Here is a 55,477-nt window from a genome sequence, read left to right on the forward strand (position 1 = left end):
GGCGACGAGGTCCTGGGCGACCGCGCACATCGCGAGCGTGGAGCGGTGGCCGCGCGGCAGCCTGTGAGGTCCCGGTGCTCGACGCACACGGCTCCCGGCTGACCGGGGGTGTTCCGGGCGCGTGATCGGGGCAGTGATCCGTCCGTGCCCCCGCGTGAGGGGGCTGCGGTAGCCCCCGTCGGACGCCGTAAGGTGGGAACGTCAAGCGAGGGCACGTCGGAAGGAGGCACTGGGTGATCGAGCTGGAGGGGGTTCCCGAGCTGATCGACCCAGTCATGGTGGCCGCGTTCGAGGGCTGGAACGATGCCGGCGACGCCGCCTCCACGGCGGTCGCGCATCTGGAACGCGAGTGGAAGGGCGAGGTGTTCGCGGCGCTGGACGCCGAGGACTACTACGACTTCCAGGTGAACCGCCCCACGGTGTTCATGGACGGGGGCGTGCGCAAGATCACTTGGCCGACGACACGGCTGTCGGTGGTCCGGGTCGGCGGCGAGAAGCCGCGCGACCTGGTGCTGGTGCGCGGGATCGAACCGTCCATGCGCTGGCGGTCGTTCTGCAACGAGCTGCTCGGCTTCGCGCACGAGCTGGGTGTGGAGCTGGTGGTCATCCTGGGCGCCCTGCTCGGGGACACCCCGCACACGCGCCCGGTCCCGGTCAGCGGAGTCACCTCCGACCCCGACCTGGCCCACAGCATGGACCTGGAGGAGACCAAGTACGAGGGCCCGACGGGCATCGTCGGCGTGCTCCAGGAGGCGTGCACGCACGCGGGGGTCCCGGCGGTGTCGCTGTGGGCCGCCGTACCGCACTACGTCTCCCAGCCGCCCAACCCCAAGGCCACGCTCGCGCTGCTCAACCGCCTGGAGGACCTGCTCGATCTGCGCGTCCCGCAGGGCGAGCTGCCCGAGGACGCGCGGGCCTGGCAGGTGGGCGTGGACCAGCTGGCGGCCGAGGACAGCGAGGTCGCCGAGTACGTGCAGACGCTGGAGGAGGCCCGGGACACCGCCGAGCTGCCGGAGGCGTCGGGCGAGGCGATCGCCCGCGAGTTCGAGCGCTACCTGCGGCGCCGGGACGTCAGCCCGCCCGGCGGCCACGCGACGGCCGAGGGCGGGGAGGGCGGCTCGTTCCGCCGCGACGCGCCCGGCGGCCGGAGCAGGCCCCCGAAGGCGCCGAAACCGGAGGCCCCGGAGACGCCGGACGCACCGGACACATCCGACGCGCCGGAGGACGGCGACGAGGACACCTCCCAGGACTGAGGTCGATCCCAGGACTGAGGTCGCTCCCGGGACCGAGATCGCGTCCCAGGGCTGAGCACGCGTCCCGGGACCGGGATCACGTCCAGCGGTCAGGGACCGCTCCCCGGCCCCGGCCGGAGGACGCCTCGCGGACCTGACGGCGAAGGGGCGGTACGCAGAACGCGTACCGCCCCTTCGCCGTCAGGCTCGTGGAAACGTCAGAGGGCCACGCCGAGCAGGGCGTCCACGGTCCGGCTGACCAGGCCGGGGGCGCCGATGTCGGTGCCGCCCTCCTGCTCCTGCCGGGCCGCCCAGCGGTCCACGGCGGCGAGCGCGGCGGGCGCGTCGAGGTCGTTCATGAGGGCCTCGCGAACCTCCTCGACCAGTGCGTCCGCGGACGGGCCGTCGGGCCGGGAGACGGCGGCGCGCCAGCGGCCGAGCCGGTCGACGGCGTCCTGAAGGACCTGGTCGGTCCACTCCCAGTCGGCACGGTAGTGGTGGGCGAGCAGGGCCAGCCGGATGGCGGCCGGGTCGACGCCGTCCCGGCGCAGCCGGGAGACGAAGACGAGGTTGCCCCGGGACTTGGACATCTTCTCGCCGTCCAGGGCCACCATGCCGGCGTGGACGTACGCCTGCGCCATGGGGAACTCGCCGGTGAGCACCTGGGCGTGCGAGGCGCCCATCTCGTGGTGAGGGAAGGCGAGGTCGGAGCCGCCGCCCTGGACGTCGAAGCCCATGCCGAGGTGGTCGAGGGCGATGGCCACGCACTCGATGTGCCAGCCCGGACGGCCATGGCCGAGCGAGCCGCCGTCCCAGCTGGGCTCGCCCTCGCGGGCGGCCATCCACAGCATCGGGTCGAGCGGGTTCTTCTTGCCCACGCGGTCGGGGTCGCCGCCGCGCTCGGCGGACAGCAGCCGCATGGCGGCCGCGTCGAGGTTGGAGACCTGACCGAAGTGCGGGTCGGACTCGACGGAGAAGTAGATGTCGCCGTCCAGGTCGTAGGCAGCGCCGAGGTCGCGCAGGCGTTCCACGAGCGGGACGATGCCGGGTATCGCCTCGACGGCGCCGATGTAGTGCTGCGGCGGGAGCATCCTGAGGGCGGTCATGTCCTCGCGGAAGAGGGCGGTCTCCTTCTCGGCGAGGGCGACCCAGTCGACGCCGTCCCGCTCCGCGCGCTCCAGCAGCGGATCGTCGACGTCGGTGACGTTCTGGACGTAGTGAACCTGCCGCTTGGTGTCGAGCCACACGCGCTGAACCAGGTCGAACGCGTTGTAGGTCGCCGCGTGACCCATGTGGGTCGCGTCGTACGGCGTGATGCCGCAGACGTAGATACGGGCGACGGGACCGGGGGTGAGGGTGACGAGGCCGCCGGTCGCGGTGTCGTGGATCCTCAGGTCGCGGCCCTGACCAGGCAGGGCGGGGACCTCGGAAGCGGGCCAGGCATGCATGTACATGAGCCTAACCGGCCATGAGCTGCGTCAACGAACCGGACCGGTCCGGATGGCCGGTCCGGCGTTCTTGCGCGCGGGCGCCGGGTGTGCTCAGACCGGCGGCCACGGGATCGCCGGCCACTCCCCGTCCGGTTCGGGGTGGACGCCGGAGACGAGCAGCGCGTCGACCCGCGCGCGCGTGGCCCCGATCTCGGCGGGGGTGATCAGCGGGGCGAGCCGGGCGGCCAGTTCGCCGCCGTCGGCGAGGCTCTTCTTCAGCCCCTTGAGAACATCGACGGCTTCCTCGGTCAGGGGCTCGCCGGCCCACCCCCACAGCAGGGTGCGCAGCTTGTTCTCGACGTTGAAGGTGACCCCGTGGTCGATGCCGTACAGCCGCCCGGCGGAGGTGGGCAGCAGGTGGCCGCCCTTGCGGTCGGCGTTGTTGATCACGGCGTCGAGGACGGCGAGCCGGCGCAGCCGCTCGTCGTCGGCGTGCACGAGCAACGCGGTGCGGCCCTCGCCGACCTCGGCGAACCCGATCGCCTTCCAGCCGGGTTCCGGCTCCTGGCCGTCCACCAGAGCGAGCAGCTCCGCCTCGGCGTCCACGTCGATCCACAGCTGGCACATGCCCTCGCCGTACGGGCCCTCGCGCAGCACGGTGGGGGGCACGAGCCCCCAGCCGGTGGCCGCGGAGACCTCGTAGGAGGCGACCTCGCGCCCGGCCAGGTTGCCGTCGGGGAAGTCCCACAGGGGGCGCTCCCCGGCCACCGGCTTGTAGACGCAGCCGGCCTCCCGGCCGTCGAGCGCGACCGAGCAGAACAGCGCCGCGTTGGACGCCTCCCGGATCCGGCCGCGTACGGTCAGTTCACCGTGCGCGAGGAGCTCGGCAGCGGCCGCTCCGCCTCCCGCGTCGGCGGCCGTCACGCTCCGCGGCGGTATCCGTTCTGGCGCGGGCATACGTGTCCTTCCGGATCGAGCGGGAGGCTGCACAGCGGACACGGCGGCCGCCCGGCGTTGACGACGTCGAGAGCGCGCTTGGCGAAGGCCCGGGCCTGCGCGCCGGTCAGCCGGACCCGCAGCATCGGAGGCCCGTTCTCCTCGTCCTGGAGCAGCCGCTCCTCGGCCTCGGCGAGGTCCTCCTCCGTCTCGGCGTCCAGCTCCACCAGAGCCTGCGCCTCGACGATCATGCGCTGCTCCTCGCCGTCCCAGGCGAGGGCCATGGTGCCGACGCGGAACTCCTCCTCGACGGGGGTGTCCAGCGGGCGGGTGTCGGAGATCTCGGTGGGGGCGACGGCCGGGACGGCGGCGTTGCCGCCGCTGCGCCGTACGACCTCGTCGAGCAGTTCGTCCATGCGCTCGGCGAGCGCGGCGACCTGGGTCTTCTCCAGAGCCACGCTGGTCACCCGGGGGCCCGCGACGGCCTGGAGGAAGAACGTACGGCGTCCGGGCAGTCCGACGGTGCCCGCGACGAAGCGGTCCGGCGGATCGTAGAGGAACACCTGACGGGACACGTCCTGTCTCCATGGGATTCGAGAGGTTCGGCAGAGCGGGGCACTGGTGAACGCGACTGAGTGGATCGCTTCACCCTACTGCGGCCGTCGATCACGGTGCGCCCGCACCGCCCCCGACCGGTGCGTCGTCCTCCGGGGAGGTCTCGCGCGGGGCGAGGGAGGCGAGGTCCCCGGTGTCGCCGAGGCGGACGAGGTAGGGCCTGAGGCGGGTGTAGCGGATCGCGGTGACGGAGCACGGTTCGACGGAGATCCGCTGGAAGAGGTCGAGGTGCAGGCCCAGCGCGTCGGCCACCAGGGACTTGATGATGTCGCCGTGCGAGCACATGAGGTAGACGGCGTCGGGGCCGTGGTCGCGCTCCACGCGCGCGTTCCACTCGCGTACGGCCTCGGCGGCGCGGGTCTGCATGGCCCGCATGGACTCACCGCCGGGGAAGGCGGCGGCCGACGGGTGGGCCTGCACGACCTCCATCAGCGGTTCGTCCTTCAGCTCGGCGAGCTTGCGGCCGGACCAGTCGCCGTAGTGGCACTCCCCGATCCGTTCGTCGGTGTGGACGCGCAGTCCGGGCCGGGCGTCGAGCAGCGGCTGGACGGTCTCCTGGCAGCGCTGGAGGGGGCTGACGACGGCCTCGGAGATCGGCAGCGCGGCCAGCCGTCCGGGCAGGGCCGCGGCCTGTGCGGTGCCGCGCTCGTCGAGGGCGACGCCGGGCGTCCAGCCGGCGAGCAGTCCCGCGGTGTTGGCGGTGGAGCGTCCGTGCCGGACGAGGATCAGGGTGGGCATGCGGCCCAGGGTAGACGGGCACCCGCCGGCCCGGGCTCGGCGGCGGCTTTCCTGTGGTCCCAGCCGTCGTCCCGCTGCCCAGGGGTCTGCTGCCGACCTTGCCCGGGGTCTGCCGCCGACCCGTTGCCGGCCTCTTGTTGACCCTTTTTGACCCCTTGTCGGCCTCTTGTGGGCCCCTTGCGGGGCCCCCTCTGCGGCCGGTTTCGCAGGCGCGCGTGCGTACGGGGGCGGACGGCGGGAGAATGCACCCCGTGATCTTCGACTGTGCCATCTACCGCGAGGGGCATCGGAGCGGGACCTCCGAAGACCCCGCCAAAGCCCTGGCGGAGGCCCGCGCCTCGGACGACGCGTTCGTGTGGATCGCGCTGCACGACCCGGCGCCGGATGAGTTCGACCACGTCAGAAAGGTGTTCGGGCTGCATCCGCTGGCGGTGGAGGACGCGTTGAAGGCCCACCAGCGGCCGAAGCTGGAGGTGTACGACGACTCGCTGTTCATGGTGATCAAGCCGGTCTTCTACGAGCACGTGAGCGACACCGTCTCCACCGGCGAGGTGATGGTCTTCCTCGGCGACTCGTTCGTGGTCACCGTCCGGCACGGCGAGGCCTCGCCCCTGCCGGAGGTACGGCGCCGGCTGGAGGCGGACCCGGAGCGGCTGCGGCACGGGCCGACGGCGGTGCTCCACACGGTCGCCGACGCCACGGTCGACGCCTACCTGGAGGTGGCGACCGAACTGGGGACGGACCTGGAGGAGCTGGAGGCGGAGGTCTTCTCCCCGAGCGACGCCGGCTCGCGGAACACCGCGTCGCGGATCTACATGTTCAAGCGGCAGGTGCTGGAGTTCCGCAGGGCCACGGTGCCGCTGACGGTGCCGCTGACCAGGCTCGCGGGCGGGACCGGCGGGCCGGCGGTGCCGTTCGTGGACGAGGGGGCGCGGCCGTTCTTCCGTGACGTCAACGACCACCTGACCCGCGTGAACGAGACGGTGGAGAACCTGGACCGGCTGGTCTCCGACATCCTCTCCGCGCATCTCGCGCAGATGGGCGTACGGCAGAACGACGACATGCGCCGCATCTCCGCCTGGGCCGCGCTGGCCGCGGTCCCCACGCTGCTGGCGGGGATCTACGGCATGAACTTCACCCACATGCCCGAACTGCGCTTCTACTGGAGCTATCCGGTGGTGCTGGGCGTGATGATCGTCCTGGACGTCCTGCTGTACCGGGGCTTCAGGCGGCGCGGCTGGCTGTAGGTCAGGCGAACTCGGCCGCCGCGGGGGCGGGACCGCCGAGCGCGTCGCGCCGCTCGGGCATCGTCAGGGAGACCATCCGGCGCCAGCCGACCAGCCGCTCGTAGGCGTAGAGGGCGTGGATGCCGGCGGCGAGCACCGCCGCCTTGGCCCTCGGCCAGCCGAGGATGCGCCCCATGTGGGACATGACGGCGAGGCTGACGTCGCGGTAGACGCGGATCTCGGTGAGCGCGCACTCGCGCAGCACGCGCTGGATGGAGGGGCCGTGGCCGGCCCGGGCGAGGCGGAGGAGTTCCTCGTGGCAGTAGGCCAGGTGGTTGTCCTCGTCATGGGCGATCATCCGCACCGCGCGCCCGACGTCCGGGTGGTCGCCGAAGTTCCTGCGCAGCAGTTCCATCTGCTCGGACGCCCGCTGTTCGGTGACTCTGCTGTGGGCCAGGTAGGTGATGACGTCGTGCGCGGTCAGCGGCTGGTCGGCCGTCAGCTTCTCGTGCGCGAGTCCGATGCCGTGCCGTTCCAGGAGCATCGTGTAGTCGGTCTCGGGCGGGACGTCGACGGGCCGCAGACCGCGCTTGCGCATCAGGGCGTTGAAGATCCGCCCGTGCTTGTCCTCGTCGGCGCCGTGGCGGGCGATCTTGGGGGCGAGCGCGTGTGCGCTCCGCGGCACGAGTACGGCGATGCGCCCGTTCTCCCAGCCTCCCTGGGACTCACCGCTGGCGGCGATGGAGCAGAAGAGCTGGAAGGACGCGTCGTTGTCGAGGATCTCCTGGAACAGACTCTTGGCCGAAAGCATCGTGCCCACCTCTCTGCAGAATTCCGCAAAGAACAGTTCAATTGTGGGCAGAGGGGAGCCGCAACAGCAGTGCGGGCCGACTCGGCCGAAAGGAGGAGCGCCGGAGTCGTAACCGGCCGGGCGCCTGGCGCGTTGTTCCGCGTGACGGCCGTGGCGGGGAAGACCCCCGAGCCCCCACCACGGCCGCAGAAACTTTTCGGCGGTGCCGTTCCCCTCCCGCCGGCGCGCTACGCGAGTCCGGCGCGCTCCAGGGCCTCGCTGCCGGCCCGCAGGGAGGCGAGGCGCTCGTCGAGGGTGAAGCCGGCGGGGGCGAGGCTGAGCGTGGTGACACCGGCGGCCGCGTAGGCCTTCATGCGGTCGGCGATGCGGTCGACGGAACCGAGCAGGGTGGTCTTGTCGATGAGGTCGTGCGGGACGGCCGCCGCGGCGCCCTGCTTGTCGCCGGAGAGGTACTTCTCCTGGATCTCGGCGGCCTCCTTCTCGTACCCCATGCGCCCGGCGAGCTGGTTGTAGAAGTTCTGCTTGCGGCTGCCCATGCCGCCGACGTACAGGGCGGTGTAGGGGCGGAAGGTGTCGGCGAGGCGGCTCACGTCCTTGTCCTCGCCGAGGGCGAGCGGGACGGTCGGGCAGATGTCGAACCCGTCGAGGGTCTTGCCGGCCTTCTCGCGCCCCGCGCGCAGGTACCTGACCGCCGTGTCCTCCAGGTGCTCGGCGGAGGGGAAGATGAGCAGCGCGCCGTCGGCGATCTCGCCGGTCTGCTCCAGGTTCTTCGGGCCGATGGCGGCGATGTAGAGCGGGATGTGCTCGCGCTCCGGGTGCACGGTCAGCTTGATCGGCTTGCCCGGGCCGCCGGGCAGCGGCAGCGTCCAGTGCTCGCCCTCGTACGACAGCCGCTCGCGGCTCATCGCCTTGCGCACGATCTCCACGTACTCGCGGGTGCGCGCCAGCGGCTTGTCGAACTTGACGCCGTACCAGCCCTCGGAGACCTGCGGGCCGGAGACGCCGAGGCCGAGCCGGAAGCGGCCCTTGGACAGCGAGTCCAGGGTCGCGGCGGTCATCGCGGTCATCGCCGGCTGCCGGGCCGGGATCTGGAAGATGGCCGAGCCGACGTCGATGCGCTCGGTCTGCGCGGCGACCCAGGCGAGCACCGTGGCCCCGTCGGAGCCGTAGGCCTCGGCGGCCCAGCACACGGCATAGCCCAGCCGGTCGGCCTCCTGTGCCACGGCCAGATTGTCCGCGTCCATCCCGGCACCCCAGTAGCCGAGGTTGATCCCGAGCTGCATGGCCGATTCCCCTTACCGGTGAGTAACGTCCTTGTGCCGGAGACATTAGCGCGGCGAAGGCCGTACCGGCAGGGGCATCCGCCCTCGAAACCCGCTTCCACAAGCCAGTTCCGTTGTCCACAGGCAACACACGGCAGCAGCTCTGGCCAGTAATCTCGCGGACATGGAGCAGAGGCATCTCGGCCGTACCGGCCTGCGTGTGTCCCGGATCGGGCTCGGCACCCTCACCTGGGGCCGGGACACCGTCGAGCATGACGCCGCGGACATGCTGAAGGCGTTCTGGGAAGCCGGCGGCAATCTCATCGACACCGCGGACGTGTACGGCGACGGCGAGGCCGAATACCTGCTCGGGCGGCTCATGGACGGGCTCGTGCCGCGCCGGGACCTGGTGATCTCCACCAAGGCGGGCAGCGTCCCCGACCCCGACCGCCGCTTCGACGGCTCCCGGGGGCATCTGCTCGCCGCTCTCGACGCCTCCCTCACCCGCCTCGGCACGGACCACGTCGACGTGTGGCACGTCCACGCCTACGACCCGGACACTCCGCTGGAGGAGACGCTCCAGGCCCTGGACCTCGCGGTGAGCAGCGGCCGCGCCCGCTACGCGGGGGTCTCCAACTTCTGCGGCTGGCAGCTCGCCAAGGCCGCCACCTGGCAGCTCGCGGCGCCGGGCACCCGCACCCGCCTCGCCAGTACGCAGCTGGAGTACTCGCTGCTCCAGCGCGGCATCGAGCGCGAGGTGCTGCCCGCCGCGCTGGACCTCGGCATCGGCCTGCTGCCCTCCTCCCCGCTGGGCCGCGGGGTGCTCACCGGCAAGTACCGGCACACCGTTCCCCCGGATTCGCGCGCTGCCTCCGAGCACCTGTCGCTGTTCGTGGAGCCCTACCTGGACGACACCGCGAGCCGCATCGTCGACGCGGTGACGACGGCCGCCGACGGCCTCGCGGTCACCCCGCTCCAGGTGGCCCTCGCCTGGGTCCGCGACCGGCCCGGCGTCACCGCGCCCATCGTCGGCGCACGCAACGCCCAGCAGCTCACCGCGGCATTGTCAGTGGAGGCCCTTAGTCTTCCTGGGGAGATCTGCCGGGCGCTCGACGACGTGTCTGCGCCCGTGCATCGCTATCCCGATCACGACTGGAGCACGCTGTGAGCACGGAGCCGGAGACCACGGAGAAGGCCGGGCCGGGGACACCGGAAACCTCGGGGACCCCGCATGACGCGGGGCCGGAGACGGCGGCCGAGGACAGCGGCACGGGGGCGCACGGAGGGGTCGAGGAATCCGGGGCGACCGCCGCGGGATCTGCGGACGGCGCCCACGACGGCGACAGCGGCGACGGCACAGCGGCGGACGCCCGGAGCGCCGACGACGCGGGGGACGTGAGCGACGCGGCGGCTGACGACGCGACGGCGGGCGACGCCCCTGACGCCGGTGACGGCACGACGGACGGCGAGGCCGAACAGGACGCCGGGAGTCCTGAGAACGCCGCGGACGCCGAGAGCGCTGAGAGTGCCGAGAGCGCCGGTGGCGAAGGGGGCGAAGGTGGGGCTCAGCTGTCCGAGGCCGAGGCCGAGCTGGCCGCGCAGCGGCTCGAGCGGGAGCGGATCGAGCGGCGGAAGGCGGAGAAGAAGGAGCCGATCGCGAGCGGTACCAAGCTGAGCGGCACCGCGGCCGATCTGCTTGCCGCGATCCGGGCGGTGGAGAGCGGTGAGAAGCCGGTCGCCACGGCCTTCGCCGAGCCCGCTCCGGTCCCGCGCCGCCCCGCCCCGGAGCCCGCGCGCCGGCCGCAGCCGGTGCCGTCCTCCGCCGCATCCGTCGCTTCCGTCGCACCCACCGGCCCGGCCCCGGAGGCCGTCGAGGCGGTACGGCGCGTCCTCACCGAGGGCGGCGCTCCCGACGCCCTGGCACCGCAGGTGGCCACCGCGCTCGGCGAGGGTGCCGACGCCGTGCTCCGGGAGGACCCCTGGCAGCTGCTGCGGATCGCGGGCGTGCGGCCGGACCAGGCCGACGGGTTCGCGCGGGCGCTGCTCGGCGCGGCCTGCGGCCCGGACGACGAGCGGCGGGGCCGCGCCCTGACCGTCTGGCTGCTGGAGCAGGCCGCACTGGCCGGGCACACGGCCCTGGAACTTCCGGCCCTCACCGCCGCCCTCGCCCAGCGGGCCGTGCCGGACCCGGACGCGGCCGCGCAGAGCGCGATCGACGAGGGCGACGCGCTGGTCTTCCAGGACGCCCTGGACGAACCCGGCGTCCCGGCCCCGCGACAGGACGCCGCACACGACGACCGCGGCGCACACGGCCGGGCCGGGGAGGACGACGCGGACGGAGCCGACGACGAGCCGGAGCGGCCGGTCCGGGTGCTGATCGGTCTGGAGCGGTACGCACTCGCCGAGGAGAGCCTCGCCGACGGCCTGGCCCGCCTGGTCAACTCCGTCTCCGAGGAGGCCGCCGAGTCCTGGGAGGCGACCGCGGCCGGAGCCACCGGCGGGGCGGCCGAGCTGGCGCGTGCGGTCGCCGGGCACGGCCTGGTGCTGCACACCGGCGGCGAGGCGGCCCGCGCCGAACCGGCCGCGCTGCTCGCGGCCGCCCGCGCGGCGGGCCTGCGTGCCTTCGCCGCCTGCCACGCGCCGGACGGGTGCCGTCGCCTGGCCCCGCTGCCGGGTGACGCCGGGGATTCGCCTTCCGCCGGCACGGTCGCCGGTCTTCTCTCCGGCACGGAGGGCCCCGGCCGGGACGCGGACGGCGCACTGGCCCTCGACCTGCTGGTCGTGCTGGACGCGCCGCAACTCGACGTGGAGAGCGCGGCGATGCTGGTGGAGTCGCTGCCCGACGGGGCGCGGCTGGTGCTCAGCGGCGATCCGGCGGTGCTGTGGTCGGCCGGGCCCGGCAGCGTCTTCGCCGACCTGCTCGCGGCCCGCGCCTGCCCGCAGATCGCCTCCCGCACCCCTGATCCCGGCCCGCTCGGCGAGCTGGTGTCCGGCATCGGCGCCGGTGAGCTGAACCAGGTCGGGGCGCCGGGCAAGGAGATCGTCATCGTGCCGGTGCGGGACGCGGGCGAGGCGGTGCACCGGACCGCGCAGCTGGTCGCGGACTCGGTGCCGCGCGCGATCGGTGTCCCGGCCGAGCAGACGGTGGTGATCACCCCGGGCCACGGCGGCGCCGCCGGCACCCGCGCCCTCAACACCGCGCTGAAGGAGCGCCTCAACCCGGGCCCCGGCCGCTTCGGCGGCTTCGACCCCGGCGACCGGATCGCCTACTCCCCCGCGCCGGGCCGTACGCTGCCGGGCCGGGTCGTGAAGGCCGACACCGACGGGCTGCACCTGGAGTGCGGGGGCGCCCCCGTCGTCGTACCCCGGGAGCGGGTGGAGGGGTGTGTCCGGCACGGCTGGGCGCTGACCGCGCACCAGGCGGCGGGCGGGCGCTGGCCGGCCGTCGTGGTGGTGCTGCCCGGCGACGCCGCGCAGATGCTCAGCAGACCGTGGGTGTACACCGCGTTCGGCCGGGCCGAGCGGCACCTCTCGGTGGTGCACGGCGTGGAACAGGCGCTGCCGAAGGCGGTGGCGGAGAAGCCCGCCAAGCCGCGTACGACGCGGTTGCGGACGTTGCTGCGCACGCAGGTGCCGGCGGCGGGCTGACACCGGTTCCGGCCGGCTCCCGTCCTCTCCGCCGACGGACCGACGGGAGTCGGCGGTGCGGCGGTGCGGCGGTGCCTTACCGGCCCGAAGCCGTACGGCACCGCCGTCCGTGTCACCTCACCGGCCGGCGTCCGACGGTGCCGGGCCGTCGCCCTCGTCCAGGTCGAGGTCGTCGTGTTCGGCCTCGTCGGTGTCGTCGTCCTCGTCGAAGACCGCGCTGACGTCGAACCGGCACACCACCCGCTGCGGGTCGACCTGCTCGAACGGCGCCGCCAGCCACTCGCCGGGATCGGCAGGCTCGTCGTCGGCGGTGACCCAGAGCGTGGAGTCGCCCTCCTCCAGCCCGAACTCCTTGTGCCGGGAGGCGATCTCGTCCGGTTCGAACTCGCCGAACAGGATGCCCAGCGCGCCCGGGACCGTGTTCGCGACGTCCTCGTCCGCGCCGATGGCCTCCTCGAGCTCCGCCGCCTCGACCCGCTGGGCCTGCGCGAGCAGCCGCTGGGGCTCCGCCACCGCGTAGTCGCGCCGGATCAGCACGCTGATCGCGTGCGGTTCGTCGGGGCCCTCGTACGGAGGCAGCGAGTCGTCCGCGCCGGGGATCTCGAAGGGGGTGACCTCGTCGTAGCGGTCGTAGAGCAGCTCGTCGTACACCTCGGCGGCCGCGGCCAGCTCGTTGAACGCCTCGTAGACGGCCGGGTCGTCATCTCCCGACCTGCGTTCGACAGCCGCCAGGTGGCGGTCGAGCGCGGTCTTGATCGCCTCGGCGGCGGCGCGTACCTCGGCAGCGGTGGGCTGCGCAGCATCAGACATAGTGCAGACGCTATCCGTACCGGGCACCAGCCCGCACAATAGATGCGATGCCGGAATACGAATTTGTCGACGTGTACGTGCCTCGCGGGGTGTCCCGCAACGAGGCGACACGCCTGCTGACGGACCATGCCGAGTACGGACACTGGGAGTTGGACCGACTGAGCCTGCTCCGCGACGGCAGCCGCAGGGTGCGGTTGCGCCGACGGATCATCCGCCAGGTGCGAGCCACGTGGTGAAGCTGCGCGCGTGAACGGAGGGGCCCCGCCCGGTCGGCGGGGCCCCTCCGTTTTCCGGCTGCCGAGGCTACGGCCGCTTCGGGCCGTCGCTCCGGCGGCGGCGCCGCCGGAGTGACCCAGGCGCTAACCGCGGACGCGGGCCTTGCGGTACAGCACCGCACCGGCCAGCAACGCGCCCGCTCCCGCGGGCAACGCGAGGCCCAGCGGCAGGTCACCCCCGGTGTGGGCGAGCTGAGCGCCGCTCGGGGCCGAGACGGACGCGCCACCCGGCCTCACGACCTGCTGGGAGCCGTGCGGGGTGTGCCCGCCCGTGGCGGGCGGGGTGACCGGCGTGCCGGGAGTGCCCGGGGTACTGGGAGTGCCGGGCGTGCCGGGCGTGCCTGGAGTACCGGGCTGGCCTGGAGTACCGGGCTGGCCCGGGGTGCCGGGGTTACCGGGCTGGCCCGGAGTCCCAGGCGTACCGGGGTTACCAGGATTCCCCGGAGTCCCAGGGTTACCCGGATGACCCGGGTGGCCGGGATGACCCGGGTGGCCAGGATGACCCGGGTGGCCAGGGTAGCCGGGCTCCCCCGGGTGACCAGGGTGACCGGGATGACCAGGGTGACCCGGACGCCCGGGCTCCCCCGGATGACCGGGGTGGCCAGGGTGACCGGGCTCCCCCGGGTGACCAGGGTGACCGGGATGGCCGGGATGACCAGGCTCCCCCGGACACTCCGGATGCCCAGGATTACCGGGGTGGCCCGGATGCCCGGGGTGACCGGGATGCCCAGGCGTCCCAGGGTTACCCGGATGCCCAGGCGTCCCAGGATTCCCTGGGTGGCCGGGATGACCGGGATGACCGGGATGCCCAGGGTTACCCGGATGGCCGGGATGACCGGGGTGCCCTGGCGTCCCCGGATTCCCCGGATGCCCGGGGTGACCCGGGTGCCCCGGCGTCCCCGGATTCCCCGAAGCACCCCCGTTCGCGCACCCGTTGCCCCTGGTGGCGTTGCCGAGGCCGATGATGTTCACGCTGTTGCCGCACAGGTTCACCGGGACGTCGATCGGCACCTGGACGGTGTTGCCGGAGCCGACACCGGGCGAACCCGAGGTGTGACCGCCGGCGTGCGCGCCCCCGGAGCCGCCGGAACTCCCGGTGCCGCCGTGCGCGCCGCGGCCACTGGTGTCGGCGCACGCGTTGCCCGCCGCCGGGTTGAGAAGGCCGACGACGTTCACTGTGTTGCCGCAGACGTTGACCGGCGCGTGCACCGGCACCTGCGCCGTGTTCCCGGACAGCACGCCCGGTGAACCGGTGGCGGAGCCGGCCGCACCGGCGGCGGCGTAGGCCTGGCCGCCGACGGCGGCGATCACGCCGGTCGCGGCCGCCACGGTCATCAGACCCTTACGTGTGCTCTGTCGCATACTGCGTTCCCCCCTGCTTCCCCTGCCTTCGATGGTGAAAGGCCGGTCGGCCCCGGAGCGCATGGCGGGCGCACCGGGGCCGACGGCTCACGAAAAAGACGCCCTCGCGGGGAGAAGCCCCCGCGGGGAACCGGCGTCAGTCGTTGACGCAGGTGTTACCGAAGGCGGGGTTCAGGAGCCCGATCACGTCGACCGTGTTGCCGCAGACGTTCACCGGGATGTGCACCGGGATCTGGATGACATTGCCGGACACGACGCCCGGGGAGTTCACGGCGGCACCCTGGGCACCCGAGTCGGCGACGGCCAGACCCGCGCCGGCGAGAACCAGACCACCGGTGGCAACCGCGGCAGCGACGACCTTCTTGATCATTCTTCCTCCTCGTTGACAAAGCGACCCCAAGGTGCGGGATCGCATCACCTGTAACGAGGAAGGAGTAATGGAGCTACGAGCTTATGGTCGCATTCACCCTTCTCAGCAGGTGTCGCACGGGCGCCCGATTAAGCCGGGCGCCCGCCCTCACGACGCGTCGATGAACCGGTCGAGCACCCGGACGCCGAACTGCAGTCCGTCCACCGGCACCCGCTCGTCGACGCCGTGGAACATGCCGGCGAAGTCCAGCTCCGGGGGCAGCTTGAGCGGCGCGAAGCCGAAGCCGCGGATGCCGAGGTCGTCGAAGGACTTGGCGTCGGTGCCGCCGGAGAGCATGTAGGGGATGGCCTTGGCGGTGGGGTCCTCGGCGAGCAGCGAGGACTGCATGGCCGCCACCAGAGGCCCGTCGAAGTCGGTCTCCACCGCCTTGTCGGCGTGCACGTCCTCGCGCCGGACGTGCGGACCGAGGAGCCGGTCGAGGTCGCTCAGGAACTCCTCCTCGTAGCCCGGCAGGAACCGCCCGTCGATGTGCGCGGTGGCCTCGCCGGGGATGACGTTGACCTTGTAACCGGCGTTCAGCTGGGTGGGGTTGGCGGTGTTGGACAGGGTCGCGCCGATGAGCTTGGCGATGCCGCCGAGCTTGGCGAGGGTGGACTCCATGTCCTCCGGGTCCAGCACGACGCCGAACGCGTCGCCCAGTTCGTCGAGGAAGGCGCGGGTGGTCTTGGTGACCCGGACCGGGAACCTGTGCCGGCCGACGCGGGCGACGGCCTCCGACAGCTCGGTGATGGCGTTGTCGCGGTGGATCATCGACCCGTGCCCGGCGGTGCCGGCCACGGTCAGCTTCATCCAGTGCATGCCCTTCTCGGCCGTCTGGATCAGGTAGAGCCGCCGCTGCTCGCTCACGGTGAACGAGAACCCGCCGACCTCGCTGATCGCCTCGGTGACGCCCTCGAACAGCTCGGGGTGGTTGTCGACGAGGTACCGGGCGCCGTACGTGCCGCCCGCCTCCTCGTCGGCGAGGAAGGCGACCACGATGTCCCGCGGCGGCCGGCGGCCGCTCCTGAGCCGGTCGCGGACGACCGCGAGGGTCATCGCGTCCATGTCCTTCATGTCGACGGCCCCGCGCCCCCACACGCACCCGTCGGCCACCTCGCCGGAGAAGGGGCCATGGGTCCAGTCGGCCGCGTTGGCCGGTACGACGTCCAGGTGGCCGTGGATCATCAGCGCGGGCCGGGACGGGTCCTCGCCCTCGATACGGGCCACGGTGGAGGCGCGCCCCGGGTGCGACTCGAAGATCTTCGGTTCCAGCCCGACCTCGGCGAGCTTCTCGGCGACGTACTCGGCGGCCTTGCGCTCGCCGGGTCCGGAGTGGTCGCCGTAGTTGCTGGTGTCGAACCGGATCAGCTCGCGGCAGAGGTCCACGACCTCGTCCTCGCCGGTGACGCCCTTGGCCGTGTCCGTCTCGCTCACGCTGCTTCCTCCCGCTGTCACTGCTGGTGGTCCCCCTCATCCTGCCTCCGCGGCTGCCCGGACCCAAGACCGGGACCGGCTCGTCACCCCCCGTTCACACGGAACCGGCCACGGGAACGGGGGGTGATCAGACACCCCCGAAAGCCTGGTAATGTTCTCTTCGTCGCCGCGAGGGAAACCGAGCGAAACGGCAAACACCTGGTCCGGGTGGCGGAATGGCAGACGCGCTAGCTTGAGGTGCTAGTGCCCTTTATCGGGCGTGGGGGTTCAAGTCCCCCCTCGGACACAAGTTGAGACCCCTGCTCGCCAGGGGTCTTCTTCTTTTTCCAGGACGGCTCCGCGCAGGGTGCATCTCGGAGCCATGGCAGAGCCATGACCGTGCCCGGATTCCGTCGGCTCGGGGGCAGACCCTTGGGACGGTCACTCGCGGGCGCCCCACAGGGGCATGGGGCCGTCCTCGTCGAGGGCGCCCGTCGCCTTCATCTCTCCCGAGGCCGCGCGCAGCAGCAGCCGGCCCATGGCGATCAGGGCGCGTCCGGCGGCGAGTTCGTCGCCGATCTCCGGCACCGCCGTGTCGTAGGGGTTGCGGCGGGCCTCGGCGTGGCTCTCCAGGACGTTGTCGCCGGTGTCCAGGACGATCCGGGCGGTGGTGTCCGGGTCGTGTTCGGACAGGTAGAGGTTCAGCCGCCATTCCTTGACGGACGGGGGTGGTGGTCCGCTCACGGGTGGGGTCATCGTCCGCCCTCCTCACCACTCTGCGAGGCGCAACGGGACGCACCGGCGCGTCACCCCTTCCACTGTGCACCGGTCGGGCGCGCCCCGCACCGGCGGCGGGACAGGCCCCGGCGCGCGGGCAGAATGAGGGGCATGAACACGCGTACCTGCCCCTGTGGACTCCCCGGGTCCTACGACGCCTGCTGCGGCCGCTTCCACTCCGGTGCCGCGTCCGCCCCGACCGCCGAGGCGCTGATGCGGTCCCGTTACAGCGCGTTCGTGAAGGGGGACACGGGGTATCTGCTGCGCACCTGGCACCCCCGGACCCGGCCCGAGGAACTGGACCTGGACCCCGGCATGCGGTGGACGGGGCTGGAGATCCTCGACACCGCCGACGGTTCGGCCTTCCACGCCAAGGGGATCGTGACGTTCCGCGCCTCGTACCGGGGCGGCTCGCTGCACGAGCGGAGCCGGTTCGAGCGGGTGGACGGGGCGTGGGTGTACGTGGACGGGGACTTCCTCGACTGACGTTCCGCCAGATGCCGGGAAGAGGGCAGGAGATGACGGCCTGACGCTCCCTCAGGGGGCCAGGATGTCCAGCTCCTGGAGGGCGCCCACGGTGATCTCCCTGGTCAGTTCCTCCGCGCGGACGGCGTCGCGCGCGCGGACCGCCTCCGCGACCCGCACGTGCAGGGTGACGGCGGCCGGGTCGGGGTCCTCGAACATGACCTCGTGATGGGTGCGGCCGGCCAGGACCTCCGCGACGACGTCGCCGAGGCGGGCGAACATCTCGTTGCCCGAGGCCGTGAGGATGACCCGGTGGAAGGCGATGTCGTGCACCAGGTACCGGTCCAGCCGGCGGCCGCGTGAGTTGGCGACCATGCCGAGGGCGCACTCGGTGAGTTCGGCGCACTGCTCGGGCGTGGCGTGCCGGGCGGTCAGGGCCGCCGCCGCCGGCTCGATCGCCGAACGCAGCACGGTCAGGGAGCGGAGCTGGTGGGGGCGGTCGGCGCCGGCCAGCCGCCAGCGGATGACCTGGGGGTCGTAGACGTTCCACTCGCGCTTCTGGCGGACGGTCACACCGACCCGGCGGCGTGACTCGACCAGGTGCATGGACTCCAGTACGCGGACGGCCTCGCGCATCACGGAGCGCGAGACCTCGAAGTGCTGTGCCAGCTCGTCGGTGCGCAGAACGCTGCCCGGCGGGTACTCACCCGCGGTGATCGCGGGGCCGAGGGTGTCCAGTACGCGGCCGTGCAGCCCCCGGCCCGGTGTGCTCATGCACTCAGCGTACGGCGTGGGTTACAGAGACAAAAAGTCAGACTTATATGTCACACGCACTTGAATTTGTCGTATCTAATAGGTTTCAGTGTTCCGACGCCGGATGTCGGCGCCGGATGTCGAGGAAGACAGCGAGGCAGTCATGCGCACCCCCCAGGTCGTCGTCGTGATGGGTGTCGCCGGGACGGGCAAGACCACGATCGGTCCGATGCTCGCCGCCCGGCTGGGCGTCCCGTACGCCGAGGGCGACGACTTCCACCCGGAGGCCAACATCGCCAAGATGTCGGCCGGCATCCCGCTCGAGGACGCCGACAGGTGGCCGTGGCTCGACGCCATCGGACAGTGGGCGCACGGGCGGGCCGGCCTCGGTGGCGTGGTGAGCAGCTCCGCGCTGAAGCGGGCGTACCGCGACCGGCTCAGGGCCGAGGCGCCCGGGATCGTGTTCGTTCATCTCACGGGCGACCGGAAGCTGATCGAGGACCGCATGTCCCACCGGCAGGGTCACTTCATGCCGACCGCGCTGCTGGACTCCCAGTTCGCCACGCTGCAGCCGCTTCAGGACGACGAGGCGGGAGTCGCCGTCGACGTCAGTGGTGGCCCGGAGGAGATCTCCGAGCGTGCCGTGGCGGCCCTGGAAGCGTTCTCCGCGACGTCCGCGTAAGCACACCCCGCAAGCACCTCGCGGGTAGCGCGCAAGCACCCCGCGGGTGGCGCGCAAGCACCTTTCGAGCACCTCTCAGTACCTCTCAGTACCTCTTGGTGCCTCCTGGCACCCCGCCCTCGTCCCCATACCTACAAGGGAATCCCCCGTGAGCAGACTCAGCGTCGAGATGCTGGCAGCGGACCCGGTGCCGCCGATCACCTCGGCCGGCCACGCCCAGCTCGGCATAGCCGTCCTGGCGGGCATCGCCGTCATTGTTTTCCTCATCACCAAGTTCAAGCTGCATGCCTTTCTGGCCCTGACCATCGGTTCGCTGGTGCTCGGGGCGGTCGCCGGGGCACCCCTCGACAAGGCGATCGCGAGCTTCACCACCGGTCTGGGCAACACGGTCGCCGGTGTCGGTGTGCTGATCGCGCTCGGCGCGATCCTGGGCAAGCTGCTCGCCGACTCCGGCGGCGCGGACCAGATCGTCGACACGATCCTCGCCAAGGCGGGCGGCCGTGCGATGCCCTGGGCGATGGTGCTGATCGCCTCGGTGATCGGCCTGCCGCTGTTCTTCGAGGTAGGCATCGTGCTGCTGATCCCGGTCGTGCTGATGGTGGCCAAGCGTGGCAACTACTCGCTGATGCGCATCGGCATCCCGGCGCTGGCCGGTCTGTCCGTGATGCACGGTCTGATCCCGCCGCACCCCGGCCCGCTGGTCGCGATCGACGCGGTGAAGGCCAACCTGGGCGTGACGCTGGTGCTGGGCATCGTGGTCGCGATCCCGACGGTGATCATCGCCGGTCCGCTGTTCTCGAAGGTCGCCGCCCGCTGGGTGGACGTCGAGGCTCCCGACCGGATGCTCCCGGAGCGTGCCTCGGAGCAGCTGGAGCGCCGTCCGAGCTTCGGCGCGACGCTCGCCACGATGCTGCTGCCCGTGGTGCTGATGCTGGTCAAGGCGCTGGTGGACATCACCGTCGACGACCCGGCGAACATGACCCAGCGGATCTTCGACGTCGCCGGCTCGCCGCTGATCGCGCTGCTCGCGGCCGTGATCGTGGCCATCTTCACGCTGGGCCGGCCCGCCGGTTTCAGCAAGGAGCGCATCCAGCAGACGGTCGAAAAGGGCCTGATGCCGATCGTCGGCGTCCTGCTGATCGTCGGCGCGGGCGGTGGTTTCAAGCAGCTGCTGATCGACAGCGGTGTGGGCCAGATGATCCTGGACATCTCCAAGGACTGGTCGATCCCGGCGCTGCTGCTGGCCTGGCTGATCGCGGTGGTGATCCGCCTGGCGACCGGCTCGGCGACGGTGGCGACGGTCTCGGCGGCCGGTCTGGTCGCGCCGCTCGCGGCCGACATGTCGACCACGCACACCGCCCTGCTGGTCCTGGCCATCGGTGCCGGTTCGCTCTTCTTCAGCCATGTCAACGACGCCGGCTTCTGGCTGGTGAAGGAGTACTTCGGGCTGAGCGTCGGGCAGACCGTGAAGACCTGGTCGGTGATGGAGACGATCATCTCGGTGGTCGCCGGCGGTCTGGTGCTGCTGCTGTCCCTTGTGATCTAGCGGCCGTACGAAGGTGATCCAACGGCCGGTACGGCGCCGAACGGCCCACCCGCTCTCCGCTTTCAGCGGGAGTGGGTGGGCCGTTCGGCGTTCGTGTCCGTGCGGCGGGCGGCAGGCGGCAGGCGGCGTCAGGGCCGCCACAGCGGGTGTTCCCGCTCCGCCCACTCCCCGCTCACCTCTCCCGTGCGCATCCCACGCCGCGCCTCCGGATCGCCCAGGGCCATGCCGATGTGGCCGGCCAGGACCACGCCGATGGTCAGGGCGAGCCAGTCGTGGACGAAGGTGGCCGAGGTGCGCCACACCAGGGGGGCGAGGTGGGTGAACCACATCATCAGACCGGTGCCGAGCATGACCAGGGTCGCGCCCGCGATCCAGGCGGCGTAGACCTTCTGGCCGGCGTTGAACTTCCCGGCGGGCCGCGAGGAGCGGCGCTTGTCGCGGCGCAGGGCGGCGCGCAGCCAGACCCGGTCGTGCGGGCCGAAGCGGTTGAGGAAGCGCAGGTCGGCGCGGAAGGCACGGGAGACCAGACCGAGCAGCACGGGGACGGGCAGGGCGAGACCGGCGCACTCGTGGACGCGGACGACCAGTTCGCGGCGGCCTACGAGCACCGCCAGCTGCGGGACGTAGAGGCAGGCCGCGGTCACCACGCACACGCTCATCAGGACGGCGGTGGCGCGGTGCACCCAGCGTTCGGCGGGGGTGAAGCGGTGGACACGCGCGCTCGGGGGCGCCGTGGTCTCAGCTCGTAGGGTCATCGGTGCGTCCGTTCGAGCGGCCGACCCAGGCGTCGACGTCGTAACCGAGGTTCTCCCAGTAGCCCGGCCGGACGCGGTCGGTGACGGTGATTCCGGAGAGCCACTTGGCCGACTTGTAGAAGTACATGGGGGCGACGTAGAGGCGGGCGGGGCCGCCGTGGTCGTGGCCGATGTCCTTGTCCTGCATGCGCAGCGCGACCAGGACGTCCGGGCGGCGGGCCTGGTCGAGGGTGAGGCTCTCGGTGTAGGTGCCGTCGAAGCAGGTGAAGCGGACGGCCTTGGCGGAGCGGCGGACGCCGGCCGCGTCGAGCAGGTCGGAGAGGCGTACGCCCTGGAAGGGGGTGCCCGGGACGCGCCAGCCGGTGACGCACTGGACGTCCTTGACCAGCCGGGTCTGCGGCCGGGCGCGCAGGTCGGCGAGGGTGTAGGTGTGCGGACGGTCGACCAGACCGTCGACGGTGAGCCGGTAGGTGGCGGGGCTCTTGTGCGGGACGGACGCGGCGACGGAGTAGTAGCGGAAGCCGCCGCCGTTGGGCAGGAGGCCGGTCAGGCCCGTGGGGTCCTTGCCGGAGACGGTGCCGAGGAGTCCTTCGAGGCCGCGTTGCAGCGCGGGCGCGGTGGCCACGCCGAGGACGCCGAGGCCGAGGGTGCCGAGGAAGACGCGGCGGCCGATGGGCCGGCCCTGGGCGTCGGGCGCCTCGGACGGCTCGGACGGCGCTGCCTCGGCGTGCCGCTCGGACGGTGCGGGCGGTTCGGACGGTGCGGGCCGCTCGGGTCGATCGCGCCCATCGGATCGACCGGGTCGACCGGGTCGTTCGGGGTTCACCCCGTCATTCGAACACTCCTCGCCCCGGCGGGGCCAGGGAGTGCGGCGGGCGGTCAGACTTCCGTAATCAATTCTTACGGTCGCTCAGGCGGTGCCGCGCAGCGCGCGGGCGCGGGCCGTACGGAAGGCCGTGCGGGGATCGCGCTGCGGGTAGGACCAGGGGGCCGGGGTGGCCTGGTCCCCGATGTGCTGGAAGAGGGCGGTCGCCTCGGCGGAGCGGCCGGCGCAGGACATGGCGAAGGCCAGGTGGTTGAGGTCGATGTGGCGGCGCGGGTGGTCGTCGTGCTCCCACTCCAGCCACCAGTCGAACGACGTGCGCAGGATCCGGCGGGCGCGGGGGCCGGACCAGTGGCCGGTGGCTGCCGGGTCCGCGGAGGCGAGGCCGGTGACGGCGAGAACGCGGTAACGCTCGGCGTACGCGACCACCGGCAGGAGGGCCAGCGGGGAGTCGGCGGGGGCGTCGGCGGCGGCCTGCTCGGCGAGGTCGTACACCTCGTGGGACTCGGCCCGGCCGCCGCCCGGCCACTCGGCGAGGCGGGCGAGGAGCAGGTGGTGCGCGTGGTGGTGCTCGGGGTGGCGTTCGCGCAGCCGCGCGAACGTTCCCAGCAGTTCGGTCGTGGAGCCGAGGGCAGCGGCGAGCAGGAGCAGGCCGAGCCAGGGGGTGGGGTCGGCGGGCGCGAGGGCTGCGGCGGTGCGGCAGGCCGCGCGGGCCCGGCCGGGGTCGTCCTTGCCGCGCAGGGCACGGTGGACCACGGTCAGGGCGAGCAGGGTGGCGGCGTCGGCGGATCCCGGTTCGGCGAGCTGCCACTGCCGGGCCCAGGCGGCGGCGTACGGCTCGGCGGCGAGCACGGTGAGGCGGTGGCCCCGGCGGTCCCAGTCGTCGCCCGTGTGCAGCAGCAGCGAGCGCACCGGCTGCCAGCGGCCCTGGGTCAACGCGGCCCGTGCGGAACGGAGTTCGGCGTCGCCGAGGGCGGCGTCGAAGGCACGGGGAGTGCCGGGGTCGTTCGGTGGGGTGGCGCCGGGCGGGTCCGTGGGGGCCCGGAGGGCGCCGAGCAGGGGCGGGAGTGGAGGCACCGCCGGCCTTCCTGTTTTCTCGGGCTGCCATCAGCCGATCACGCACAGTCAATCCCGCGTCGCGGTTCGCGTCAAGCGGAACCGGAGTGTTGATCGGTTCAACGACCTTGACAGGAGCGGAACTTGAGCTACGCCACCACTCGGCGCGGCACCGGCCCGCGCAGGGAAGGTGCTGGTGGGCCGCGCAGGTCGGCGGGCCGACCGACGGGTCCACGGGCGGGTCGGCAGACGGCCGCGACGGACGGGCAGGCGTGCGGATGTGGCGTACGCCATGGCGCCGGGCGCGTGCCCGGCGGAACATAACCGGACGACTCCGCCCTGCGCCCGCCGCTCCTCACCTCCTCGCTTTTCCCTCTCTTTCCCGCCCCGGTCACTCCACGCCGCCGGCCGGGCGGCATGGCCGAGTCATTTGCCCGGTTCCGGGCACTCTCCGGGGCGCCACCGCGCCGGGGACGCTACAGTCGGCCACTACGCACCCGTGGCCCGGCCGGATGATCGAGGTACGCAGCGTGTCCGTTCTGGTTCTCCTCCTCGCCGTGAGCGCCGCCTGCTGCGTGGGCTTCGGGTTCGTCCTCCAGCAGAACGCCGCCCAGCAGGCCCCGCTCAGCGACTTCCTCTCCTTCCGACTGCTGCTCGACCTGGTACGGGTGCCGCGCTGGCTGGGCGGCATAGCCCTGATGGTGGCCGGGATGGGGCTGGGCGCCGTCGCTCTCGGTACGGGCGAGATCTCGCTGGTCGAACCGCTGCTCGCCACCAATCTGCTGTTCGCCCTCGCCCTGTCCCGACACCAGAACAAGCAGTCCCTGGGCCGCCAGGGCTGGGCCGGACTCGCGCTGCTCGCGGGCGGCGTGAGCGCGTTCATCCTGGCGGGGCGCCCCCAGGCCGGCAGCGCCGTCACCGATCCGCTGCGCCACTGGCTGATCATCGGCGTGATGCTCGGCGTGGCCCTGGCGCTCACCGCGTACGCCAAGCGGTCCCGGCTCAGCCGGGGTCCGCTGCTGCTGGCCACTGCCGCCGGGCTGCTGTACGGCGTGCAGGACGCGCTCACCCGGGTGAGCGGTACCCGCTTCGCCGCCGGCGGCTTCGCGGAACTGTTCACCGGCTGGCAGCCGTACGGCGTGCTGGCGCTCGGTGTCACCGGACTGCTGCTGGTGCAGAGCGCGTTCGAGACCGCGCCGCTGCGCATGTCGCTGCCCGCGCTCACCGCGGTCCAGCCGCTCGCCGGCATCCTGTGCGGGGTGGGCTTCCTCGGCGACCGGCTGCGCACCGACACCGGGGCGCTGGCCTGGCAGGCGGCGGGACTCGCGGGGATCGTCACGGGCATCGTGCTGCTCGGGCTGCACCCGGCGATGCCGTGCCGCCCGGTGGAGCGGGACCAGGTGCGGGACTTCCAGCGGAACTGAGCGAGGCCCTCCGTGTCAGCCTCCACGTCCGCCTCCACCTCCGCGGCCGCCGGGCGTCGGGAGCGGGGCGCGGGGCGCGGGTCGGGGGTTCTCGTCCGGACCGGCCCGGTGTACTGCTTGGATACGGCCATGAACCCTGCTGACGAGATCATCGACATCGTCGACGAGAACGACCAGGTCATCACCCAGAGCCCGCGCGGCGAGGCCTACGCCCGGGGGCTGCGCCACCGCTGCGCCTTCATCCTGGCCCGGGACGCTGCCGGCCGGATCTTCGTCCACCGGCGCACCGCGACCAAGCTGGTCTATCCCTCCCTGTACGACGTCTTCGTCGGCGGGGTCGTGGGGGCGGGGGAGTCCTACGACGAGGCGGCGCTGCGGGAGGCGGAGGAGGAGCTGGGGGTGACCGGACTGCCCCGGCCGGAGTTCCTCTTCAAGTTCCTGTACGACGACGGGGCCGGGCACGGCTGGTGGTCGGCGGTGTACGAGGTCCGCTGCGACCTGCCGGTACGGCCTCAGGTGGAGGAGGTGCAGTGGCACGACTTCCTGCCCGAGGACGAGCTGGAGCGGCGGCTCACCGAGTGGGAGTGGACCCCGGACGGGCTGGCGGCGTACGAGAGGCTGCGGGCCCTTCGGGCGGGCACGTGACACACAGGTGGGGCGCCGAGGGCACCCCGGTAGGGTCCTGCGCGTGATCGAATTCGTACGGAACGCCCGGCTCTGGTTCGCGCCGGAGCGGGTACGGGACGAGGGCAGCACCCCCGACTACCGGTTCTCGCTGGCCAACGAGCGCACGTTCCTGGCCTGGCTGCGGACCGCGCTCGCGCTGATCGGCGGCGGTTTCGCGGTGGACCAGTTCCTGCCGGACCTGCGCTGGGCGTGGCGGGTAGGGCTGGCGCTCGCGCTGCTCGGCGCCGGTGTGCTGTGCTCGCTGCGCGCGGTGAACCACTGGGTGCGCTGCGAGCGGGCCATGCGGCGCGGCGAGGACCTGCCCGCCTCCCGGTTCCCGGTGCTGCTGGGCCTGTTGGTGGCGGTGGTGGCCGTCGCGATGGTCGTGGTGGTGCTCGTCGGGTGGGCGGGGTGAGCGCGGCGGACCCGCCGGAGCCGGCGGAGCGGGATCCGGGGCTCCAGCCCGAGCGGACCCGGCTGGCCTGGCGGCGTACGACGCTCGCGAGCACCGTGGCCGCCGTACTCGCGGTGAAGACCTCGCTGCACGGCGGGACCACCGCCGGGGGCGTCGTCGCGTGCGCGCTGTGCTGCGTGCTGTGGCTGTGCTTCCTGGGGGTGGCCCACCACAGGATCCGCGCCCTCTCCGCGAGCCCCCGCCCGGCCGCGCTGACGCCCCGGCACGCGACGGCGGCGGTGCTGTGCGCGGTGGCGCTGGCGGTGTGCGCGGCGGCGCTGGTGGTGTAGCCCGGCGACCCCGACGGGGTGGTGCGGCCCGGTTCCCTGACGCCCGCTCACGCCCGCCGGACAGCCCGGCACGTCGGAGCCGGCCCGGTCCGGAGGACAGTCACTCACCCCTGCCTCCCGTCTCCCGTCACCTGCTCCCCCGCTCTCCCGCACTCCCGGCCCACCACACACGCCGCGCGCCCGCTTTGCCGGAATTCATACCGTTCGCGCGTAGCCTGTCGGTCGTCACCACCCCGTACCCCCCTCGAAGGTGAGCAGCATGACCACCCTTCACCAGGAGCACAGCGAGCACGGCACGCACAGCCACGGTCCGGGCTGCGGACACGCGGCCGTTCCGCACGGCGACCACCTCGACTACGCGCACGACGGCCATCTGCACCGCGAGCACGGCGGCCACTGGGACGAGTGCGAGCCGGCCTCCCACGCCGCGCACGCGGACCACGAGCACGTTCACCACGAGGAGTGCGGGCACGCGCGGGTGGTGCACGGCGACCACGTCGACTACCTCCACGACGGACACCGGCACGCCGAGCACGGGGACCACTGGGACGACCACTGACGCCTCTGGCCTGATCGACAGCTGGGGCCGACGGCTCCCCGGGCGGCGTCCCGGGGAGCCGTCGGCCTATCGTGGCCCCGGTCACGTTTCGCGGCGCGTTCCGCTCACGCACTGGACGACATACCGACCGGTCGGCATCATGTGACGGGTTCCTGTTCACCCGTTAGGAGTGATGTATGAGCGGCGACCAACCGCCCGGGCTCGATCTCGACCGGCTGCGTGCCCTGCTCGACCGTGAGCGGCCCGGCCTGGTGAACGGCCCCCTGACCGGCCGGCTGATCGAGGGCGGACGGTCGAACCTCACCTACGCGCTGTCCGACGGTGCCTCGAAGTGGGTCGTACGACGGCCTCCGCTCGGCCATGTGCTGGCCACCGCGCACGACATGAAGCGCGAGCACCGGGTGATCAGCGCGCTGCACCCGACCGAGGTGCCGGTCCCCCGGCCGGTGCTGCTGTGCGAGAACCCCGAAGCCACGGAGGTCCTCGGGGCGCCGTTCTACGTCATGGAGTTCGTCGAGGGCACCCCGTACCGCACGGCGGACCAGCTGGCCCCGCTGGGCGCGGAGCGCACCCGGAACGCGGTGCTGTCGCTGGTCGACACGCTCGTCGAACTGCACGCGGTGGACCCCGCCGAGGTGGGACTCGCGGACTTCGGCCGGCCCGAGGGCTTCCTGGACCGGCAGCTGCGCCGCTGGGGCAAGCAGCTGGACGCCTCCCGCAACCGCGAACTGGCCGGCATCGACGAGCTGCACTCCGCGCTCGGTCGCGCGCTGCCCACCTCGCCCGCGCCCACGGTCGTCCACGGCGACTACCGGCTGGACAACGTCCTGATCGGTACGGACGACAAGATCAAGGCGATCCTCGACTGGGAGATGTCGACCCTCGGCGACCCGCTGACCGACCTGGGCCTACTGGTGATGTACAGCCGGCCGCTCGAGACGCCGGACTCGCCCGTCTCCACCACCGCCGAGGCTCCGGGCCACCCGGCTCCGGCGGAGCTGATCGAACGGTACGCCGCGCGCTCGGGGCGCGACGTCTCGGAAGTCTCCTGGTACACGGCGTTCGCCTGGTTCAAGCTGGCCGTGATCCTGGAGGGCATCCACTACCGGTACACGCTGGGCCAGACGGTCGGGCGGGGCTTCGACCGCATCGGCGAGCTCGTGCCCGTCTTCATCGACCACGGACTGACCACTCTTCAGGAAGGCTGACCGGACATGGACTTCGCGTTCGACGCGCGCACGGAGGAACTGCGCGGCAGGCTCCTCGCCTTCATGGACGAGTACGTGTACCCGGCCGAGGCGGTCGCCGAGGAGCAGCGGGCCGCGCTGGCCTCGCCGTGGGACACCCCGGCGGTGGTGGGTGAGCTGAAGGCGGAGGCGCGCAGGCAGGGCCTGTGGAACCTCTTCCTGCCGGACGCCGAGTTCGGCGCCGGGCTCACCAACCTCCAGTACGCCCCGCTCGCCGAGATCACCGGCCGTTCCCCGCATCTCGCGCCCACCGCGCTGAACTGCGCGGCGCCCGACACCGGGAACATGGAGGTGCTGGCGCAGTTCGGCACCGACGAGCAGAAGAAGCAGTGGCTGGAGCCGCTGCTGGCCGGTGAGATCCGCTCGGCGTTCGCGATGACCGAGCCGGATGTGGCCTCCTCGGACGCCACGAACATCACGACGCACATCGAGCGGGCCTCCGACGGCTCGGACGAGTACGTCATCACCGGCCGCAAGTGGTACATCTCCGGGGCGATGAACCCGGACTGCAAGATCTTCATCGTGATGGGCAAGACGGACCCGGACGGCGCGGACATCCGCCGCCAGCAGTCGATGATCCTGGTCCCGCGCGACACCCCGGGCGTGACGGTCAAGCGCGCGATGCAGGTGTTCGGCTACGAGGACCACTCCCACGGCGGCCACGCCGAGGTGGTCTTCGACCACGCCCGTGTACCGGCGTCCAACCTGGTCGGCGAGGAGGGCGGCGGCTTCGCCATCGCCCAGGCCCGGCTCGGTCCCGGCCGGATCCACCACTGCATGCGGCTGATCGGCATGGCCGAGCGGGCGATCGAGCTGATGTGCCGGCGCGCGGTGTCCCGTACGGCCTTCGGCAAGCCGCTGGCCCAGCAGGGCGTGGTCCAGAACTGGATCGCGGACGCCCGGGTGACGGTCGAGCAGCTGCGCCTGCTGGTGCTGAAGACGGCCTGGCTGATGGACACCGTCGGCAACAAGGGTGCCCACGCGGAGATCCAGGCCATCAAGATCGCCACGCCTCGCGCGGTGGTCGGCATCCTCGACCGCGCGATCCAGCTGCACGGCGCGGGCGGCGTGAGCCAGGACTTCCCGCTGGCCGACCTCTACGCCGGCGCGCGCACGCTGATGCTCGCCGACGGCCCGGACGAGGTGCACCAGCGGTCGCTGGCACGCCGGGAGCTGAAGAAGTACCTGTAGCAGAGCATGCGTCAGGGGCGGTCGCTTTCGCGGCCGCCCCTGACGTGTGTGCGGGGCGCGGGCTACGGGCGCAGGGCGCGCAGCAGGAGGTCGGCGAGGTGGTCGGCGACCTGCTGCGGGGTGAGGGGGCCGTCGGGGCGGTACCAGGTCGACAGGTGGTGGACGGACCCGAAGTGGTAGTCCACGATCAGGTCGGACGGGGTCACCGTGGAGAAGACGCCGGTGCGCTGGCCCTCCTCGACCAGGGCGCGGAACCGTTCGTGGTAGCGCCGGCGCTCGGCGCGGACCTGCTTGTTCTTCTCCGGGCTCAGGTGGTGCATCGAGCGGAAGAAGATCATCGCGTCGTCGAGGTTCTCGATCGTGGTGACGACGACGTCCGCGGCCGCGGCGCGCAGCCGCTTCTCGACGGGCTCGTCGGCGTCGGCGAACGAGTCGAGGCGCTCCTGCTGGACGCGCAGCACGCGCGCGTACACCTCGTGCAGGAGGTCGTCCTTGGAGCCGAAGTAGTGGTAGAGCGCCCCCTTGGTGACGCCGGCCGCCTCCACGATCTCCTGTACCGAGGTCCGGTCGTAACCCTGCTCGGCGAAGAGGCGGGTGGCGGCGTTCAGCAGCCGTTGCGGGACGGGTGTCCCGTCCCCGTCCGTCGTTCTGGGCACTGCCGCCACCTGCCTTTCCGTCGTGTCTACCGGCTCTCGTTGCCGCTGTCCTGGGCGTGGGAACGCAGTTCCCGCCGGAGGATCTTCCCACTCGCCGTCTTGGGCAGGTCGGGCAGGATCTCCACCTGGCGCGGGTACTTGTACGCGGCCAGTCTCTCCTTGCACCAGGCCGCGAGGTCGTCCGGGGCCGTCTCGGCGCCGGGACGCAGGCTGATGTAGGCCTTGACGGTCTCCCCGCGGTAGCCGTCCGGGACGCCGACGACGGCCGCCTCGCGCACCGCCGGATGGGTGTAGAGGACGTCCTCGACCTCGCGCGGCCACACCTTGAAGCCGGAGGCGTTGATCATGTCCTTCTTGCGGTCGACGACGTAGAGCCAGCCCTGTTCGTCCATGAAGCCGATGTCGCCGGTGCGCAGTTCCCCGTCCGGGAAGGTCTCGGCGGTGGCCTCGGGGCGCCGCCAGTAGCCGGGGACGACCTGCGGGCCGCGTACGACGATCTCGCCCTGCTCCCCGAGGGGCACCTCCGCGCCCTGGTCGTCGAGGATCCGTACGACGGTGTCGGCGCCGGGCAGACCGACCGACAGCGTGCCGGAGACGGGGTCGACGGGTGCCTCAAGGCCGGGCGGCACGGAGGCGCAGGGGGCGGTGCACTCGGTGAGGCCGTAGCCGACGCGGATGTACGGCCCGAAGCGCTCCCGGAACCGCTCCACGAGGGCGGGCGGCACGGGGGCGCCGCCGGAGGAGATGTTCACGAAGGAGGCGAAGTGCTCCGGGGTGACGTCCGGGTGGGCGGCCAGCGCCATGAAGGCGGTGGAGGGGCCGACGGTGTAGTGCGGGCGGTGCTCGGCGAACGCCTCCAGGACGACGCCGGTGTCGAAGCGGTAGGTGAGCACGAGCGTGCCCGCGCTGACCAGGCAGGCGCCGAACTGGCAGACCATTCCGGTGATGTGGAACAGGGGCGCGAGCGCGTAGTACACGGGTGCCTCGGGCAGGGCGAGCCCGGTGCGCTGCCGCTCGGCGTTGTGCATGATGTTGCGGTGCGTGTTGGTGGCGCCCTTGGGGGTGCCGCTGGTGCCCGAGGTGTAGCTGATCAGCGCGATGTCGTCGGGATGCGGCGCGCGGCCCTCGGGCGCCTTGCCGCCCCGGCGGGCGACGGCCACGAGGTCGTCGGCGTCGGGGGCCTGGGGCAGCCGCTCGAAGCCGAGCACGCGCGTGTCGTCGCGGGTCTGGAAGTCCCGCTCGCATCCGGTGAGCACGATCCGCACCGGTGAGCCGGAGGCGGTCTCGCGCAGATACGACTCCCAGGCCCGGTCGGAGCAGATCAGCGCGGCCACCTCGCCGTCCCGCAGGACGTGGGCGACCTCGGCCGACTTGTACATCGGGTTGACGGGGACGACGGTCGCGCCCGCCTTCCAGGCGCCGAGGACGGCCAGCACGAAGTGCGGGGAGTTCTGCAGCAGGACGGCGACCCGGTCGCCGCGCTCCAGGCCGCGCTCGGCGAGGTGGGCGGCGACGGAGTCGGACAGCTCGTCGGCCTCGCGGTAGCTCAGGCGGGCGTCGAAGTAGGTCAGGAAGGTGCGGTCGGGGGCCTCGTCGACGGCGTGGCGCAGGGCGTGCACGAGGGAGTCGGCGGGGTCGACCGGGGCGCGCTGTGCCTCGTCGAGGAGGGCCAGCCAGGGGCGGGCCGTGTAGGGGGAGGTGGTCACCTGGCGGCCTCCCACTTGCGCTGGATGTGGTTCATGCCGGCGAGCCAGCGGTCGGGGGTGGTGGCCCGGGCGCCGTAGTAGTCGGCGACCTCGGGGTGCGGCAGGATCAGGAAGCGGTCCTCCTCGATGCCCTGGAACAGGGCGTCCGCGACCGCGTCGGGCTCGATCGCGCCGGGCTGGAGCACCAGGTCGCCGGCGCTGCCGGTGGCGGCCAGCATGTCGGTGCGCACACCCTGCGGGCAGATGGCGTGGACCTTGAGGCCCCGGTGGCGGTAGGTGAGCGACAGCCACTCGGCGAAGGCGAGCGCGCCGTGCTTGGTGACGCTGTAGGAGGGTGCGCCGATCATGGTGAGCAGGCCGGCGGCCGAGACGGTGGAGACGAACCGGCCCGTGCCGCGCTCCAGCCAGTCCGGCAGCAGCTCGTGGGCCGCGCGGACGTGGGCCATCACGTTGACGTCCCAGGACACCGCCCAGGATTTCTCGTCGAGCCCCGCGCCGGGCAGCCCGTCCTCGAAGGCGACGCCCGCGTTGGCGCAGTACACGTCGATGGTGCCGCCGAGCGCGTCCCGCGCCTCGCCGACGATCACGGAGGCGTCGCCGGGCACGGCGATCCCGCCGATCTCCGCCGCCACCGCCTCGGCCTTCTCGCCGTCCAGGTCGTTCACGACCACCCGGGCGCCCTCGGCGGCGAATCGGCGGGCCAGCGCGGCCCCGATCCCGCCGCCCGCTCCGGTGACGACCACTCCCGCATCCTGCACGGCTTCCACCATCGGTCCTCGGTCTCCTTCGACACGACTTTCGCGCGGCGCGCATCGGCTCTGCGGCGCCAGACTAACCAGTCGGTATGTCATTCGGAAGGGGAATCTCCGACGACTCCGGTCCGGCGCGTTCCGTGCCGGGCGACCGCACGCTAGCGTCCCCGTGGCCATGACACCCGCCGCGAACACGGAGGTCGACCGCATGACGCTGTCCAGACGGAGCCTGCTCGCCACCACGGCCGCCGCGGCCGCCGCCGCGCCGCTCGCCGCCTCGGCCGCCCGGGACTCGGGCGCCTTCGGGGACGGGCACCGGCCGCACCACGGCTCCTCCGGGGACCGGCTGCGCACCGGCTTCGAGCGCCTCGCCGACGACGGCTACGGCCTGCTCGCCGGCCGGAAGACCGGCATCGTCACCAACCCCACCGGGATCACCCGCGACGTCCGCCACATCGTCGACGTCATGCACGCCGACCCGCGCGTGCGGCTGACCGCCGTCTTCGGCCCCGAGCACGGCTTCCGGGGCACCGCCCAGGCCGGCGGCTCCGAGGGCCGCTACGACGACCCGGCGACCGGCCTGCCGGTCTACGACACCTACCTCAAGAGCGGCACCGCGCTGGCCGACGTCTTCACCGCCTCCGGCGTGGACACGGTGGTCTTCGACATCCAGGACGCCGGCGCCCGCTTCTACACCTACATCTGGACCCTGTACGACTGCATGGAGGCGGCCGCCCTCGCGGGCAAGCGGTTCGTCGTCCTCGACCGCCCCAACCCGGCCACCGGACGCGCCGCCCAAGGGCCGGTGCTGCACAAGGAGTTCGCCACCTTCGTCGGCCGGCAGCCGATCGCGCAGGCGCACGGCATGACGGTCGCCGAACTCGCCCGGCTCTTCAACGCCGAGTTCCTGGCCAAGCCCGTGCCGCTGGAGACCGTCCTGATGACGGGCTGGAAGCGCACCGACTTCTACGACGCCGCCGGGCTGCCCTGGGTGCCGCCGAGCCCGAACATGCCCACCCCGGACACGGCGTTGGTGTACTCCGGCACCTGCATGTTCGAGGGCACCAACCTGTCCGAGGGCCGGGGCACGACCCGCCCCTTCGAACTCCTCGGCGCGGAGGGCGTAGACGGGCGCTGGGCCGCCGCCGTCAACGAACTCGCTCTGCCCGGTGTGCGGTTCAGGGAGGCGTACTTCGCGCCCACCTTCTCCAAGTTCCAGGGCAAGACCGTCGGGGGCGTGCAGATCCATGTCCACGACCGGGCCGCCTACGACCCCGTACGCACCGGGATCGCGCTGCTGGTGACCGCGAAGAAGGTGTGGGACGGCTTCGCCTGGCGCCCGGACAACTGGATCGACAAGCTCACCGGCTCCACCCAGGTGCGCACGATGATCGACGCGGGTGCCGGGACCGACGAGGTGACCGGGGCCTGGCAGGAGGAGCTGAAGGCGTTCCGGCGGGTTCGAAAGGAATATCTCCTCTACGGGTGAGCCGTGTTGTATGGCCAGGCTTGCCCCGCGGCGGGACGATGCGCCCACATCACACCGTTGGGGGGACGAGGGAGCCTGGCATGGCGGATCCTGGGATGAGCGTGACTCCCTACTGGGAGCTGACCTTCGACGCGGACGGGGACGTGGACCGCCCCGAACGCGACCGGCTGCTGGCGCAGGTCACGGGCCGGGGCGTCCGTGACCTGATCGTCTTCGCGCACGGCTGGAACAACGACCGTTCGAGCGCCACCGCGCTGTACCGCCGCTTCTTCGCGCCGGTCCCGGCGCTCGCGCCGAAGGCGCGGATCGGGTACGTGGGGGTGGTCTGGCCGTCGATGCGGTTCTCCGACGAGCCGATCCCGGACTTCCCCAGATCCGTGGCGGCCACCGAGGCGGAGGCGGCACCGGGCGCGGGCCTGGACAAGGACACCCGGCGCGCGCTGCCGGCGGCCTTCCCGGGCCGGGCCACGGTGATCGACCAGATCGCCCGGATGCTGGACGAACGGCCGCGCGGCGAAAGGGGACTGACGGAGTTCGGGCGGCTGGTGCGGACACTGGCCGAGGCACCGGAGCCGGGCGCCGCGGCGGACACCCCGCAGGAGGGTGTGCCCGCCGTGCTCGACGGGGACACGGCCGCCGTGTGCGAGGGGCTGGCCGAGGCACTGGCGGGGCTCGCCGCGCCCGGGACCCCCGAGGGGTTCGGTCTGCCTAACCCCTGGGACGGCGCCAAGGAACTGCTGCGGCAGGTGACGTACTACACGATGAAGCGCCGGGCCGGGACGGTCGGCGAGCGGGGACTCGGTCCGGTGGTCGGGCAGTTGGCCCGCGCGGCGGACCCGGTGCGGGTGCATCTGGTCGGACACAGCTTCGGCGGACGGCTGGTGTCGTTCGCGCTGCGCGGGCTGCCCGCGGGCGTGCGCACGGTGAAGTCCGTGACGCTACTCCAAGGGGCCTTCTCGCACTACGCGTTCGCCGCGCGGCTGCCGCACGCCCCGGACACGGCGGGTGCCCTGCACGGGCTCCAGGACCGGATCGACGGCCCTCTGGTCTGCTGCTACTCGCACTTCGACGCGGCCCTCGGCACCTTCTACCCGCTGGCCTCCCGGGCCTCGGGCGACGACCGGTCGTTCGGCGGGAACGCCGTCGGTGACCTGCTGGGCGCCCGGTGGGGTGCCATGGGGCACGACGGGGCGCGGGAGGTGTCCGGCGCGGCCGGACTGGACCTCGCCGCGGCCCTGCGCGGCCCGCTGCCCGCCAGGGGGTGCGTGAACGTCGACGCGGCGGCCGTGGTCAGGCGGGGCGGCCCGCCGAGCGGCGCCCACAGCGACATCCTGCACCCGGAACTGGCGCGGGTGGTGCTGGCTGCGGGGCGGATCGCCTGAGCCGGGCTGTCGCCCACGGGTGTCGACCGGCAGGCGTGGGCGGACCGGTGTCAGCCAACGGGCGTTGGCCGACACCGGTCCGCCGTCACCGGTTCACCGGTGCGAGGTGTACTCCACCACCTGCTGGAAGGTGGGCCGGTTCTGCCAGCTGATCCTGCCGTGCTTGATGCCGCCCAGGGCGCGCTGCACGATCGAGTCGGCGCACCACTGGTCGCCCGCCGAGCACTGGTCGTCGCCCGGGTAGACCTGTGCGGCAGTGAGGCCGGCTGCCTGCTTCAGGGTGCTGATGAGGATGTCCCGGCAGGAGCCGAGGCTTCCGCCGCCGCAGTACGCCCGCGCCAGGGGACCCTGCACGGGCTCACCGAGCACCGTCCGGATGTCCTTGTCGACGTAGCTCCACCACCCGTACTGGAAGGAGCTGCCGGCGTGCGAGCCGGTCGGGCCGTGTCCGGCGGAGGGTGCCTCGTCCACGGGCAGGCCGGCGGTGATCGCGGTGTACAGGTCGGTGCCCAGACCGGGCTCGAACTCCGCCTTCACCAGCTGTGGCCACCAGGCGTCGAGGACGCGGATCGCGTCGGCGTTGGCGTACGTCTTCGAGCCGGCCGACGTCTCCGTGCGCCTGGCGCCCGCCGCCGCCCAGACCTGGAGCTTGCTCACCGCGGCGGCGGCGGTGGGGTCGGTCACCGGTGAGGAGTTGACGACCTTGAGCAACTTGGGCAGCACGTCCTCGGCGCGCAGGTCGGCGAGGGCCGCGTCCGCCATGGCCTTCGTCAGCGCCGAGCGGGTCACCCCGCCGGCCGCGACCAGCTTCTTCACCCGGTCGTCCAGCAGGTTGCCGCGGTGCACCGAGCCCTCGCCCCAGGGGGCGGCCGCGTAGTCCTTGGCCTGCTTGTTGTTCCAGGAGACGTAGTAGTCCTGGTCGACGGAGGCGGGGTGGGCTGAGGCCGGGGTGTAGTCGGCCGTGTTGGTCGCCGGGTCCCAGTTCCGCCACTCGTACGCCTGCTGCCCCCACACGGGGAACTCGGCGTCGACGCCGCTCGCCCGGACCGGGTTGTCACCGCTGTTGTAGTAGGCGGTGTGCTGGGAGTCGGCGTAGAACCAGTTGAAGGTGTAGTTGATGTGCTGGGCCGCGCTGCGGAAGTCCGCCGGGCCCTTGACGTAGTCGGGGTCGTTCAGCATCTGGAAGCCGATGATCGAGTCGACTTCGTGCAGGTAGGAGGAGCGCAGGGTGGTGTAGGCGACCTTCTTGCCGCCGACGGTCGCGCGGTACTGCACCGGCCCGTACTTCGTGCGCCACACCCGCATCGTGTACGACCCCGCCGCCGTGCCGTCGGCGACGGTCGGCGACCAGGCGTTCTTCTGCTCGACCTTGTCCATGGCGGTGCAGGTGCCGCGGTAGAGGTAGTGGTAGTCGTCCTGGCACAGTTCGACGGCGTAGGTGTCGATGATGTCCTGGCCGGACGTGGTGGCGCTCCAGGAGTAGTCCTGGCCTCGGCCGAGTTCGACGTACATGCTCAGGCCGGCGAAGGAGGCTCCGCGGGCGCTGATGCCGGGGCCCTGGATCTCCTGGAGCATGAGCAGCTGCGGGGCGAAGTAGCCGGTCTGTGGCCCGAACACGGCGACGGGGTGGCCGCTCGCGGTGTGCTTGCCGCTGACCACCAGGGCGTTGGACATGCCGCGCCTGGCGGAGCCGAGCGTGGTCCGGGCGGCCGTGGCGGAGGTGCGCCGGGCGCTCGCGGTGGCGGCGCTGCCCGTGCGGTCGTAGACGAGCGGTTCCCGGGCGGCCGAGCCCGGATCGGGCAGGGCCTCGCCCTGGGCGTCGTCGGGCTTGACGGCGTAGGGGAAGCTCTCGCCGTCGTGGACGGTGAGGACGGCCTCGGGGTCGTTGCGCTCGCGGAAGGACTCCCAGACCTTGGTGCCCTCCTCCACGCCGTACTTGGACTGGGCGGCGATCAGGGACAGGGCGTTGTTCACCTCGCCGCCCCCGCCTGAGCCGAAGAGCGAGCCGACGACGGAGGCGAGCGCCACCAGGTCGGTGATCTTGAAGTGGTCGATGGTGCCGGCGTTGGTGATGGAGTCCTTGTGGCCGGTCAGGACGTACTCGCCGGGGAAGTAGCGGCCGCTGTCGGAGGCGTCGATGTAGGCGTTGACGCCGGCGAGGTAGGCGTTCGCGTCGGCGAGGGCCTGCTGACCGCGGGCGCCGTTGCCGTTGACGGCGCGGTCGATCTGCGCCTGGAGGTCGGCCTCGGTGTAGGGGGCGTTGCGGTAGAACTCCTGCTCGAGGCCCTGGTTGGAGGGGGCGCCGCCGGCGAAGGCCGTCAACTGGCCGCGGCCCACGTGCCGGAAGACGTCCATGAGCCAGAGCCGGTCCTCGGCGGCCGCGTAGCCGGCGCCGAACTCGGTGCCGTACCGGGTGGTGCCCGTGATGTGCGGCACGCCGGCCTTCTTGTCGCGGACGATGGTCACGTCGGTGCGGCCGGCGGGCTTCTCGGTGGAGGCGACCTGGTCGGTGGCGACGCCGAAGGAGGCGTCGTTGAAGAAGGTGCTGATCTTCGCGTCGGTCAGGCCCTGGTAGCCGGTGGCGAGGTTGGCGTAGGGGCCGAGCTGGTCCTCGGCGTGCGTGGGCTGGGTGCCGAAGACCTGGTTGAGCAGGATCTGGGCGAGGGTGGCGTTGCCGTTCTCGCCGGGCGGCAGGATGTCCGAACACTGGCCGCCGCAGTAGTCGTTCGAGGCGGTGGCGCCCTGCGCGGTGGCGCCCTGCGCGGCGGCGGCCTGGGTGAGCGGGGAGAGAAGACCGGCGATCAGAACGCAGACGGATGCCGTCTTCAGGAACCCGGAGAGCTTGCGGGGAGTTCTCAGTGCGTCGAGCAACACGTTGCGTGGGGTGCGCCGTGCCATGGCAGCTCCTCCCGACGGGGGTGGGCCGGACGTTACCGCCGGTATCCCCGGGAGAGAAGATGAACATGCGTCAACTTCCTTGATGACTTGGCCCGGTGGCTCCCGGCGGTCAACCCGGGGTGCCTTATGGGAGGCATCGGAATTCGGATGGAGCCGGATCGTGTGTCGATACGTCTACTGGGCGACGTCGCGTGGAACCCGTACGACGACGCCGAAGTGACCGAAGTACGGACGCAGGTGTGACGGAGGTGCAGGGCGATGGCCGGATTCCGAAGTCTGGCGAGACAGGTGCGGGACGCGCGATGCGATCTGGCGCTGCGGCGCTACTCACTGCGCAAGTGTCTGGAGCGGTTCGCTCCCTATGGACACCGCGCGACCTGGGACCACCTGTGCGCCCGGGCCGGTTTCGGCCCGGAGGACCGCTCCCCCGACCCGGCGCGGCTCGTGGCCGCACTGGAGGAGCTGGAGGAGGCGCGCGCCGTATGGCTGGCCTACGAGTCCGATTTCGCGGAACGCCGGAGGAAGGAGAAGCACGACGGGCTGCGCCGGCCGGGCAGCGTGGACGACTGGCACCGGATGACCTGGGGCGGCTTCGGGGTCGCCTGGTGCGACGACCCGGAGGTCCACCCCGGCGCACCGCTCGCCGAGGTGCTGCGTCGGCTGATAGCGGCACTGGAGCGTGAGCCGGACTCGGTCTGTCCGGTGTGCGGCGGGGAGCGCCTGGTGTGGACGTACGGCCTGGACCACGACCCGTCCGCCGGCCCGGTCTGCGCGGACTGCGGCATCCTCGTGCCCCGGCCGGTGCTGACACCACAGGCGCTGGCGTTCGCCAGGCGTGAACGGCTGCTGATGTCGGCCTGACCACCGGCTCCCGCCCGACCGGCGGGACCCGCGCACGAGGTACGACCACGGGGTCGCGGCCGCGAAACCCGACACGGCTACGGCTACGAAGTACGACCGGGGAACACGACGGGGGAACACGGCCGGATTCTCAACCAGGGGGTACGGCCGACGGGAATGCGCCGGGGGTGCGCCGGGGATGCCGCACCCCCAGTTCTGGCCCGGCGCGGGGCCGTTGTCGGTGCCGCGCGGCACCATGGAGCCATGGTGCACGTATGTCTCAACGGGCGCCGTCCGGCCACGGACGGCGCGTGCGTCCCCGTGACGCCCGAGGAGTTGGCGCGGTCCGCCTTCGAGGCCGTCGCGGCCGGGGCGACGTCGGTCCATGTCCACCCCAGGACACCGTGCGGACGAGACAGCCTGTCCCCCCGGGTGCTCGCACCGGTGCTCGACGCGATACGGGCACGCGTGCCGGTGCCGGTGGGCGTGACCACCGGTGCCTGGGCCGAGCCCGGCCCCGAGGCACGGACGACCCGGGTGCGCTCCTGGTCGGTACGGCCCGACTTCGCCTCCGTCAACTGGCACGAGTGGTCGTACGGCCCGCCGTCGAGCGGTACAGCGAGGTGACCGGCGGTCGTGCCATCGCCAAGGCCGTGAGCCCCGCGTACCTGACCCGCAAGGGCGGCACCGAGTACGAGTAGGACGCCGGTCACGGGCCGCCGGGCGTACGGTGCGGGGCCCGGCGAGCGGCGGATCGCGGGGCGCGCGGTACCGGGCGCCCGGTGCCGGGCCGGCCGGACGCTACCGGCCCTCCGCCATCAGCCGCGACCCCGCCCGCCGCTCGCCGAAGGCGTCGTCGGGGTTGGACAGGACGCAGGTGTCCAGGGACAGGCATCCGCAGCCGATACAGTCGGTCAGGTGGTCGCGCAGCCGGTTCAGCTGCCTGATCCGCTCGTCCAGTTCGGAGCGCCACGCCTCGGACAGCCGGGCCCAGTCCTCACGGGTCGGGGTGCGCTCCTCGGGCAGTTCGGCGAGCGCGTCGCGGATCGTCGCCAGCGGGATGCCGACACGCTGGGCGGCGCGGACGAACGCGACACGGCGGAGGGCGTCACGGCTGTAGCGGCGCTGGTTGCCGGAGGTACGGCGGCTGGTGATCAGGCCCTTGGACTCGTAGAAGTGCAGGGCGGAGACAGCGGCGCCGCTTCGCGCGGACAGCTGACCGACGGTCAGCTCGTGGATCTTCTCGGGAATCTGCGGCACTCCTGAGAGCCTACCGACCCGCCCGCGGCCGCGGTGCGTTGACAGGTGCCCCGCGCGCGACCATGCTAAGCAGTTGCTTAGGGACGTACGAGCGAGAGGCCGGGATCATGGCAGAACCGAGGACCTTCACCTCCCCCGACGAGCTGAAGGCCGCCGTGGGCGAGCAGCTGGGTCACACCGACTGGGTGGAGATCGACCAGAAGCGGATCGACCTCTTCGCCGAGGCCACCGGGGATCACCAGTGGATCCACGTGGACCCGGAGAAGGCGGCGTCGGGACCGTTCGGGACCACGATCGCCCACGGCTATCTCACGCTCTCGCTGCTCCCGCTGTTCGGGCCGCAGCTCATCCACGTCGAGGGCGTGAAGATGGGCGTCAACTACGGGACGAACAAGGTCCGTTTCCCCTCCCCCGTGCCGGTCGGCTCCCGCCTGCGCGCCACTGCGGCGATCACCGGCGTCGAGGACGTCCCCGGGGGCGTCCAGGTGGCCGTCGCGTTCACGGTGGAGCGCGAGGGCGGCGACAAGCCGGTGTGCGTCGCGGAGTCGGTGTCCCGGTACTACCTGTGAGCGGCGGGGGCAGCGCCTGAACGCGAGGCATGGCTCCCGAACCCGAGGGGGCGCCGCCGGACCCGGCGGCGCCGTCCTACCCGGCGCCCACCATCCGCAGCACGAGGTCGGCGTAGAGCGCGCCGACCTGCTCGGGCGTGCGGGGGCCCTCCACGTTGAACCAGCGGGCCACGTCGATGCAGAGCGACATGACGGCGAGCGTGGTGCCCTGTACGTCCAGGACGTCGAACTCGCCGGAGGCGACACCGTCCTCGATGATCCCGCGGACCTCGGCGTCGACCTTCCGGCGCAGCGCGAGGATCTCGGTGCGGGCGTCGGGGCCGAGCGCGTCGAGTTCGTACTGTACGACCCGCGCGGTGGTGCGCCCCCCGGCGTGCCAGCGGACGAAGGAGCTGACGGCGTCGGCGAGGCGCTCGGCGGCGGTGCCCTCGCGCGCGGCGGCCGTGCGCAGGATGTCCAGGGCCCTGTCGTGACCGATGCGGCTGATCCGGTGGAGCAGCTCTTCCTTGGTCTTGTAGTGGATGTAGAGCGCGGCCGGGCTCATGCCGGCGCGGCCCGCGATGTCACGTGTCGTCGTCGCGTGGTAGCCACGCTCGGCGAAGGCCTCCACGGCTGCGACGAGCAGGCGCCGGGCCGCGTCAGGGGTGACCTCTGCCCATGGCCCGGCTTCGTCGCCGGTCGTCTCCTCCGCCGTACTCATCGCTCGCTCGCCCCTCTTCGATGACAGGACCCTCACCATACCGCCGAAGGTGAGCGTGCGCTTAGTGCGACAGGTGGGGACCTCAGAGCTTCTCGAAGGGGTCGTGCTCGGCCAGCAGCCGGTCCAGGCGTGCCTGGTCGACGCGGCTGACGATCTGGCCGGCCTCCTGGCGGTCCCGGATCACCTTGGCGAGGGTGAAGGTGGAGGTGACGAGGTAGAGGACGGCGATGCCGAGGAAGCCCCGCACCCAGGCGTCGGCGTCCAGCCGGAGGATCCCGACGGCGGTGGCCACCATGGCGACCGCGAAGGAGGCGACGGCCTGGCCGTAGAACGCGGCCGTGCTCTGCTGTTTGACCGGTGTGTCACTCATGGAACGAGCATCGGCGGAGGCGGCCCGCGCCACATCCGCCGAGATACTCAGGTGACGTACTCAGAACGCCGAGACCCCGGTCAGGGCGCGTCCGATGAGCAGCTTCTGGATCTGGCTCGTGCCCTCGTAGAGGGTCATCACCCGGGCGTCGCGCAGGAGTTTGCCGACCGGGTACTCGTCTATGTAGCCGTAACCGCCGTAGACCTGGAGGGCGTTGTTGGCGGCGCGGACGGCGGCCTCGGAGGCGAAGAGCTTGGCCTTGGAGGACTCGACGGCGAACGGCTGCCCGCGGTCGATCAGGTCGGCGACGCGCCAGGTCAGCAGCCGGGCCGCGTCCACGTCGACGGCGATGTCGCTGATCAGTTCCTGCACCAGCTGGTGCCCTGCGATGGGCTTGCCGAACTGCTCGCGCTCACCCGCGTACCGCACGGCCGCGTCCAGCGCGGCCTGGGCTATGCCGACGCAGCCCGCGGCGACCGACATCCGGCCCTTGGCGAGCGCGGACATGGCGACGGTGAAGCCCTTGCCCTCCTCCCCGACCAGCGCCGAGGCGGGCACCCGTACGTCCTCCAGGACCAGCTCGGCGGTGGCCTGGCCGCGCAGGCCGAGCTTGCCGTGGATGGTGCGGCGGGACAGGCCGGGGGTATCGGCCGGGACGAGGAAGGCGGAGACACCCTTGTGGCCGGGGGCGTCCGTGGAGCGGGCGAAGAGGAGGACGACGTCGGCCCAGGTGCCGTTCGTGATGAACATCTTGGTGCCGTTGATGACGTACTCGTCGCCCTCGCGGACGGCCCGGGTGGTGAGGTTGCCGGCGTCGGAGCCGGTGCCGGGCTCGGTGAGACCGAAGCAGCCGACGTGTTCGCCCGCCGTCAGCCCCGGCAGCCAGCGCCGCTTCTGCTCCTCGCTTCCCCAGGCCGCGATCGACTTGGCGACCAGCCCGAGGGACACGGAGACGATCCCGCGGACCGAGGAGTCGCCGCGCCCCAGCTCCTCGGTGACCAGGCAGTACGCGAGGTGGTCACCGCCCGAGCCGCCGTACTCCTCGTCGATGGTCAGGCCGAGGAAGCCGACCTCGCCGAGTTTCTTCACGATGCCCCGGTCGATTTCCTCGGCACGGTCCCAGGCGACCACGTGCGGGGCGATCTCCCGCTCCACGAAGTCCCGGGCGAGCTGCCGTACGGCTTCCTGTTCCTCGCTGAGTCCCAGGTTCACCACGAGATCACCCCACACCAGACAGATCTTGAAAACCGTACATTTAAATTAGCAGTGCTAGTTTCCTGTCGCAGCCCTACTATGTGCGCCATGGCCCGACCGCGCAAGCCCCTCCTCAGCACCGACCGGATCGTCCAGACGGCCCAGGAACTCGTGGACGCGGAGGGCCTGGCGGCCGTCTCGACCCGCCGGCTCGCCGCCGAGCTGGGGGTGAGCGGGCCCTCGCTCTACAACCACTTCCGCACCAAGGACGAGATCCTGGAGGCGGTCGCGGACTCGGTGAGCGGCCTGGTCGACCTGGCGATGTTCGAGGACGGCCGGGACTGGCGGACCGCGCTGCACGACTGGGCGGTCTCCTACCGGGCCGCCCTGCGCGCCCACCCGAACATCGTCCCGGTCCTCGCCCGCGGCCCCGGCCGGCGCCCGGCGGCCCTGCGGCTGGCCGACGCCGTGTACGGCGCGATGGTCGACGCCGGCTGGCCGCCGGCCCAGGCGACCAGCATCGGCGCGCTGATGCGTTACTTCATCATGGGTTCCGCGCTCGGCTCCTTCGCCGGGGGCTTCGTCGACGACGCGAGCGCCTACGACCCGGCCGACTATCCCCACCTCGGCCAGGCGCACCTGCTCGCCGAGCGGCAGGAGGAGGTCGACGACCGGGCCTTCGAGGCGGGGCTCTCGGCACTGCTGGACGGGCTGGCCGGCCAGTTCGAACGGGTACGGCAGACCGAGCGGCGATAGTTCGGCCGGCGCCGAAGCGTCGGGGGCCCATGCTGGGACACATGACCGCCGAGGACTCCAGGACCACCGGGAACTCCGGTATCACCGGGAACTCCAGGGGCTCACGGGGCTCCCGCGGCCCCAGGGACCCCCGGGCCGCCGGTGTCGCGTCCTTCGCCGCACTGCTCGCCGACGAGACCCGGGCCGCGTGCCTGCTCGCGCTGCTGGACGGGCGCGCCTGGACCGCCGGCGAGCTGGCCCGGCACGCCCGGGTGGCCCCGTCCACGCTGAGCGAGCACCTGGGCAAGCTGGTCGCGGGCGGGATGCTCACGGAGGAACGGCAGGGGCGGCACCGGTACGTCCGGCTGGCCGACGCCCGCGTGGCACAGCTGGTCGAGGACCTGGTCGCACAGGTGCCGGGCGACGCGGTGGTACGACCGCGCACCCTGCGGGAGTCGAGTGCCGGCTCCGCGATGGCGCGCGGCCGCACCTGCTACGACCATCTCGCCGGGCGGCTCGGCATCGCGCTCACCGAAGCACTGACCGCGCGGGGGCTGCTGCGGCAGGACACCGGGTTCGCGCTCACGGACGCGGGGGTGGAGTGGTTCGGCAGCCAGGGGATCGCCCTCGACCGCGGGGGGCGCCGCCCGCTGGCCCGCGCCTGCGTCGACTGGACCGAGCGCAGACCGCACCTGGCGGGCGTGGCGGGGGCCGCGCTGTGCCGGCACGCCCTGGACACGGGGTGGTGCGTGCGCATCGGGTCCGAGCGTGCGGTCCGGGTGACCCCGTCGGGGGAGCGGGAGCTGCGGGAGCTGTTGGGCATCGAAGCGGAGGTGCTGGGGTGAACGGCCCCGGGGCGACGGTGGGCCGACACCCGCCACCCGGGGAGCGGGTGGGCCGGCACCCGGCGCCCGGGGGAACCGGCGGGCCGGTACCGGCCGCCACGGGAACGAATGGGCCGGCAGCCGGCGCGGCTGCGGTGATCACGTCCGAATTCCGCTGGTCGTCGGCTGTCTCCGTCCCTAGGGGGTGTCGTTTGGATCAGGTCGGATCAGGCCGCGGCGTCCGGTGCGGTGCCTCGCAAGGTGGAGGATCTGCCGCGTACTGGACCGGCTGATCCGACAACGCGGCGAGGTGCCGTGCCGGGCGTCGCGGACCCGAGCTGATCCAAACGACACCCCCTAGCCTCGGGAGCATGATGAACTCCACCTCACGTCAGCGGCTGCTCCCCGTCGCCGCGGCTGTCGTCACGGTCGTGCTGTGGGCCTCGGCGTTCGTGGCGATCCGCCGCGCGGGAGACGCCTACGCGCCGGGAGCGCTGGCCCTCGGGCGGCTGCTCGCCGGAACGGTCGCGCTGGGGCTGATATGCGCCGTACGACGGGAGGGGTGGCCGCCCCGGTCGGCGTGGCGGGGGATCCTGCTGTCGGGCGTGCTGTGGTTCGGGTTCTACATGGTGGCCCTGAACTGGGGCGAGCGGGAGGTGGACGCGGGGACCGCGGCTCTCGTGGTGAACATCGGCCCGCTGCTGATCGCACTGCTCGGTGCGCGGCTGCTCGGTGATCCGATGCCGCCCCGGCTGCTCGCGGGAATGGCCGTGTCGTTCGCGGGCGCGGTGACCGTGGGGGTGTCGATGTCGGCCGGGGGCGACGGGGCCTCCCTGCTCGGGGTGGTGCTGTGCCTGCTCGCGGCGGCGGCTTACGCCTGCGGGGTCGTGGCGCAGAAGCCAGCGCTCGGGCGGGCGAGCGCTCTGCAGGTGACGACCTTCGGGTGTGCCGTGGGTACCGTGATCTGCCTGCCGTTCGCCGGGCATTTGGTGAGCCAGGCGGCGCACGCACCCCTGGCGGCGACCCTCGACATGGTGTACCTGGGTGTCTTTCCGACCGCGCTCGCCTTCACCACCTGGGCCTACGCCCTGGCGCGCACCACCGCGAGCCGGATGGGGGCGACGACGTACGCCGTGCCGGCGCTGGTCGTGCTGATGTCGTGGCTGGTGCTGGGCGAGGTGCCGGGGCCGCTCACGCTGGGCGGCGGTGCGCTGTGTCTGGCGGGCGTGGCCGTGTCGCGGACCCGGCCCCAGGGCCAGGACCGGTCGCGGTGGGGATCGCGGGCACAGGGACGGGAACGGCCGGCGGGGACCGCGGCCACGGAGGTCACTCCGCAGCCGCGGCCCGAGGAGGCGCCGGAAGCGGGGTCAGCGCGGTGAACGCGCCCTGTCCGCCAGGATCTTGATGGACACCAGGGCGATGACCGCGAGCCCTGCGATGTAGCCGGACACCGCCATCGAGGTGCCCGTCGACTCCAGCAGCAGCACCATCACGAAGGGCGCGAGACCGCCGCCGAACACGGCCGCGATCTGGTAGCCGAGCGAGGCGCCTGTGTAGCGCATCTCCGGCGTGAACAGCTCGGCGAACAGGGCCGCCTGGGGGCCGTACATGATGCTGAGGAAGCAGCTGGCGACGAAGGTGCCGACCGCCAGCCACAGCAGCGAACCGGTGTCGATGAGCAGGAACATGGGCACGGCCCACAGCCCGATGCCGGCCGCGCCGAACGCGTAGATCCGGATGCGGCCGATGCGGTCGGAGAGCGCGGCGGAGGCCGGGATCAGGATCAGTTGGGTGAGGCTGACGCAGAGCGAGACGGTGAGCACGGCGTCGCGCTTCATGCCGAGGTCGCGGGTCGTGTAGTCCAGGACACCGGTGATCAGGATGTAGAAGGTGGCGGTGTTGACGGCGAAGGAGCCGCCGGCGAGGAACACCGTGCCGAGGTGGTCACGGACGATGCTGCGCAGCGGCGAGGTGTGCCCGGACTTCTCCTTCTCGGCCAACGCCTTCTCGGCGGCGCAGAATTCGGGTGTCTCCTCGACCCTGGTGTGGATGTACCGGGCGAGGGCGAGGACGAACAGGCCGACGACGAAGGGGATGCGCCAGCCCCAGGAGGCGAAGGCGGAGTCCGTGGTGAACGCCCCGGCCAGCAGGAAGACCGTGTTCGCGGTCACCACGCCGATGGGTACGCCGAGTTGGACGAGGCTGCCGTAGACACCGCGCTTGCCCTCGGGGGCGTACTCGGTGGCCAGCAGCATCGCGCCGCCCCACTGGGCGCCGACCGCGATGCCCTGTACGACGCGGAGGGTGACGAGCAGGATCGGCGCGGCGACGCCGATGGTGTCGTACGTCGGCAGCAGGCCGATGCCCGTGGTGGCCAGACCCATGAACGTGAGCGCGAGCACCAGCATGGGCTTGCGGCCGTGCCTGTCGCCGAGGTGGCCCGCGATGATCCCGCCGATCGGGCGGGCGAGGAAGCCGACGGCGAAGGTGGCGAAGGAGGCGAGCACTCCGGCGGTGGAACTGCCGGACGGGAAGTAGAGGCCGCCGAGAACGAGGGCGGCGGCGATACCGAAGACGAAGTAGTCGTACCACTCGACGGCCGACGCGAGCGCGGCGGCCGTGGCGACCCGGCGGCGGTTCCGGGCGGCGGGAGCGGTGGTCGTGAGCGGCTGGGCGGAAGGTGCCGTGTCCATGCGTGCACACTCCGGGGATGCGGGGACGGGGGTACGAGGGTGGGGATGCGGGGGTGGGGGGTGGCTCGGGTGCGGGGAACGTACTGACCGGACGGTATGAGCGTCAACGGGTCGCGCAGCAGCAGTTTTACCTGTACATGGCATCGACAGCGCTGGCCGGACATGCGACCGGACATGCCGAGGGCCCCGGCCGCGCCAGGGGCCGGGGAGGGCGGAGAGGGGCCGGGGAACCGGAGTCGGGAAGGGGGGCTAGAAGATCACCAGGGCTCGGCCGCCCTTGCCGGCGAGCATGTTGTCGAAGGCGGCCGGGATGTCCTCCAGGCCGATCCGTTCGGTGACGAGGCCGGAGAGGTCCAGCCGGCCCTGCCGTACGTGCTCCGCGAGCACCGGCACGTCGCGGGCGGGGTCGGTGTTGCCGTAGACGCAGCCGGACAGGGTGCGGCCCCAGTGGAAGATCTCCAGGGCGTTGAAGGTGACCTCCTGGTCCTTGCCGCCGATGCCGACGACGGTGGTACGGCCGCCCCGGCGGGTGGAGTCCCAGGCGGCGCGGATGGTGACGGCCCGGCCCACGCACTCCACGGCCACGTCGACGCCCTGCTTGCCGGTGAGTCCGCGGATCTCACGGGCGGTCTGCTCGGAGGCGAGGACGTAGTCGGTGGCCCCGGCGCGGCGGGCCAGTTCCTCCTTCTCGGGGGAGACGTCGACGGCGATGACACGGGAGGCGCCCGCGATGCGGGCCGACTGCAGAGCGGCCAGGCCCACTCCCCCGACACCGAACACCGCGACCGTCTCGCCGGGCTGGACCCGTGCCGAGTGGTGGACCGCGCCGTAGCCGGTGAGGACGGCGCAGCCGAGGAGGGCCGCGTCGGTGAGCGGGATGCCGTCGGGCAGGGGCAGGACGCAAGACGCGGATACCACCGTCTCCTCGGCGAACGCGGCTACGTTCAGGCCGGGGTGGAGGTCGGTGCCGTCGGTGGTGCGGGCGTAGACGTCGGCGGCGCCGTTGAGGGCGTTGGCGCAGAGCCAGACCTCGCCGAGCGTGCAGGCGTGGCATGTTCCGCAGGAGGGCGCCCAGTTGAGGACGACGTGGGCGCCGGGTGCCACGTGGGTGACGCCCTCTCCCACGGCGACGACCGTGCCGGCGCCCTCGTGGCCGAGGACCGCGGGGACCGGCACCCGCATGGTGCCGTTGGACAGGGACAGGTCGGAGTGGCACACCCCGGCGGCGGCGAGGCGCACCCGGACCTGTCCTGGGCCGGGGTCGGGCAGCTCGATGCGGGTGACCTCCAGGGGTGCGCCGACGGCGGGCAGGACGGCGGCTCGTACGGCCATGGCTCGGGAACTCCCTTGGAACCGGGGGACGGGGAACGGGAGAGGCTCGCTCTGAAGGCTTTCAGAGGTGATGGGACTTGACCTGAAGGCGCTCAGAACTGGAGGGACTTGGTCTGGAGGTACTCGGCGAGGCCGTGCGCGCCGAGTTCCCGGCCGACCCCGGACTGCTTGTAACCCCCGAACGGGGCGCGGGGGTTGAAGCGGCCGCCGTTGATGTCGACCTGCCCGGTGTCCATGCGCCGGGCGAAGGCGACCGCCTCGGTCTCGTCGGCGGCCCAGACGGCACCGGCGAGGCCGTACACCGTGCCGTTGGCGATGCGCAGGGCGTCGTCCTCGTCCTCGTAGCGGAGGACGGAAAGGACCGGGCCGAAGATCTCCTCCTGGGCGATGGCCATCTCCGGGGTGACGTCGGCGAAGACGGTCGGGCTCACGAAGTAGCCCTCCTCGCGGGGAGATTCGGGGCCGCCGGCGACCAGGCGGGCGCCCTCGGCGACACCCTTCTCGATGTAACCGCGCACCCTGGCCTGCTGCTTGGCGTTGACCAGCGGTCCGATGCGGTCGCCGTACTTGGCGGCGGCGGTGGCCGCGAGCCGTACGGCCTCGTCGTACTGGTCGCGATGGACCAGCATGCGGGTCCAGGCGCTGCACGTCTGGCCGGAGTTGGACATCACGTTGGCCACGCCGACGTTGACCGCCTTGGCGAGGTCGGCGCTCGGCAGGATGACGTTGGCGGACTTGCCGCCGAGTTCGAGGGCGACCCGCTTCACCGCCGCCCCGGCGACGGCACCGATCCGCCGGCCGACCGCGGTGGAGCCGGTGAAGGAGACCAGGTCGACGCCCGGATGCTCGGCGAGAGCCTGCCCGGCGACCGGCCCGAGACCGGTGACCAGGTTGAACACACCGGCCGGCACGCCCGCCTCGTGGACCGCCTCGGCGAAGAGCTGGGCGGTGAGCGGGGTGTCCTCGGCGGGCTTGAGGACGATCGTGCAGCCGGCGGCGAGGGCCGGGGCGACCTTCGCGACGATCTGGTGGAGCGGGTAGTTCCAGGGGGTGATCGCGCCGACGACGCCGACGGGTTCCTGGAGGACGGTGGAGTTGCCGACCTTCTCCTCGAAGGAGTGGGTGGCGGCCAGCTCGGCGTAGGAGCCGGCGACGGCGATCGGCACGGCGGCGTGCACGGCCTGGGAGAACGCGAACGGGGAACCGAGTTCGGCGGTGACCGTCTCGGCGATCTCGTCCTGGCGGGCCACGAGGGCGTCCCGCAGGGCGGCCAGGCGCGCGGCCCGCTCGGCGGGAGGTGTGGCCGCCCACCCGGGCAGGGCGGCGCGCGCGGCGCGCACGGCGGCGTCGACGTCCGCGGCGCCGCCCGCCGGGACCCGGCCGATGACCTGCTCGTCGGCCGGGTTCACGACCTCGATCACGTCCTGGCTCTCGGCAGGGCGCCAAGCGCCGTCGATGTAGAGGCCGTCGTGTGCCTTCATGGTGCATCCTCCCGGCGGGTCCGCGTCGTCCGGCACTCAAACTAGCGGCGATAGTTTTCGCGCGCCAGACATCTCTGGGCTCAGCCTGCGGGATGTCCGATCGCCCGGACGCACCAGGACATCCTTGCCGCCGGCCCGGAGACACGCCCGCAGGCGCAACACGGGGCGCGCCACCGCCCGGAGTCGGGGCGGGCGGGTACGGGGACGGATACCGGTGACGAGTGCCGGCACGGGCACTGGGACGGGGCACTGGGACGGATACCGGAGACGAGAGCCGGAACGGGCACTGGGACGGATGCGGGAGACCATTCAACGCCTACCGGTCCCGCACCCCTCCCGGTGATCCCGTCTCCCCCCGGCCCACCAGGCCCTCAGGCCTCCAGGCCTCCAGGCCTCCAGGCCTCCAGGCCTCCAGGCCCTCAGATGATGCCGAACAGGATTCCCGCGCCCAGCACCACCAGCGAGGTGAGTACGGCCCACTTCACGACGAACCGGGTGTGGTCGCCGAACTCGACCTTGGCCATGCCGGCGAGGACGTACACGGCCGGGACGAGCGGGCTGGACATGTGCAGCGGCTGGCCGACGAGGGAGGCGCGGGCGATCTCCAGCGAGGTGACGCCGTGCGCGTGGCCCGCCTCGGCGAGCACCGGCAGGATGCCGAAGTAGAAGCCGTCGTTGGACATGAAGTACGTGAGCGGGATGCTCAGTACGCCGGTGACGAGGGCCATGTGCGGGCCCATCGCGTCGGGGATGTTGCCCACCAGCCACGCGGCCATGTGGTCGACCATGCCGGTGCCCTGCAGGACCCCGGTGAAGACGGCCGCGGCGAAGACCATGCCGGAGACGTTGAGCACGTTCTCGGCGTGGGCGGCGATGCGGGCCTTCTGGTCGGGCATGTGCGGGAAGTTGACGGTCAGCGCGAGCGCGGCGCCGAGCAGGAACAGCACCGGGATCGGCAGCCACTCCATGATCATGGCGGTGAGCAGGACGACCGTGAGCAGCGCGTTGAACCAGTACAGCCGGGGGCGCAGGGTGGGGCGGTGCGGGTCGAGGCCCTCGGTGGCCGTGTCGCCGTCGGCGGCCTCGCCCCCCTCGGGCGGTTCCGCGTCGGTGCCGGAACCCGGACCGCCGCCGCTCCGGGCCGCGTTGCCGTGGCCGGAACCGGCCCCCACCAGGACGGCCCGCGACTCCACCCGCTCCACCCCCTCCACCCGCTCCGCCCGCTCCGTCACCAGCGCCTCCTCGAGCGTCAGCACACCGAGGCGCTTGCGCTCGCGGCGGCCGAGGACGTACGCGAGGACGAGGACGAACAGCAGACCGGCGCCCAGGGCCGGGATCATCGGGACGAAGACGTCGCCGGCGTCCAGCTTCAGCGCGGTCGCGGCGCGGGAGGTCGGGCCGCCCCAGGGCAGGGTGTTCATCACGCCGTTGGCCATGGCGGCCACGCCGGTCATGATGACCAGGCTCATCTTCAGGCGCTTGTACAGCGGGTACATCGCCGAGACGGTGATCATGAAGGTGGTCGAGCCGTCGCCGTCGAGGGAGACGATCGCGGCGAGGACGGCCGTGCCGACGACGATGCGGAGCGGATCGGCCTTGCAGAACCTCAGGATGCCCCGGACGATCGGGTCGAAGAGGCCGACGTCGATCATCACCCCGAAGTAGACGATCGCGAACATGAGCATCGCCGCGGTGGGGGCGAGGCTGGTGACGCCGTCGAGGACGTAGCCGCCGAGCCCGGCGCCCTTGCCGACGCACACGCAGAACAGCGCGGGAATCAGCACGAGCGCCGCGATCGGCGACATCTTCTTCAGCATGATCAGGACCAAAAAGGTCGCGATCATGGCGAAGCCGAGGATGGTCAGCATGTGTGGATACCTAACGTTCGCCCTTGAACATCCCACCGGGGCAGGCGGTGCGACGACGTTAGGTCCGTCCGAACGGCGTTAACAAGACGTTGACATGCGAGCAATATGCGCGAAAGTCGAGGTCACAGGACTGCCACCAGTTCGACCGGTACGCCGTTGAGGACCGCGTTGCCCGAGAGCGGGTCGAGCAGGCTGCCGTCGAGGAGCTGGTTGACGTTGACTCCGGGTTCGGCGGCGGCGTGGTTCAGTCGGGTGCCGGGGCGGTCGTGGCCCCAGCCGTGCGGGAGGCTCACCACGCCGGGCCGGATCGCGTCGGTGACCTCGGCGGGCGCGGTCACCTCTCCCCCGGCCCCCTTCACCCGCACCGGCTGCCCGTCGAGGACACCGAGGCGGGCCGCGTCCTCGGGGTGCAGGTGCACGGTGCAGCGGTTGGAACCGCCGGTGAGGGCGGGCACGTTGTGCATCCAGCTGTTGTTGGAGCGCAGGTGGCGGCGGCCGACGAGGACGAGTCCGGCGGGCCGCTCGCGCAGGGCCTGGCGGAGCCTGGGCAGGTCGCCGGCGATCGGGGCGGGGAGCAGCTCGACCTTGCCGCTCGCGGTCTTCAGCGGCTGGGGCAGGCGGGGGCGGAGCGGGCCGAGGTCGATGCCGTGCGGGTGGGCGAGCAGCTCGGCCAGGGCGAGCCCTTCGGGGCGGGTGCCGAATCCGTCGCCGTAGGGGCCGAGGCGCAGCATCATGTCGAGCCGGCGCTCGGGGCCGGTGTCGCCGGTGAGCAGGCCGGCGAGTTCGCGCGGGTCGCGGCCGTGCACGGGGGAATGGGCGTCCTTCACGGCCTTGCCGAGGGTCTGGTCGATCACCATCGTGTCGACGGCGCCCGGGTCGGCGCCGTGCATGCCCGAGGCGGCGAGGATCAGCCGGGCGTGGATCTCGGTCTCGGCCATCCGGCCCGGCTCCAGCGGGACGGCGGGCCGGCTGTAGCGGACCTGGTTGCGTACGGCGAGGGTGTTGAACGCGAAGTCGTGGTGCGGGCTCTGCGCGGGCGGGGGCGGGGGCAGGACGACGTCGGCGTGGCGGGAGGTCTCGTTGAGGTAGGGGTCGACGCTGACCATGAAGTCCAGCGAGTCCAGGGCCTTGTCGAGGCGGTCGCCGTCGGGGGCGGACAGCACCGGGTTGGCCGCGATCACGACGAGTCCGCGGACCGGCTCGCCCTCGTCGGTGGCCGTGTCGATCTCCTCGGCGAGCGCGGAGAGCGGCAACTCACCCTTGGCCTCGGGGAGTCGACGTACCCGGGAGTGCCAGCGGCCGAGGGTGAAGCCGTGGCCGGGGCCCGCCGGGCGGGGCGTCCTGTCGGTGGCGGCCTGCGGGAAGAGGGCGCCGCCGGGCCGGTCGAGGTTGCCGGTGAGGACGTTGAGGACGTCGACGAGCCAGCTCGCGAGGGTGCCGTGCGGGACGGTGCAGCTGCCGATGCGGGCGTAGACGGCGGCGGTGGGGGCGGCGGCGAGTTCGCGGGCCAGGGTGCGGATGAGGGCCGCGTCGACGTCGCAGGCGTCCGCCACGGCTTCGGGGGTGAACTCCGCCAGGGCGTCCTGGAGTTCGGGCAGCCCCTGGACGTGCGGGGCGAGGTCCCCGAGGTCCGTCAGCTTCTCCTCGAACAGCACGGTGGCCAGGGCGGCGAGCAGCAGCGCGTCGGCGCCGGGCCGGATGGCTATGTGCCGGTCGGCGAGCTTGGCGGTGCGGGTGCGGCGCGGGTCCACGACGGTGAGCGTGCCGCCGCGCGACCGGAGGGCCTTGAGCTTGCCCGGGAAATCGGGTGCGGTGCACAGACTCCCGTTGGACTCCAGGGGGTTGGCGCCGATCAGGAGCAGGTGGTCGGTGTGGTCGAGGTCGGGTACGGGGATGGCGTTGGCGTCGCCGAACAGGAGCCCGCTGGAGACGTGCTTGGGCATCTGGTCGACGGTGGAGGCGGTGAACAGGCTGCGGGTGCCGATCGCGCCGACGAGGACGGGCGGGTAGAGGCCGCCGGCGACGGTGTGCACGTTGGGGTTGCCGAGGACCACTCCGACGCTGTCGGGGCCGTGCCGTTCCACGAGTGGGCGCAGTCCGGCGGCGACCCGGTCGAACGCCTCCTCCCAGGTGGCCGCGCGCAGCTCGCCGTTCTCGCGGACGAGTGGGGTGCGCAGCCGGTCGGGGTCGCCGTCGACGGCCCCGAAGGAGGCGCCCTTCGGGCAGATGAACCCCTTGCTGAAGACGTCCTCGCGGTCCCCTCGGGCGCCGGTGACACGGGTGCCCTCGATGGTGAGGGTCAGCCCGCAGGTGGCCTCGCACAGGGGGCAGATTCGCAGGGCGGTGCGGGACAAGGGGTCCTCCCGGAGGATCGGCGACGGTGCCGGACGAGCGCGCGGGCGGGCTCAGCGGGAGCATACCGACCGGTAGGCATGGTGGGGAGCCCCCTTGCCGGATCCCCGCGTTCAGTCGAGGACGCGCGCCAGATACGCCCGCAGCAGTGCCCGTGTCTCCTCGATGATCGCCGGGTCACCCTGGGGGTCCATTCGGAAGGCCAGCTGGACGAGGGTGTCCGCGCTCTCGACGGCGACCAGGAAGGCGCGGCGCAGCACGTCGTCGGGGGTGCGGCCGAGGAAGCCGGCGAGGAGGTCGGTGAGACGGTCGGCGACCCGGGTGTTGGCCCCGGTCCGGCGCGTGCCGACGGGGATCTGGTTGCCGAAGTCGACGAGGGAGAACCCGGGCGCGGTGCGCTTCATGGCCAGGTACTCGTCCAGTACGGCGTCCATGACGGCACGCCAGTCGCTCACGGGACCTCGGCCCGCCTCGAGGCCGTGGCCCGCCTCGGGGCCGTAGCCTGGCCCGGAGCCGTGGCCTGGCCCGGGGCCGTGGCCCGCCTCGGGGCCGTAGCCTGGCCCGGAGCCGTGGCCTGGCCCGGGGCCGTGGCCCGGCTCGGAGCCGTGGCCCCGCTCGGGGTCTCGACCTCGACCCGGCACGGAGGCGCCCCCGCGCTCAGTGTCTCGGCCTCCACCCCGCACGGAGACATCCCCGCGCTCCGCGGCCTTCAGGCGCTCGGTGACGCATTCGACGTAGCGCTCCAGGTTGCGCCGGGCGAGGGCGTCGGCCATCTGCCGCTTGTTGCCGAAGAAGCGGTAGACCGAGCCGATGGGCACACCGGCGCGCTCGGCGACCGCCCGGGTGCTCAGGGCGTCGTAACCGGCCTCGTCGAGGAGGGCGGCGCACGCGTCGAGGATCCTGGTCAGCCGTTCCGCGCTGCGGCGCTGGACGGGGGCGCGGCGAAGCGATGTCGCGTGGGGCACGGGCCTCATGATGCCCCTCCGCCGGGGCCCGGTGAACCTCACCCCCGGGGCGGACGCCCGCGGGCGGCACGCTCACGACCCGGCCGGCTCCGCCTCCGCGCCGGACGCGGTGACGTCGGCGGTGCTCTGGACCGGTTTGCCGTGGACGGCCCAGACCGTGCCGTCGTCGGCGTACAGACGGGCGGTGATGTGGTGGGTGCCGTGCGGGACGAGACGGGCGGCGAGGTGGTACGCGCGGGCGTGCAGGACGGTCACCGGCCTGCCGTCGACGAAGAGGTGGACCACCCCGCGTCCGGCGGCCGGCTCGGGGCGGGTGCCGGGCACGGAGAAGCGGAAGTGGCGCAGGGTCAGCAGGACGTCCCAGCCGCCGTCCGCGTCGGGGGTCACCTCGATACCGGCCGCGGGTGCCTGCCGGGCGCCGACCTCGCGCAGGTGCCGGCCGGTCCCGTCGGTGTCGTCGAGGACCTTGCCCACGGGTGAGGGCGAGAGGGCGGTCACGCGCCCGTGCTCCTCGCCCGCCCCGCAGGCCGCGCCGAGCGGCAGCAGGACGCAGACC

The 55,477-nt window shown here is 72.5% G+C and carries 50 protein-coding genes, 1 tRNA gene and 5 pseudogenes (1 of these 56 running past the window's edge); 25 read left to right on the forward strand and 31 right to left on the reverse strand.

What is annotated here, in order from left to right:
* Nucleotides 1-233: 233 nt before the first annotated feature.
* Nucleotides 234-1,253, forward strand: a complete 1,020-nt coding sequence (locus OIB37_RS08140) for a PAC2 family protein (RefSeq protein ID WP_330456853.1) — start codon at nucleotides 234-236, stop codon at nucleotides 1,251-1,253.
* Nucleotides 1,254-1,450: 197 nt separating this feature from the next.
* Here the strand turns inward: OIB37_RS08140 and mshC are convergent, their stop codons facing one another.
* The 4 genes from mshC to OIB37_RS08160 all read right to left on the reverse strand — a co-directional run bounded on the left by mshC (nucleotide 1,451) and on the right by OIB37_RS08160 (nucleotide 4,951).
* The gene (gene mshC, locus OIB37_RS08145; RefSeq protein ID WP_330456854.1) at nucleotides 1,451-2,680 is read right to left on the reverse strand and encodes a cysteine--1-D-myo-inosityl 2-amino-2-deoxy-alpha-D-glucopyranoside ligase; all 1,230 of its coding nucleotides are present in this window, start codon (nucleotides 2,678-2,680) and stop codon (nucleotides 1,451-1,453) included.
* 93 nt (nucleotides 2,681-2,773) lie between these two features.
* Nucleotides 2,774-3,619, reverse strand: a complete 846-nt coding sequence (locus OIB37_RS08150) for an SCO1664 family protein (RefSeq protein WP_330456855.1) — start codon at nucleotides 3,617-3,619, stop codon at nucleotides 2,774-2,776.
* Nucleotides 3,583-4,173 (reverse strand): DUF3090 domain-containing protein, encoded by a 591-nt coding sequence (locus tag OIB37_RS08155; RefSeq protein WP_330456856.1) that lies wholly within the window; start codon nucleotides 4,171-4,173, stop codon nucleotides 3,583-3,585. Before OIB37_RS08155 ends, OIB37_RS08150 begins: the two co-directional genes overlap by 37 nt.
* A gap of 91 nt (nucleotides 4,174-4,264) precedes the next feature.
* Nucleotides 4,265-4,951, reverse strand: coding sequence for a histidine phosphatase family protein (locus OIB37_RS08160; RefSeq protein ID WP_330456857.1), 687 nt, complete (start codon nucleotides 4,949-4,951; stop codon nucleotides 4,265-4,267).
* A 251-nt stretch (nucleotides 4,952-5,202) separates the two neighbouring features.
* Between OIB37_RS08160 and corA the strand changes: the two genes are divergently transcribed.
* Nucleotides 5,203-6,198, forward strand: a complete 996-nt coding sequence (corA, locus tag OIB37_RS08165; RefSeq protein ID WP_330456858.1) for a magnesium/cobalt transporter CorA — start codon at nucleotides 5,203-5,205, stop codon at nucleotides 6,196-6,198.
* A gap of 1 nt (nucleotide 6,199) precedes the next feature.
* Here corA and OIB37_RS08170 read toward each other — a convergent pair whose 3' ends face one another.
* Both OIB37_RS08170 and OIB37_RS08175 read right to left on the reverse strand, forming a co-directional pair.
* The gene (locus OIB37_RS08170) at nucleotides 6,200-6,988 is read right to left on the reverse strand and encodes a ferritin-like domain-containing protein (protein ID WP_330456859.1); all 789 of its coding nucleotides are present in this window, start codon (nucleotides 6,986-6,988) and stop codon (nucleotides 6,200-6,202) included.
* 227 nt (nucleotides 6,989-7,215) lie between these two features.
* Nucleotides 7,216-8,271 carry an LLM class F420-dependent oxidoreductase gene (locus tag OIB37_RS08175; RefSeq protein ID WP_330456860.1) on the reverse strand — a complete coding sequence of 352 codons (1,056 nt, stop codon included), beginning with the start codon at nucleotides 8,269-8,271 and terminating at the stop codon, nucleotides 7,216-7,218.
* Nucleotides 8,272-8,434: 163 nt separating this feature from the next.
* On the opposite strand from OIB37_RS08175, the gene OIB37_RS08180 reads away from it, so the two are divergent.
* The gene (locus tag OIB37_RS08180; RefSeq protein ID WP_330456861.1) at nucleotides 8,435-9,418 is read left to right on the forward strand and encodes an aldo/keto reductase; all 984 of its coding nucleotides are present in this window, start codon (nucleotides 8,435-8,437) and stop codon (nucleotides 9,416-9,418) included.
* Complete coding sequence (locus OIB37_RS08185; RefSeq protein ID WP_330456862.1) at nucleotides 9,415-11,898, forward strand: helix-hairpin-helix domain-containing protein; 2,484 nt, start codon at nucleotides 9,415-9,417, stop codon at nucleotides 11,896-11,898. The genes OIB37_RS08180 and OIB37_RS08185 overlap by 4 nt, the downstream gene beginning before the upstream one ends.
* 117 nt (nucleotides 11,899-12,015) lie before the next feature.
* Here OIB37_RS08185 and OIB37_RS08190 read toward each other — a convergent pair whose 3' ends face one another.
* Nucleotides 12,016-12,708 carry a hypothetical protein gene (locus OIB37_RS08190; RefSeq protein WP_330456863.1) on the reverse strand — a complete coding sequence of 231 codons (693 nt, stop codon included), beginning with the start codon at nucleotides 12,706-12,708 and terminating at the stop codon, nucleotides 12,016-12,018.
* Between the two features lie 47 nt (nucleotides 12,709-12,755).
* On the opposite strand from OIB37_RS08190, the gene OIB37_RS08195 reads away from it, so the two are divergent.
* Entirely contained in the window at nucleotides 12,756-12,944 is a 189-nt protein-coding gene (locus tag OIB37_RS08195; RefSeq protein ID WP_319166212.1) for a DUF5703 family protein, read from the forward strand.
* Between the two features lie 648 nt (nucleotides 12,945-13,592).
* On the opposite strand, the pseudogene OIB37_RS36270 reads toward OIB37_RS08195, so the two are convergent.
* From OIB37_RS36270 to OIB37_RS08210, 3 genes and pseudogenes are all read right to left on the reverse strand, one after another.
* A pseudogene (locus OIB37_RS36270) lies at nucleotides 13,593-14,345 on the reverse strand (chaplin); the annotation flags it as partial.
* Nucleotides 14,346-14,481: 136 nt separating this feature from the next.
* Nucleotides 14,482-14,715: a chaplin gene (locus OIB37_RS08205; protein ID WP_330456865.1), complete on the reverse strand. Its 234-nt coding sequence runs from the start codon at nucleotides 14,713-14,715 to the stop codon at nucleotides 14,482-14,484.
* A 147-nt stretch (nucleotides 14,716-14,862) separates the two neighbouring features.
* Nucleotides 14,863-16,188 (reverse strand): M20/M25/M40 family metallo-hydrolase, encoded by a 1,326-nt coding sequence (locus tag OIB37_RS08210; RefSeq protein ID WP_330456866.1) that lies wholly within the window; start codon nucleotides 16,186-16,188, stop codon nucleotides 14,863-14,865.
* A 201-nt stretch (nucleotides 16,189-16,389) separates the two neighbouring features.
* On the opposite strand from OIB37_RS08210, the gene OIB37_RS08215 reads away from it, so the two are divergent.
* Nucleotides 16,390-16,474, forward strand: a tRNA-Leu gene (locus OIB37_RS08215).
* 134 nt (nucleotides 16,475-16,608) lie between these two features.
* On the opposite strand, the gene OIB37_RS08220 is transcribed toward OIB37_RS08215, so the two are convergent.
* The gene (locus OIB37_RS08220) at nucleotides 16,609-16,923 is read right to left on the reverse strand and encodes a dsRBD fold-containing protein (protein ID WP_330456867.1); all 315 of its coding nucleotides are present in this window, start codon (nucleotides 16,921-16,923) and stop codon (nucleotides 16,609-16,611) included.
* A 132-nt stretch (nucleotides 16,924-17,055) separates the two neighbouring features.
* Between OIB37_RS08220 and OIB37_RS08225 the strand changes: the two genes are divergently transcribed.
* Entirely contained in the window at nucleotides 17,056-17,430 is a 375-nt protein-coding gene (locus OIB37_RS08225) for a YchJ family protein (RefSeq protein WP_330456868.1), read from the forward strand.
* A 51-nt stretch (nucleotides 17,431-17,481) separates the two neighbouring features.
* On the opposite strand, the gene OIB37_RS08230 is transcribed toward OIB37_RS08225, so the two are convergent.
* Nucleotides 17,482-18,183, reverse strand: a complete 702-nt coding sequence (locus OIB37_RS08230) for a FadR/GntR family transcriptional regulator (protein WP_330456869.1) — start codon at nucleotides 18,181-18,183, stop codon at nucleotides 17,482-17,484.
* Between the two features lie 142 nt (nucleotides 18,184-18,325).
* Between OIB37_RS08230 and OIB37_RS08235 the strand changes: the two genes are divergently transcribed.
* Both OIB37_RS08235 and OIB37_RS08240 read left to right on the forward strand, forming a co-directional pair.
* Entirely contained in the window at nucleotides 18,326-18,844 is a 519-nt protein-coding gene (locus OIB37_RS08235; RefSeq protein WP_330456870.1) for a gluconokinase, read from the forward strand.
* 148 nt (nucleotides 18,845-18,992) lie between these two features.
* Nucleotides 18,993-20,390 carry a GntP family permease gene (locus tag OIB37_RS08240; RefSeq protein ID WP_330456871.1) on the forward strand — a complete coding sequence of 466 codons (1,398 nt, stop codon included), beginning with the start codon at nucleotides 18,993-18,995 and terminating at the stop codon, nucleotides 20,388-20,390.
* Between the two features lie 128 nt (nucleotides 20,391-20,518).
* Here OIB37_RS08240 and OIB37_RS08245 read toward each other — a convergent pair whose 3' ends face one another.
* From OIB37_RS08245 to OIB37_RS08255, 3 genes are all read right to left on the reverse strand, one after another.
* A complete protein-coding gene (locus OIB37_RS08245) occupies nucleotides 20,519-21,145 on the reverse strand; it encodes a cytochrome b/b6 domain-containing protein (RefSeq protein ID WP_330456872.1) in 627 nt (208 codons plus the stop codon).
* Entirely contained in the window at nucleotides 21,129-21,818 is a 690-nt protein-coding gene (locus tag OIB37_RS08250; protein ID WP_330461794.1) for a molybdopterin-dependent oxidoreductase, read from the reverse strand. The genes OIB37_RS08245 and OIB37_RS08250 overlap by 17 nt, the downstream gene beginning before the upstream one ends.
* A 237-nt stretch (nucleotides 21,819-22,055) precedes the next feature.
* A complete protein-coding gene (locus OIB37_RS08255; RefSeq protein WP_330456873.1) occupies nucleotides 22,056-23,045 on the reverse strand; it encodes a hypothetical protein in 990 nt (329 codons plus the stop codon).
* Between the two features lie 509 nt (nucleotides 23,046-23,554).
* Between OIB37_RS08255 and OIB37_RS08260 the strand changes: the two genes are divergently transcribed.
* The 7 genes from OIB37_RS08260 (at nucleotide 23,555) to OIB37_RS08290 (ending at nucleotide 28,855) form a co-directional block, all read left to right on the forward strand.
* Nucleotides 23,555-24,448, forward strand: a complete 894-nt coding sequence (locus tag OIB37_RS08260) for a DMT family transporter (protein WP_330456874.1) — start codon at nucleotides 23,555-23,557, stop codon at nucleotides 24,446-24,448.
* A 129-nt stretch (nucleotides 24,449-24,577) separates the two neighbouring features.
* Entirely contained in the window at nucleotides 24,578-25,093 is a 516-nt protein-coding gene (locus OIB37_RS08265; RefSeq protein WP_330456875.1) for an NUDIX domain-containing protein, read from the forward strand.
* Nucleotides 25,094-25,136: 43 nt separating this feature from the next.
* Nucleotides 25,137-25,529: a YidH family protein gene (locus tag OIB37_RS08270; protein WP_330456876.1), complete on the forward strand. Its 393-nt coding sequence runs from the start codon at nucleotides 25,137-25,139 to the stop codon at nucleotides 25,527-25,529.
* Entirely contained in the window at nucleotides 25,526-25,858 is a 333-nt protein-coding gene (locus OIB37_RS08275; protein WP_330456877.1) for a DUF202 domain-containing protein, read from the forward strand. Before OIB37_RS08270 ends, OIB37_RS08275 begins: the two co-directional genes overlap by 4 nt.
* Nucleotides 25,859-26,117: 259 nt before the next feature.
* Nucleotides 26,118-26,417, forward strand: a complete 300-nt coding sequence (locus OIB37_RS08280) for a hypothetical protein (RefSeq protein ID WP_330456878.1) — start codon at nucleotides 26,118-26,120, stop codon at nucleotides 26,415-26,417.
* 176 nt (nucleotides 26,418-26,593) lie between these two features.
* Entirely contained in the window at nucleotides 26,594-27,625 is a 1,032-nt protein-coding gene (locus tag OIB37_RS08285) for a phosphotransferase family protein (RefSeq protein WP_330456879.1), read from the forward strand.
* Between the two features lie 6 nt (nucleotides 27,626-27,631).
* A complete protein-coding gene (locus OIB37_RS08290; protein ID WP_330456880.1) occupies nucleotides 27,632-28,855 on the forward strand; it encodes an acyl-CoA dehydrogenase family protein in 1,224 nt (407 codons plus the stop codon).
* 62 nt (nucleotides 28,856-28,917) lie between these two features.
* On the opposite strand, the gene OIB37_RS08295 is transcribed toward OIB37_RS08290, so the two are convergent.
* The 3 genes from OIB37_RS08295 to OIB37_RS08305 are packed head-to-tail and all read right to left on the reverse strand — an operon-like array spanning nucleotide 28,918 to nucleotide 31,987.
* Nucleotides 28,918-29,511 carry a TetR/AcrR family transcriptional regulator gene (locus OIB37_RS08295; RefSeq protein WP_330456881.1) on the reverse strand — a complete coding sequence of 198 codons (594 nt, stop codon included), beginning with the start codon at nucleotides 29,509-29,511 and terminating at the stop codon, nucleotides 28,918-28,920.
* A 26-nt stretch (nucleotides 29,512-29,537) separates the two neighbouring features.
* On the reverse strand, nucleotides 29,538-31,217 hold the full coding sequence (locus OIB37_RS08300; protein WP_330456882.1) for a class I adenylate-forming enzyme family protein: 1,680 nt from the start codon (nucleotides 31,215-31,217) through the stop codon (nucleotides 29,538-29,540).
* Nucleotides 31,214-31,987, reverse strand: a complete 774-nt coding sequence (locus OIB37_RS08305) for an SDR family oxidoreductase (protein ID WP_330456883.1) — start codon at nucleotides 31,985-31,987, stop codon at nucleotides 31,214-31,216. The genes OIB37_RS08300 and OIB37_RS08305 overlap by 4 nt, the downstream gene beginning before the upstream one ends.
* Before the next feature lie 190 nt (nucleotides 31,988-32,177).
* Here OIB37_RS08305 and OIB37_RS08310 point away from each other — a divergent pair, with 190 nt between their 5' ends.
* Both OIB37_RS08310 and OIB37_RS08315 read left to right on the forward strand, forming a co-directional pair.
* Nucleotides 32,178-33,458 carry an exo-beta-N-acetylmuramidase NamZ family protein gene (locus OIB37_RS08310; protein ID WP_330461795.1) on the forward strand — a complete coding sequence of 427 codons (1,281 nt, stop codon included), beginning with the start codon at nucleotides 32,178-32,180 and terminating at the stop codon, nucleotides 33,456-33,458.
* Nucleotides 33,459-33,538: 80 nt separating this feature from the next.
* Nucleotides 33,539-34,840: a serine-threonine protein kinase gene (locus OIB37_RS08315; protein ID WP_330456884.1), complete on the forward strand. Its 1,302-nt coding sequence runs from the start codon at nucleotides 33,539-33,541 to the stop codon at nucleotides 34,838-34,840.
* 93 nt (nucleotides 34,841-34,933) lie between these two features.
* On the opposite strand, the gene OIB37_RS08320 is transcribed toward OIB37_RS08315, so the two are convergent.
* Nucleotides 34,934-37,738, reverse strand: a complete 2,805-nt coding sequence (locus OIB37_RS08320; RefSeq protein WP_330456885.1) for a penicillin acylase family protein — start codon at nucleotides 37,736-37,738, stop codon at nucleotides 34,934-34,936.
* A 258-nt stretch (nucleotides 37,739-37,996) separates the two neighbouring features.
* Between OIB37_RS08320 and OIB37_RS08325 the strand changes: the two genes are divergently transcribed.
* The 3 genes and pseudogenes from OIB37_RS08325 to OIB37_RS08335 form a co-directional block, all read left to right on the forward strand.
* Entirely contained in the window at nucleotides 37,997-38,599 is a 603-nt protein-coding gene (locus OIB37_RS08325) for a hypothetical protein (protein WP_330456886.1), read from the forward strand.
* Nucleotides 38,600-38,842: 243 nt separating this feature from the next.
* Nucleotides 38,843-39,166: pseudogene (locus OIB37_RS08330) on the forward strand (3-keto-5-aminohexanoate cleavage protein); the annotation flags it as partial.
* Nucleotides 39,166-39,279 (forward strand): annotated as a pseudogene (locus OIB37_RS08335) (RNA ligase (ATP)); the annotation flags it as partial. The pseudogenes OIB37_RS08330 and OIB37_RS08335, both read left to right, overlap by 1 nt.
* 100 nt (nucleotides 39,280-39,379) lie before the next feature.
* Here the strand turns inward: OIB37_RS08335 and soxR are convergent.
* Entirely contained in the window at nucleotides 39,380-39,838 is a 459-nt protein-coding gene (gene soxR / locus OIB37_RS08340) for a redox-sensitive transcriptional activator SoxR (protein WP_330456887.1), read from the reverse strand.
* A gap of 107 nt (nucleotides 39,839-39,945) precedes the next feature.
* On the opposite strand from soxR, the gene OIB37_RS08345 reads away from it, so the two are divergent.
* On the forward strand, nucleotides 39,946-40,407 hold the full coding sequence (locus OIB37_RS08345) for a MaoC family dehydratase (protein WP_330456888.1): 462 nt from the start codon (nucleotides 39,946-39,948) through the stop codon (nucleotides 40,405-40,407).
* Between the two features lie 76 nt (nucleotides 40,408-40,483).
* Here OIB37_RS08345 and OIB37_RS08350 read toward each other — a convergent pair whose 3' ends face one another.
* The 3 genes from OIB37_RS08350 to OIB37_RS08360 form a co-directional block, all read right to left on the reverse strand.
* Nucleotides 40,484-41,107: a TetR/AcrR family transcriptional regulator gene (locus tag OIB37_RS08350; RefSeq protein ID WP_330456889.1), complete on the reverse strand. Its 624-nt coding sequence runs from the start codon at nucleotides 41,105-41,107 to the stop codon at nucleotides 40,484-40,486.
* Nucleotides 41,108-41,189: 82 nt separating this feature from the next.
* Nucleotides 41,190-41,477 (reverse strand): YiaA/YiaB family inner membrane protein, encoded by a 288-nt coding sequence (locus OIB37_RS08355; protein ID WP_330456890.1) that lies wholly within the window; start codon nucleotides 41,475-41,477, stop codon nucleotides 41,190-41,192.
* A gap of 60 nt (nucleotides 41,478-41,537) precedes the next feature.
* Nucleotides 41,538-42,689 (reverse strand): acyl-CoA dehydrogenase family protein, encoded by a 1,152-nt coding sequence (locus tag OIB37_RS08360; RefSeq protein ID WP_330456891.1) that lies wholly within the window; start codon nucleotides 42,687-42,689, stop codon nucleotides 41,538-41,540.
* A 90-nt stretch (nucleotides 42,690-42,779) separates the two neighbouring features.
* Here OIB37_RS08360 and OIB37_RS08365 point away from each other — a divergent pair, with 90 nt between their 5' ends.
* The 3 genes from OIB37_RS08365 (at nucleotide 42,780) to OIB37_RS08375 (ending at nucleotide 45,609) form a co-directional block, all read left to right on the forward strand.
* Nucleotides 42,780-43,427 (forward strand): TetR/AcrR family transcriptional regulator, encoded by a 648-nt coding sequence (locus OIB37_RS08365; protein WP_330456892.1) that lies wholly within the window; start codon nucleotides 42,780-42,782, stop codon nucleotides 43,425-43,427.
* Nucleotides 43,428-43,468: 41 nt separating this feature from the next.
* Nucleotides 43,469-44,251, forward strand: coding sequence for an ArsR/SmtB family transcription factor (locus tag OIB37_RS08370; protein WP_330456893.1), 783 nt, complete (start codon nucleotides 43,469-43,471; stop codon nucleotides 44,249-44,251).
* A gap of 353 nt (nucleotides 44,252-44,604) precedes the next feature.
* The gene (locus tag OIB37_RS08375) at nucleotides 44,605-45,609 is read left to right on the forward strand and encodes a DMT family transporter (protein ID WP_443058258.1); all 1,005 of its coding nucleotides are present in this window, start codon (nucleotides 44,605-44,607) and stop codon (nucleotides 45,607-45,609) included.
* On the opposite strand, the gene OIB37_RS08380 is transcribed toward OIB37_RS08375, so the two are convergent.
* The 8 genes and pseudogenes from OIB37_RS08380 to OIB37_RS08415 all read right to left on the reverse strand — a co-directional run.
* Nucleotides 45,598-46,923, reverse strand: a complete 1,326-nt coding sequence (locus OIB37_RS08380) for an MFS transporter (protein WP_330456895.1) — start codon at nucleotides 46,921-46,923, stop codon at nucleotides 45,598-45,600. The genes OIB37_RS08375 and OIB37_RS08380 overlap by 12 nt on opposite strands.
* Nucleotides 46,924-47,172: 249 nt before the next feature.
* Nucleotides 47,173-48,255 (reverse strand): Zn-dependent alcohol dehydrogenase, encoded by a 1,083-nt coding sequence (locus OIB37_RS08385; RefSeq protein ID WP_330456896.1) that lies wholly within the window; start codon nucleotides 48,253-48,255, stop codon nucleotides 47,173-47,175.
* Nucleotides 48,256-48,347: 92 nt separating this feature from the next.
* A complete protein-coding gene (locus OIB37_RS08390) occupies nucleotides 48,348-49,736 on the reverse strand; it encodes an aldehyde dehydrogenase family protein (RefSeq protein ID WP_330456897.1) in 1,389 nt (462 codons plus the stop codon).
* Between the two features lie 419 nt (nucleotides 49,737-50,155).
* Nucleotides 50,156-51,604: a CitMHS family transporter gene (locus tag OIB37_RS08395; RefSeq protein ID WP_330456898.1), complete on the reverse strand. Its 1,449-nt coding sequence runs from the start codon at nucleotides 51,602-51,604 to the stop codon at nucleotides 50,156-50,158.
* A gap of 122 nt (nucleotides 51,605-51,726) precedes the next feature.
* Nucleotides 51,727-53,958: a molybdopterin oxidoreductase family protein gene (locus OIB37_RS08400; protein ID WP_330456899.1), complete on the reverse strand. Its 2,232-nt coding sequence runs from the start codon at nucleotides 53,956-53,958 to the stop codon at nucleotides 51,727-51,729.
* Between the two features lie 111 nt (nucleotides 53,959-54,069).
* A pseudogene (locus OIB37_RS08405) lies at nucleotides 54,070-54,426 on the reverse strand (TetR/AcrR family transcriptional regulator); the annotation flags it as partial.
* Nucleotides 54,427-54,648: 222 nt separating this feature from the next.
* Nucleotides 54,649-54,930: pseudogene (locus OIB37_RS08410) on the reverse strand (helix-turn-helix domain-containing protein); the annotation flags it as partial.
* Nucleotides 54,931-54,993: 63 nt separating this feature from the next.
* Nucleotides 54,994-55,477, reverse strand: partial view of a hypothetical protein gene (locus tag OIB37_RS08415; RefSeq protein WP_330456900.1) — the 3' portion only. It continues 44 nt past the right edge of the window; 484 of the gene's 528 nt are visible here — the last part of the coding sequence; the start codon falls outside the window, past its right edge; the stop codon is at nucleotides 54,994-54,996.

Source organism: Streptomyces sp. NBC_00820 (genome assembly GCF_036347055.1).
Taxonomy (GTDB): domain Bacteria; phylum Actinomycetota; class Actinomycetes; order Streptomycetales; family Streptomycetaceae; genus Streptomyces.

Excerpts from the sequence above, each read along its gene's own strand:
- OIB37_RS08290 (WP_330456880.1), top strand. The coding sequence starts at position 27,632 with ATGGACTTCGCGTTCGACGCGCGCACGGAGGAACTGCGCGGCAGGCTC.
- OIB37_RS08235 (WP_330456870.1), top strand. The coding sequence starts at position 18,326 with ATGCGCACCCCCCAGGTCGTCGTCGTGATGGGTGTCGCCGGGACGGGC.
- OIB37_RS08345 (WP_330456888.1), top strand. The coding sequence starts at position 39,946 with ATGGCAGAACCGAGGACCTTCACCTCCCCCGACGAGCTGAAGGCCGCC.
- OIB37_RS08205 (WP_330456865.1), bottom strand. The coding sequence starts at position 14,715 with ATGATCAAGAAGGTCGTCGCTGCCGCGGTTGCCACCGGTGGTCTGGTT.
- OIB37_RS08190 (WP_330456863.1), bottom strand. The coding sequence starts at position 12,708 with ATGTCTGATGCTGCGCAGCCCACCGCTGCCGAGGTACGCGCCGCCGCC.
- OIB37_RS08230 (WP_330456869.1), bottom strand. The coding sequence starts at position 18,183 with ATGAGCACACCGGGCCGGGGGCTGCACGGCCGCGTACTGGACACCCTC.
- OIB37_RS08375 (WP_443058258.1), top strand. The coding sequence starts at position 44,605 with ATGAACTCCACCTCACGTCAGCGGCTGCTCCCCGTCGCCGCGGCTGTC.
- OIB37_RS08390 (WP_330456897.1), bottom strand. The coding sequence starts at position 49,736 with ATGAAGGCACACGACGGCCTCTACATCGACGGCGCTTGGCGCCCTGCC.
- OIB37_RS08305 (WP_330456883.1), bottom strand. The coding sequence starts at position 31,987 with ATGGTGGAAGCCGTGCAGGATGCGGGAGTGGTCGTCACCGGAGCGGGC.
- OIB37_RS08175 (WP_330456860.1), bottom strand. The coding sequence starts at position 8,271 with ATGCAGCTCGGGATCAACCTCGGCTACTGGGGTGCCGGGATGGACGCG.
- OIB37_RS08160 (WP_330456857.1), bottom strand. The coding sequence starts at position 4,951 with ATGCCCACCCTGATCCTCGTCCGGCACGGACGCTCCACCGCCAACACC.
- OIB37_RS08285 (WP_330456879.1), top strand. The coding sequence starts at position 26,594 with ATGAGCGGCGACCAACCGCCCGGGCTCGATCTCGACCGGCTGCGTGCC.
- OIB37_RS08385 (WP_330456896.1), bottom strand. The coding sequence starts at position 48,255 with ATGGCCGTACGAGCCGCCGTCCTGCCCGCCGTCGGCGCACCCCTGGAG.
- OIB37_RS08265 (WP_330456875.1), top strand. The coding sequence starts at position 24,578 with ATGAACCCTGCTGACGAGATCATCGACATCGTCGACGAGAACGACCAG.
- OIB37_RS08370 (WP_330456893.1), top strand. The coding sequence starts at position 43,469 with ATGACCGCCGAGGACTCCAGGACCACCGGGAACTCCGGTATCACCGGG.
- OIB37_RS08195 (WP_319166212.1), top strand. The coding sequence starts at position 12,756 with ATGCCGGAATACGAATTTGTCGACGTGTACGTGCCTCGCGGGGTGTCC.
- mshC (WP_330456854.1), bottom strand. The coding sequence starts at position 2,680 with ATGCATGCCTGGCCCGCTTCCGAGGTCCCCGCCCTGCCTGGTCAGGGC.
- OIB37_RS08170 (WP_330456859.1), bottom strand. The coding sequence starts at position 6,988 with ATGCTTTCGGCCAAGAGTCTGTTCCAGGAGATCCTCGACAACGACGCG.
- OIB37_RS08225 (WP_330456868.1), top strand. The coding sequence starts at position 17,056 with ATGAACACGCGTACCTGCCCCTGTGGACTCCCCGGGTCCTACGACGCC.
- OIB37_RS08395 (WP_330456898.1), bottom strand. The coding sequence starts at position 51,604 with ATGCTGACCATCCTCGGCTTCGCCATGATCGCGACCTTTTTGGTCCTG.
- OIB37_RS08380 (WP_330456895.1), bottom strand. The coding sequence starts at position 46,923 with ATGGACACGGCACCTTCCGCCCAGCCGCTCACGACCACCGCTCCCGCC.
- OIB37_RS08320 (WP_330456885.1), bottom strand. The coding sequence starts at position 37,738 with ATGGCACGGCGCACCCCACGCAACGTGTTGCTCGACGCACTGAGAACT.
- OIB37_RS08280 (WP_330456878.1), top strand. The coding sequence starts at position 26,118 with ATGACCACCCTTCACCAGGAGCACAGCGAGCACGGCACGCACAGCCAC.
- OIB37_RS08315 (WP_330456884.1), top strand. The coding sequence starts at position 33,539 with ATGGCGGATCCTGGGATGAGCGTGACTCCCTACTGGGAGCTGACCTTC.
- OIB37_RS08365 (WP_330456892.1), top strand. The coding sequence starts at position 42,780 with ATGGCCCGACCGCGCAAGCCCCTCCTCAGCACCGACCGGATCGTCCAG.
- OIB37_RS08325 (WP_330456886.1), top strand. The coding sequence starts at position 37,997 with ATGGCCGGATTCCGAAGTCTGGCGAGACAGGTGCGGGACGCGCGATGC.
- OIB37_RS08180 (WP_330456861.1), top strand. The coding sequence starts at position 8,435 with ATGGAGCAGAGGCATCTCGGCCGTACCGGCCTGCGTGTGTCCCGGATC.
- OIB37_RS08220 (WP_330456867.1), bottom strand. The coding sequence starts at position 16,923 with ATGACCCCACCCGTGAGCGGACCACCACCCCCGTCCGTCAAGGAATGG.
- OIB37_RS08150 (WP_330456855.1), bottom strand. The coding sequence starts at position 3,619 with ATGCCCGCGCCAGAACGGATACCGCCGCGGAGCGTGACGGCCGCCGAC.
- OIB37_RS08310 (WP_330461795.1), top strand. The coding sequence starts at position 32,178 with ATGACGCTGTCCAGACGGAGCCTGCTCGCCACCACGGCCGCCGCGGCC.
- OIB37_RS08355 (WP_330456890.1), bottom strand. The coding sequence starts at position 41,477 with ATGAGTGACACACCGGTCAAACAGCAGAGCACGGCCGCGTTCTACGGC.
- OIB37_RS08350 (WP_330456889.1), bottom strand. The coding sequence starts at position 41,107 with ATGAGTACGGCGGAGGAGACGACCGGCGACGAAGCCGGGCCATGGGCA.
- OIB37_RS08245 (WP_330456872.1), bottom strand. The coding sequence starts at position 21,145 with ATGACCCTACGAGCTGAGACCACGGCGCCCCCGAGCGCGCGTGTCCAC.